A 56166-nucleotide genomic window follows, 5' to 3' on the forward strand; every position below is an offset into this window, starting at 1 on the left:
CGTCCAGAGCGGCATCGGAGGCGGCGATCTGCCGGGCGATAGGGGCACGCAGAGGCGCCCGCAGGGTCGGCGGTTCCGCCGCCGAGGCCGGATCGAGGAGGCTGGGCTCGGCCGTCTCCCCAGCCGGCTCCGGCGCCGCCGCTTCGGGTTCGGCCAGACGTTCGGAGCGGGCCACGCCGCAGACCGCCAGGAGCCGCCCGGTCGCCTCGCGGCCGACGCCCGCCGCCTCGGCGACATCCTCCGGATCGTTGCGCCGCTCGCTCAGCAGCCGGGTGAGCGCGGCCCGGCGCGGCTCCGGCCAGCGCGCGGCGATGTCATGCCGCCAGCGGCGCGGCCTCAGCCAGCCGGACCGGGCGTTCCAGGTGAGGATGGTGGCCGGCTTCACGCCGGTGCGGGCGCTGATCTCGGCGACCGAGAGCGTGGTCTCCCGCAGGAGACGCTCGACCGCGGCGCGCTGCTCCGGCGGGAGCGCATCGAGTGCCTGCATCGCCGCCGCTCCGCACACTTTTCGACCGTGCCCTGGATCTACCCCAGGAGCGGGACGGTGTCAACCCAAGAATTCCTATCTTCGGATTTTAGGCCGAAATTTTTGCGTTCGCCCACCAGTCTGCCCAAGGTCGGCGTTGAGGCTCCGCAAAACCCTCCTTGCACGACAAGCGGGACCATCTGATCCCAACATCTCAGGTCTGCCCGTTCAGCCCTCCCAATGGGCGACCCCGCCATGGCCGGAACAGGTGCCCCGGTGGTTGCGGCTGAAGCTCCAGGTGTCGTCCCGACACTTGGCCGTGGCGCCGGCCGGCTTGTTCCCATCGCGGCTCTTGGCCGGGCGATGGACCTCGAAGCCGTCGCGGTTGCGGTAATGGCCGTGCCGGTCGAGGGTCGATTCGTCGGGCTCGCGGACGTCCCGGGCGCTGGCGGCGCCGGAGAGGCCGAGGAGCACGGCACCGGCCAGCGCCAGCCGGGCGCAGGCGAGCCGCATCATCGGCCGGCCCCGTGGCTGCCGACGGCGCCGGTATGCGGGTTGACGTTGCCCCGGGTCCCGTCATGGTCGCGGGCGGTGCCGTTCGGGTTGGTGGCGGAGTGGGGCGCGACGACCGTCCCGCGGGCCATGGTGTAGCCGGATACCGGGTGGCTGGCGCCGTTCGATCCGGTGCCGCTCAGGCCATGGCCGCCGCCCCGGGCGCCGGCGCCCCCGACCGTCAGCAACAGGACGGTCCCGATCAGGATCGATCTCACGTCGCACCCTTCAGGTTGTGTCTGCCGGCATCAGACACAACCCAAGCTGGGCCGTCACGCGCTATTTCTGGTTAGGCTTAAACCTCCTTCAGGTTGTGAATCCGCCGCCACCGTCCGAGCGCGGATTGCCGAAGGCCGTGGCCTCACAGCAGGCCATGCACCCGCGATGCCGACGCGGCCGGGCGATCGCCGGCTTCCGGAGACACCCAAGTGTCGCCCGATAGAACCTCTCGCGAACCGCGAGCCGGGCGCGAACGGGGAGGTCGACCCGCGTATTGGGCATGGCGCCGTCGGTTCTCGCGATGCGTCCTGCAAAAATACTGGGGTTGCCGCGGCCCTGTGTGCGGCAGTAACTTGGGTCAGCCGCTTTGCGGCGACACGACCGAAAACGAATACGGGGGCGAAGTGTTCGTTCTGGTGCTGGCGACCCTGGCGGGTGGCATCCTGACCTGTGTATGCGCCTGGCCCTGGTTCGGCCCCGGCGCGCTCCTGCTGGCGCCGTTCGGGGCGGGGAGCGCAGCGGTCTTTGCCGGTCTCCTGCTCGCCGCCCTGCGCAGCCGGCGTCCCGCCGGGTTGCACCAGCCGGTCCCGGGCGCGCAGCCCGAGACGCCGCAAACCGTCGCCAACGATACCTTGTCCGGCCACCGCCGCCGGGCGTGACGCGCCGTCAGACGCCGATCGCCTCTTCGGGGACCAGACGGAACGCTAAGGGCTGCGGGCCGGGGCCGGAGCACCGCCGGCAGCTGGGTCGCCGCCGCGCAAGGCGGCGAGGCTGAGCGCGTGCCGCACCAGGGTCGCGAGTCCCAGGGCCAGGAAGCCGGCGCTGCCGGTCATGACCACGCGCTCAATCCCGTTCGTCTGCGTCGCGATGCCGACATCGCCATCCGGATGGTCGACCCGACCCAGAACGCCCTGATCGCCCGCAGGCTCGGCGAGGCGCCCCTCGGGCTGTTCGGCACGCGGAGCTATTTCGAGCGCCGCGGCCGGCCCCGCACGGTGGCGGATCTGGCGGAACACGACGTGCTCGGCTTCGACCGCAGCGACGCGCTCCTGCGGGCCTATGCGGCCCACGGGCTCCGGGCGGCGCGCGAGGATTTCCCGGTCCGCTGCGACGACCAGATGGTCTACTGGAACCTGATGCTGGCCGGGGCCGGCATCGGCTTCGCCCAGGTGCTGCTGGCCGAACGCCAGCCCGGCCTGGAACAGGCGGAGATCGGCCTGCGCCTCGCGCCCCTGCCGGTCTGGCAGGTCCTGCACGAGGAGGTGCGCGGCAACGCCCGGATCCGCCGGGTCGCCGATTGTCTCGCGGAGGCGCTCGCAGCCCGGCTGCGCGGCGGCTGACCGGGATCGTCGCGCATGCCGCCCGTCACGCGGGCAGGCGCGGCACCGGGGCGTGGCCGAACCGGATGATCTCGGCGGGCAGGCGGTCCAGCGGCAGGTCCAGGGCGGCGGCGCCGCGCTCGATCGCCTCCTTGGGCATGCCGAACACCACGCAGCTCTCCTCGTCCTGCGCCACCGTGAGGGCACCGGCCCGGCGCATCTCCAGGAGGCCGTTGGCGCCGTCGTCGCCCATGCCGGTCATGATGATGCCCAGCGCGTTGGCGCCGGCGCATTGGGCGGCCCCGCGGAACAGCACGTCCACGGAGGGGCGGTGGCGCGAGACCAGCGGGCCGTCCTTCACCGCCACCGTGTAGCGGTTGCCGCTGCGCTGGAGCAGCAGGTGCCGCCCCCCCGGGGCGATCAGGGCGCGCCCGGGGCCGACCGCGTCGCCGTCCTCGGCTTCCTTCACCGCGATGGCGCAGAGCCCGTCCAGCCGCTTGGCGAAGGCCGCGGTGAAGTGCTCCGGCATGTGCTGGACGATCACGAGGCCCGGGCAATCGACGGGTAGCATCTCCAGCACGTCGCGCAGGGATTCGGTGCCCCCCGTGGAGGCGCCGATGCAGACGATCGGCTCGGTCCCGGCCAGGGTCCGGTTGCGGGCCGCGGGCGGCAGCACCGCGTCGGCGGTCAGCTTGGCTTCGACCGCGCGCAGCCCCGGGCGGCTCTGGCGCGGCTTCGCCCGGGCGGCGGCCCGGACCGCGTCGCAGACCCGCACGGAGGATTCCATCAGGAACTGGCGGGTATCGACGCGGGGCTTGGGCAGGACGTCCACCGCCCCCGCCTCCAGCACCTCGAACAGCGTCCGGGAGCCCTGGTCGGTGAGCGTCGAGCAGATGATCACCGGGATCGGCCGCTGGGCCATGATCTTGCGCAGGAAGGTCAGCCCGTCCATCCGGGGCATCTCAAGATCGAGGATGATGACGTCCGGCACCTCGTCGTGGATGCGCCGCGCCGCGATGAACGGATCCGCCGCCGTGCCCAGCACGGTGATGTCGGGCGCCGCCTCCAGGATGCCGACCAGGGTCTGCCGGACCGAGGCGGAATCATCCACGATCAGGACGCGGATCGGGGCGCTTCGGCTCATGCGATGGGCCCCTTCGTCCGGCCGAAGATCGTCGAGGAGACCTGCTCCAGGCCCGGCACGCCGGCCCCGGCCATCGATTCCGAGTGGCCGACCACGAGGAAGCCGCCGGGCTGGAGGTGCGTGGCGAGCCGGGAGAGCACCGCCCGCTGGGTGTCCTTGTCGAAGTAGATCAGCACGTTGCGGCAGAAGATGATGTCGATGTCGTGATCGACCGCATACTGGGCGTTCATCAGGTTCAGGTGCTTGAAGTGCACGCGGCTGCGCAGCTCCGGGACGATCCGCCCGACCTTCCAGGACGGGTCCCGGGCATTCATCACGTAGCGTCGGCGGAAGTGCGGTGGCACCGCCTGCAGCACCTCCTCCGGGTAGATGCCGTCGGCGGCGACGCGCAGGACCTCCGTGGAGACGTCGGTGCCGAGGATCGCGTAATCCAGCGCGTGCCCGGCCATCGCCATGTCGTGCAGCACCATGGCCAGGGTGTAGGCCTCGGCCCCCGTCGAGGCGGCGGCGCTCCAGAGCTTGAGGCGCCCATGGGTGGCCCCGTTCCGGCGCAGCATCGGCACCAGCTCGTCCCGGAGCTGGTCGAAATGCGCCGGCTCGCGGAAGAAATCGGTCTTGTTGGTGGTGACGCAGTCGATGATGTGGACGAGCTCCACGGCGAGGTGGCCCTCCTCGAAGACGTGCCGCCCGTAGGCCGACAGGGATTCGATATCGAGGGCGCGCATGCGCTTGCGCAGCCGCCCCTCCACCATGGTGCGCTTGGCCGCCGGGATCTGGATCCCGACCCGCTCTTGGATCAGGTCGGCGACGTTCTCGAAATGCTGGTCGCTCAGCTGCGGCATGGCATCGATTCCCGTACGGCGGTCAGGCTGCGAGCGAAGGAAGCAGCAGGGCCGGGTCGTCCCCCGCCATCAGCGCCTTGAGGTCGAACACGACCACGAAGGCCTCGCCCCGGCGGCCGATGCCGGCGATGTAGGTCGAGCGCCAGCGCCCCCCGACGTCGGGGGCGGGCTCCAGCTCGGCGCTGTCGAGCTCGGCCACCTCGATGACCCGGTCGGCCACGAAGCCGACCCGCATCTCCCGCGCGCCCATGGGGATGTTGAGCAGGATGATCCGGGTTGCCGGGGTCACGTCGATCGCCGGCAGGCCGAGCTTCGTGCGCAGGTCGATCACCGGGTAGCTCTGCCCGCGCACGTCGATCATGCCGACCAGGAACGGCGGCGCCTGCGGCAGGGCCGCGGGCGGGCGGTAATCGAGGATCTCGTGCACGGACTCGATGGCGATCCCGAAGATCTCGCGATCGAGGCCGAGGGTCAGGTACTGCCACACGCTGGACATGGTGGTCTCCGGCTGGGCCGCTGCCGGTCGGGTCCTGCCCGATCCGGGGGACACGGGCCTTCACCGCGGCAATCAGGGGGTCGGTCGTGAGAAGGGGGCACCGCGCGAAGGCCCTCCGCGCGGTGCCGGGGGCGTTCAGGCGGCGCGGATGAAGTCGGCGTCGCGGGCGTCGCCGTCGCCCATGTCGAGGTCGAAGCCGCCCCCCGCCGCCAGGGTCGCGCGGGCGGGGCGCACCTTGCCCCCCGCCTTGCCCGCCGCCTTGGCCTTGGCCGGCACACCCATGCGGGCCGCCGTCGCCCGCAGCTGCGTCGCCGCCGCGTCGATGCGGGTCTCGGTTTCGTCGACGCGGAAATAGGCGATCGTCGCCTGCAGCCGCTCGGCCTGGGTCGCCAGCTCGTCCGAGGTCGCCGAGACCTGCTCGGAGGCGCTGGCATTCTGCTGGGTGACCTTGTCGAGCTGCTGGATCGCCTGGTTGATCTGCGCCGAGCCGACATCCTGCTCCCGGCATGCCGCCGAGATCTCCTCCACCAGCATCGCGGTCTTGCGGATGTCCGGCACCAGCCGCCCGAGCATCTCGCCCGCCTGCTGGGCCGCCTTGACCGTGTCGGCCGACAGCGTGCCGATCTCGGCGACCGCCGCCTGCGAGCGCTCGGCGAGCTTGCGCACTTCCGAGGCCACCACCGCGAAGCCGCGGCCATGCTCCCCGGCCCGGGCCGCCTCGACGGCGGCGTTCAGGGCCAGCAGATCGGTCTGGCGGGCGATCTCCTGCACGATCGTGATTTTCTGGGCGATGGTCTGCATCGCGTCGACCGCCCGGCCGACGGCGGCGCCGCTGGCCTCGGCATCCTGCGCCGATTGCCGCGCGATCGCCTCGGTCTGGCTGGCATTCTCGGCGTTCTGCTTGACGTTGGCGGCCATCTCCTCGACCGAGGCCGAAGCCTCCTCCGTGGACGCGGCCTGCTCGGTCGAGCCCTGCGACAGCTGCTCGGCCGAGGACGACAGCTCCTGCGAGCCCGCCGAGACGTTCCCGGCCGCCGCGTTCGCCTCCATCACCACGGCGCGAAGCCGCGTCAGCATGGTCTGCAGGGCGAGGCCCATCGTGTCCTTGTCGGAGAGCGGCGCGGCCTCGACCGTGAGGTCGCCCCCCGCGATCGCGTCGGCGAGGGCGGCGGTGGCGTTGAGGTTGGCGGTCATCCGCGTCATGGCGGTGATCAGGTCGCCGATCTCGTCGTTCGAGGTCACCGCGATCGTCTGGCTCAGGTCGCCGACCGCGACGGCCTCGGCGAGCGACACGGCCCGCGCCATTCCCCGGGCGATCGAGACCGCCAGCCACCCGGCGATGCCGAGGCCGAGGAGGAGCGCGCCGGCCAATGTCGCCAGCATCAGCGTCTGGCTCTCCTGCGACGCCGCCTTCGCGCGCTCGACCGCCTCCGCCATCTGGCGGCCCTGGTAGTCGGACAGGAGGTCGAAGGCCTGGTTGCTGGCGATGGACGCGGCGCTGTACCCGCCCGAGATGAGCTCGATCGCGTGGATGGGCGCGCCGGGCTCGATCGTGGCCAGCGCCCTCTGGAACGAGGCGAACCAGGTCTCGAAGCTCTGCCGGACCGCTTCGGTGGGAACCTTCAGAGCCGCGCCGACCCGGAGCAGGTTGTCCAGGCTGCGCCCGATCTCGTCGCGCATCTGCTTGGTCGCGGTCACGTGCTCGTCCAACCCGGCGACACTGACCGCGCCCGTGGCGGCCTGCAGCCGGCCCCAGGCCCGTTCGAGGGGGATCTGGACCGCCATCACCGCCTTGATCAGGTCGATGGAGCGCGCGTCGGCCTTGGCCGAGAGGGTCTCCAGTTCCGTGCGCAGCCCGGCCATGGCCGGGCGCCCCACGCCGATGATCTCGGCCCAGGCCTTGGCATTGGCATTCATCCGGGCCAGTTCCACGATCCGGTTGCCCAGGGCGACCTGCGCCTCGTATTTCTGGTCCAGGTCCTGGACGAGCCGCCGGCCCTCGTCGGTCGCGGCGCCGGCCTTGACCTTGGCGATGATCTCCTGCGCGCGCTTGCGGTTGTCGAGGGCGCGCTTGAGCGAATCCGCGATCTGGGCGTCGTTCACGGTGATCACCGCCGTGCGCATGTTGGCGGTGCTGCGGATGGTATTGGCCTTGGCTTCCAGCACCAGGGCCTGCGTCTCCGCGCGTCCGCGGAGGAACGCCTGGCTCCTGTCCGCCTCCATCAGGCCCTGGTAGCCCACTCCGCCGGCGAGGCCCGCGAGGACCAGCAAGGCACCGAAACCGGCGGCCAGCTTGGCCTTGATCGAAAATCGCATCGTCTTCTCCAAGGCCGGTTAGTTCAGTATTGCTTGCATGTCCGGGATGATGACGAAGTCATTCCCGGATTTGACAATGGAGCGTATGTATTCGGGCCGCCACGACGTGCCGATCTTCGGCGCCGGCTGGCGGCTTTCCAGGGCGACCGCGGTCACCTCGAACACCTTGTCGGCCACCAGCGCGACCAGGGTCGGATCGCCGTCGAGATCGAGCTCGATCACCACGAAGCGGGTATCGGGGGTGGCGGCTTCCATCGGCATGCCGAAGCGCTCGCGGATGTCGGCCAGCGGCACGACGTTGCCGCGCACGTTGACCACGTGGCCGAGATGCGGCCGGGCCCCGGCGACCCGGGTGGTCGGGATCGGATCGATGATCTCCCGCACCATCCCGGCCCCGAGCGCGAAGGTCTCGGGGCCGATGCGCATCATCACGACCTGCAGGGCGTGGCCCTGCTCGATGGCCTCGACGAAATCGGTCATCAGGCTACCTCACGGAAATCGCGCAGCGCCTCGGGGGCGCCGATCTGTCCGCCGGCCATCAGCTGGGCCGGGTCGATGATGAGTGCCGCGGTGCCGTCGCCCAGGATCGTGGCGCCCGAGAAGGTCGCGACGTCGGCATGCAGCTTCGACAGCGACTTGATCACCGTCTGGTGGTTGCCGAGGATCTGGTCGGCCACGAGCCCGAACCGGGTCTCGCCCACCGAGACGATGATCACCTTCTGGTAGGGGTCGGGCGCGCCGGTCGCCGCGAACAGGCTGCGCAGGCGCAGGAACGGCACGAGGTGGCCGCGGATGTTGAGGAAGTCCCGGCCGCGCTCGCCGCGCCCGTCCTCCGGCAGCTCGACGCATTCCTCCACGGCCGCCAGCGGCAGCACGTAGCGGCCCTCGCCGACCCGGATCAGCAGGCCCTCGATGATCGCCAGCGTCAGGGGCAGACGCAGCACGAGGGCGGTGCCCGCCCCCGGCTCGGTGGTGATGTCGATCGAGCCGCGCAGGGCCTCGATGGTCCGCTTGACCACGTCCATGCCGACGCCGCGGCCCGACAGGGCCGAGATCTGCTGCGCGGTGGAGAAGCCGGGCGCGAACAGGAACTGGTAGACCTGCTGGTCGGTGAGCGGGACGCCGGGGGCGACGAGCCCCCGCTCCTCGGCCTTGGCGCGGATGCGGGCCACGTCGAGCCCGGCGCCGTCGTCGCGCACGGTGACGTGGACCTGGCCGCCGACATGCTCGGCGCTGAGCGTAATGCGCCCGGTGGCGTCCTTGCCGGAGGCGGCCCGGCGGGCCGGGTCCTCGATGCCGTGGTCGATGGCGTTGCGGATCAGGTGCACGAGCGGATCGGCCAGGCGCTCGATCACGGTCTTGTCGAGCTCGGTCTCCTCGCCGTCGGTGACGAAGGTCACGGGCTTGCCGAGATCCCCCGACAGGTCGTGGACCAGGCGCCGGAACCGGCTGAACAGGGCGCCGATCGGGACCATGCGGATGCTCATGGTGGTGTCGCGCAATTGCGCCGACAGCCGCTCGATCTCCTCCGCGATGGTGTGGAGCCCGCCATCGGCGTGCAGCCCCGCCAGCTGACTGAGGCGGGCCCGGGCGATGACCAGCTCGCCGACCCGGTCGAGCAGCTCGTCGAGCCGCTCGGCCTCGACCCGCATCGTGCTGGACACGCGGGGCTCGGAATTGCGGGCCTGGCCCCGGCGCTCGGCCTTGGTGGCCGGCCTCGCGGCGGGCGTGGTCGCAGCCTTGGCGGCGGGGGTGATGGCGGAGGTGGCGGCCGGCACCGGGGCGGGCCGCGCGGGGGGGGGGACCGGCACGGGGGCGGGTGCGGCGGCGACGGCGTGGGTGGGCGCCGGCGCTGGTTCGGGCTCGACGGCGTCCAGCGGCGCCAGGGTCAGCACCATGTCGTCCCGCACGAACAGGAAGACGTCCTCGATCGCCTCCCGGGTCGCGGACCCGCGGAGCGTGACGTCCCAGCCGAGCACGAGGTGCTCCGGGTCGAGGGCGGCGAGGTCGGGCAGGTCATCGAGCCGCGGCACCACCGTGCAGGGGCCGAGCTCGCGCAGCTCGTCGAGCAGCGCCAGCGGGTTGGTGCCGTTGCGCAAAACCTCCGGGGCGAAGGCGATTCCGATCCGCCAGCCCGCGGGCGCGCAATCCGGGCCCGGCACCTCCGGCTCCGACGGGGATGCCGGCTCCGACGGGGTTTTGGCCCGGCTCACCAGGCGCTCGAGCTCGGCCAGGATCGCCTCGCCGATCACCGGGGCGGTGGCGCCGGGATCCTCGATCAGCGTGCGGATGTAGTCCTTGGCCGAGAGGGACACGTTGACCAGATCGGCGCTGGTCGGGACCTCGCCGCGCCGGACCAGGTCGAAGGCGGTCTCGAAATCGTGCGTGAAGGCGGCGACCTGGTCGAAGCCGAACATCGCCCCCGATCCCTTGATCGTGTGCAGCGCCCGGAACGCGGTGTCGATCAGCGCCGAATCGTCGGGCCGGTCGCCCAGATCGAGCAGCGTGGTCTCCAGCCGGTCGAGCAGCTCGTTGGCCTCGGCCAGGAACACCTCGCGTGGATCGTGATCAGTCATCGTCGCGTGGATCCAGTTGCGCCGTCTTCGGAGGCATCGGTGCGATCACGCACCCATTGCGGGCGCCGGCCGAAGGCTAGATCGCGCGATCAACCCAAGACTCGGGCCATCGATCGGGACACATCCTACTTTAAACTCGTTAAAAAAAGAAGTCCTGATCGCGTCAAAAACCCGACGAGATCATATTTTTCCCCGAAAAGTTTCGTTTCTTGAATGAATCAAATCGCTACTTTGCCCAATAATACAGTATTAGATTGTTCCATAACGGATCGTATATCACCCTTTCGCAGGCAATCTACCGGATGATCCGGTCGTTGCGCCATATTACCTGCGGTAGTGACAACCGAAACAGATCATCCGCGTCGAAATCTGTCTCGGCCTCAGAACAGATCGATGCCCGCCAGCGGATCGTCGTCGCGCCCGTGAGTCGGCACCGCGGTGCCCAGCAGGTGGCGCGACATCCGCTCCCGGACCTCCCCGAGGGTGCAGCCGGCGATCAGCGCCGCCGCCCAGTCCCGCTCCGCATCGGCACCGGCCTCCGGGGTGGATTGGAGCGCCCGCAGGATCGCCTGCAGGTTCTGCATGCGCTGCTTGGCGAGGTCCTGGAACTGCATGGACACGATCGCGCCCGAGACATCCTCGGTGATCGCCTCGGTGGTCTGCACGGTTTGGGTCAGCACGTCGGCGAAGCGCGAGCTCTGCTCGACCAGGGATTGCATCACCAGGCGTACCCGGGCGTCGGCGTTCCGGCTCTCCTCCGACATGTCGATGGTGGCGATGTCGTGCAGGAGTGCGTGGCTGCTGCGCAGGCCGCCGGCGATCGAGGCGATCTGCCCCTTGATCACCCCGGAAAGCGCGTTGATCGTCCCGGCCAGGCTGCGGACCTCGTCGGCCACCACCGCGAAGGCCCGTCCCGCCTCCCCGGCCCGGGCCGCCTCGATCTTGGCGTTCAACGCCAGCAGATTGGTCTGGCGGTTGATCTTCTCGATCTCGGCGACGCTGCCGTCCACCGAGGACAGCTCGCCCAGCACGCCGTTCAGCGCATCCCCCATGGTGGCGCCGCGCGACGACATGAAGCCGATCTTGTCGTTGAGCATCGCCAGGATCTCGCCCAGCGCCGTCGCGACCTCGGCCAGCGGCCGCTCGGCGCCGTCGATCCGCACCGACTGGATCGACGTGACCAGGCCCTGCACGATCTCGGACTGGCCCCGGGTGGTCGTGGCGATGCGCTGGAACCGGTCCGACAGGCCGTGGACGTCGGTCTCGACATCCGCCGAGATGATCCCGAGCTCGTCGATCAGGGCGTCGAGAGTCTTGCGCTGGACGTCGGACAGGCCGAGCCGGGCCTGAAGGAGATCGGCGGCCCCGAGCGGCGGCGGCGCCGGGGCCGGCGCGGCGGACGAATCCCCGGCCTCAGCGGGCGCAGTGAATGAATCCGAGTCCTCTCCGTGGTCCACCTTCAGATTCGCGCGCCCCCAGAAGGCCATCGATATGTATTCCTCGGACTCGGCCAGCTCTCGCCGGGCTCAGGCTCGAACTTACGACCGTGAGCAGCCGCTTTCTAAGCCGGCCCCCTGAATGAACAGTTATTGCGCACGTTATAGAGCCAAGCAATGATACGAAACATGACGCCCCGGACCGGAAACGACCAGTGCTATACTCGGTGCATCCAATACAAACACTGCGCTTGGCGCTAGCCATCAGTACGATCGGATACAAGCAACGATTGATGGCGATCCGCCACAAACGCCGAACTATTCGACCAATACAAAATCGCCATCCCGCCGGCCGCGAACCGTTTTCAACAGGAAACGCCGGACGATGCATCGTGGCATTCTGGTTGCTATGATGCGCTCAAGGGAAATTTAACGCGCCCGATTCTTAAAGAGATCGACTGCAGCCAGTCTGGCCGCGCACCCGCAGCGGAATCACCATGGCCGAACCCGTCACCTTCACGATGCCGTCGGATTGCACGCTCCGGACGGCGCAGGCGCTCCGCACCGACCTGCTGGCGGCGCTGGAGGGCGCGGCCGGCCTGGTGCTGGATTGCGCGGCGATCGAGGCGGTGGATGTCACCTTCGTCCAGATCGTCGTCGCGGCCGCCAAGGCGGCGGCGGCGCGCGGCGCCACCCTCGACCTGACCAACCTGCCCGACGCGGCCGCGGCGGCCTTCCGGCGTGCCGGCCTCGCGCCGCATGCGCCGTTCGCAGCCGCCGTCCCCGCCCTCTGACCCCAGGACCGGACCCCCCCCATGGCCACCGTTCTCGCCGTCGACGATTCCCCCAGCATCCGCCAGATGATCAAGATCGTGCTGGGCCCCGCCGGCCACACGGTGATCGAGGCCGAGGACGGCGCCGATGGCCTTGCCAAGGCCAAGGCCGGGGCGATCAATCTGGTGATCACCGATCTCAACATGCCGGTGATGAACGGCATCGAGATGATCAAGCAGCTGCGCACGGTCCCGTCCTGCGCGGGCGTGCCGATCCTGTTCCTGAGCACGGAATCGGACGAGAGCATCAAGCAACAGGCGAAATCGGCCGGCGCCACCGGCTGGATCACCAAGCCGTTCAAGCCGGAGCAGCTGCTGGCGGTGGTGGCGAAGCTGATCCGCACCTGACGCGCCAGGCCCGTTCCGTGGCGGGCGTTCCTTGGCGGGCATTCCTCGGCGGGCATTCCTCGGCGGGCATTCCTCGGCGGGCGACCGGATGCATCCTCGGGGTCTGGACGACGCACACGGCCGAAGGGCCGCCGCTCCCGCAGGGTGGCGCGCCCTCCCCCTGTGCGGGCGCGGGAGACGCGCGCGGCCGCCCCCTCCCGGCCCGCGGATGGACTGTAACGCCGGGTGCAACCCGCGCTACAGACTCCCAAAAGTGCGCTGAAAGTCCGACCTCGGCCCTAATATCGCATCCCCATGTGGATGAGCACGCCAGCGGCAACGTGGGATCGGAACGGGACCCCCATCGGCACGTTGACCGGCGCCATCACGATACGGACACGGCGTCTCACACAGTTCGGCATAGCGGGTCGGGTACAGAATGGGCGGTCAGCCACCAGGGTCCGGAACGGCTGCGCCGCAGGCGACGGTCCCCGCGGGGGATGCGGGCCGGGCGGCGGACTCCGCCGGGACCAGCGCGTTGAGCGACAGCTTCCGGCGCTTTGCCGATGTGGTGCCGCTGATGCTGTGGCGCTCGGATGAGAACGGCCACGCGGTCCATCACAACGAGTGCTGGCTGGACTTCACCGGGCGCCCGCTCGAGGAGGAATTGCGCGTCGGCTGGCGCAGCGGCCTGCATCCCGAGGATTTCGAGCGCCATGCCCGGATCGTCGCGGAGGCCTTCGCGGCCCGTGAGCCGTTCACCGTGGAATTCCGCCTGAAGCGCCACGACGGCGTCTATCGCTGGCTGCTCGACACCGCCCGCCCGCTGGTGGAGGACGGCCGGTTCCAGGGCTATCTCGGCACCTGCTTCGACATCACCGACCGCAAGCACGCCGAGGAGCATATCGAGCAGGCGCTCGCCGAGAAGGAGGCCCTGCTCGCCGAGGTCTATCACCGGGTGCGCAACAACCTGCAGGTGATGGTCAGCCTCATCGGTCTCTACGGCCGCGCGGCGCCGGACCCGTGCCGGGGCAGCTTCGAGGCGCTCGGCCAGCGGGTGCGGGCGATCGCGCTGGTGCAGCAGCACCTGCACGAGGCGCCCCATATCGCGTCGATCGACCTGCATGATTACCTCCACCGCCTGGCCTCGGGCCTCGGCCAGCTCCGGCGGGCCGGGCGGATCAGCGTCCAGGTCGGCGGCTCCGGGACCGGGCTGGTCGAGCCGCGCACCGCCAACGCGCTCGGCATGATCGTCGCCGAGATCGTGGCCGAGTGCCTCGATGCCACGGCCGAGCACGTCGCCTGCTCCATCGCCATCGCCATCGAGTCCGCCGCGGGCCATCCGCTGCGCGTCTCGATCGTCTCCGGCATCAGCGAGATGGCGGCCACCGGCCGGTCCAACATCCCCAAGCTCGGGCCGCGCCTGATCGCCGCCTACGCGGCCCAGGCCGAGATCCTGGTGTCGGGCGATGCCAGCACCGCCGAGCCCCTGGTCCTGACCCTGCCGCCGACCCAGCCGCCGGAGACGTGATCGCCGACGCCGCGCCCCCTGGTGTTTCGCGCGGGAGTCGCCCAAGTTTCGCCGGGGCCTTATAGCGGCCCCGGCCCATTCCAGATCCGGTCCATCATGGTTCCCCCGATCGACACCATCGTCGAGAATTTCGCGTTCATCGACGATTGGGAAGAGCGCTACCGCTACCTCATCGAGCTCGGGCGGGCCCTGCCGCCCCCCGATCCGGAGCTGCATGCCGAGACCAACAAGGTCCAGGGTTGTGCCAGCCAGGTCTGGATCGACCTCGACGTCGACCGCTCCGACTCGGAGCCGCGCCTGCGCATGCGCGGCGACAGCGACGCCCACATCGTGCGCGGCCTCGTGGCCCTGATGATCGCCCTGTTCGACGGCAAGCCGCTCCGCGAGGCGGCCGAGACCGACGCCTTCGCGCTCTACACCAAGCTGGGGCTGGGCGAGCACCTGACCCCGCAACGCTCCAACGGCGTGCGCGCCATGGCCGACCGGGTACACCGGGACTCGGTGCGGTTCCTGGAGATCGAAGGGTAGGAGGCGGCGCCGGTCCCGCTTCTGTTTGAAGGCGTCTTCCGACCCACCTCGTCTTCCTGAGGGTTGAGCGACGCGAGCCGCGACGGAACCCTCCCGCCCGCCGCGCGATCCCTGAAGCCCTTCGTCGAGACCTCCGCTTTGCTGCGGCACCTCAGGATGAGGGGGAGTAGGGTCTGAACTCAATCCGCTTGGCCATGACGATGTCCGCAACGGGTGGATTCCGGATGGTCTGCCTTCGAGAAGCCAAGGTATCGAAGCAGACGGTTCCTCTTCGCGCACACCGTAGCGAAGCCGCCAATGAGAGCTGTGTATGCGGAAAATTTGGGGTGCGTCCCCATGGTTGTCCCTGTTATGCACAGGCGTCAGTACAGCGGCCGTGACCTAATCGAATGCCCATCTTAGGCTTCACGATCATACTATGCCGAAACTGGGAAGAGAGTCGGCCAATCGAAGCGAGTGCGGTGAGATGTGGAATTGCGCTAAGGACTTGATAATGCATCTAAATTTGGCCCGAAATTTGGGACGTCCGAGCTGGAAATGAGCGATTTTATATCTGTAGTAGATGCCAACGACTCTACGGCCAATTTTGTTGAGCCGACTATATTTGTCGAAAAATTTGGGCGAATCGCTAGCGCATCTATTACAAACGCCCCTTCAACAATACTTGTTGGCAAAAACAATACAGGCAAAAGCTACGTTGCGACTTTGCTGTGGGCACTGCGGGATTTCGTCAATACAATTGCCCCAGATCGTGGCGGCACCTACATCGATGTTCCGGAATGGTTCTCAGAATACTGTAGATCCGCATCCAATAGCAAGCGGCCTCGCCCACTGGAGGTCAGTGGCGAGAGGATTAGCGACGAAATCAATAAGTGGCTCGCAAAGCACAAAGATGGAATTGCGAAAAATATTCTGTCTTTGGACGGTGCTACCATAGGTTCGCTCCGTATCGAATTAGGTGGAACAATTTGGCTTCGGCCGTGGCACCGGAAAACAGCAATATTAAGAGATCTTAAATCGTTCGCCGATCGTGATATAACGTCTTGGATGATCAGCTGGAACAAGACAATAGATACCGAACACGAAGATCGCTTCCCGGCGATGCTTCGGACAAGTGCAACGGATGAGAATTATGACGCTATTATATTGTATTCGATGATTGTCCAAAAATTTATCAGCAAGTCGATTGGCGGAATGGCAAATAGTCCACTGTACGTGCCCGCAGCTAGGACTGGGCTGATGCTAGCACTTTCCTCCATTGTTAATTCTTCGATTGAAAATTTTGGCGTGGGCGATCAAAAAGTCAGCCAAGGGCGCTTCACGCTGCCGACAATTAGATTCATCCAGCGCATTGCGAGAGATCGGTATCAAGTTGTTAAGCGCGATAATAAAATTGTAAAATTTCTACAAGAAAATATCTTGCGCGGTACAGTCACACAAGACGAGCAGAATAGGGCATTATTTAGCTATACCCCGGATAACTCGGAAACAGTGCTGCCTCTATATGTCACCTCATCTATGGTAAGCGAGCTTGCCCCCCTGTTGGCCGCGTTGCAACAGGAAAGGTTCAGCAATGGTATTGTGTTCGAAGAGCCAGAGGCTCATTTGCACCTGTCCGCTCAAAGATTTATGGCGCGCGCTATCGCTAAAATAGTTAGTGACGGCACGCCGGTAACGATTACAACTCACAGCGATACATTTATACAACAAATAAACCTCTTGCTCCAGCTAAATAAACATCCAAATCGTGCCGCGCTTATGAAGCGGTATGGATATGCGGAGGACGAGCTTCTAGATGCGTCTAATGTCCGTGCCTATGAATTTGTATCTACGCCGAGCGGCACAACGGTTACTGAGGTCGAGAAAACCTCTGCCGGGATCGTGGTGCAGTCCATAAATGATACTTTGTACTCACTCGCAGAAGAGGTTTTTGCGGTGGAATCGGATTGATGTCTATCGTTAGCGCGCCGCTCCATTTAATAATAAATAATTATGTATCTTTGGTTTCAGCGAATGAGATCGAGATTGTCGAGGCGAACGAGACTGGTGCCGGCAAGGCTGTGTTTAAGCTGACGGGCCCAGCGATATGTATCAAACATTACAAGGACCGGCCGCCGTTGCGCTGGCTCAACAACCAGAAATGTGCCGACGGAGCTATACTTCATGAAGTCGGCTCGGATTTGGATCTGCATATCGTGGAGCTCAAAAAATCCGTCTCGGAAGGTAAGTGGGTAGACATAAAAGATCAGTTTGAAGGTATGATATATAACGCATTGTCTATAATGGCAGTCTTAGGAGTTGGCAAACCAACGAGGATTATATGCCATATTGCGTATGAATTTGACAAATTACCACTCAATCAGCCGCCAATTCGGTATTGCTCAAATATCCAACCGGAATCGCACGACCGCTCGGAGGCGTACTAGAATGGTCCCAATTGACTATACAGCTAAAAAATTACGGTTCGATTGTTTTAAAGAAAATCATAAGAAATGAAGAAAGCAAAGGTGAGGGCGATCTCTCCAGCGCATAACAGTTCTATTTTCTTGCGCTAAAATGACTGAGCAAGCGTTCGATTTGAAACATGCTGTTCAGCTCGGTTGCCGCCGCGAGCAGCGATTGCAGAAGTTTAACGAGCGGCCGCTTTGGAAAAAGGGCGGCAGCTATCCGGGCGGCTGGGTTAGGTCGGAAGCAGCCGCTCAGACGGCCAAGCGGATCGAGATCAGACCTTAGGCTAGAGGTTCGCCGGCTTCGGCGCCCCCTCCCCTCACGCCCGCCAAAGCCGCATGCGCGCGTGCTCCGGCCCGGTCGCTTCGCGCGCCAGACCATAATGCTCGGCCAGCCGCCCGAGGGCGATCCGGACCACGACCTTGGCCGAGCGGGCCGGCCAGCGGCGCTCGGCCTCGATCCGCTCGAGGCCCTTGAGGAAGCCGCACAGGTCGATCAGAAGGCCCGACAGGTCGCTGCCGACCGCGTCGAGGGCGCCGCGCACCCGCTGGCGGGCCGCGATCACCTGGTCGGAGGCGGCGGCCGGATCGCGGGCACCGCCGCCATCGACCCGAGGGGCGCCGAGTTCCGCCCCCATCCGGGGCAGCATCGCGGCGGTGGTCATGTCCCGGCGCAGCCGCTCGCCGGCCTCGAACGCGGCCGGGTCGAGCAGCGGCGCGCCGTCGCCGCCCCGACGCCGGACCATCCAGGCCAGGGGGTTCTCCGAGGCGTTCCGCACGGCCGGCTCCGCGGCGCCACCCGCGATCACGGTGAGATCGTGGTGCTGGGCCAGATAGGCCATCCCGTCCGGGGCCTGCCCGCGCCGGAGGCGCGCCCGCCCCGCCGGGCCGATCGTCAGGCGCTTGCCGGCCGGGTCCCAGGCGGCGAGGTCGGCATCCGTCAGGGCGCGGCCGGCCGTATCCGAAAACCGCCCGCTGCCCACGGACACCCCGTCGCCGCCGCGCCGGACCAGGAGTCCGTCATCGCTCAACGGGTCGCGCATGGCGTAGGCACCGGCCTCGCCGAGCCGTGCCAGCAACCGCCCCGCCTCCGCCGACAGGACGGCTCCGGATGACCGCCCGGGTGCCGCCGCCTTGGTTCGGCGGGATCTGCCGTTTTTGTTCATGATTTGTTCCAGACGGGGCTTGCGGTTCCGACCGGCCGCGACCCTGACAGGAACGCCTCACAAAGTCAAGGACTTTTTGCCTAACGGGAGATTCAGGTCCGGCGATGGCCAGTCGGTGGCTGGCGCAGGATCTCGGCGATCTCGTCCTCCGACTTTCCGCGGACCGCGTAGCCCAACTCTTCGAAGCGATCGATCAGGGCCGAGCTGTCGGCGGCGGACCGCGCAGCCCATTCGGCGAGACTCGCATTCATCCGATCGAGATCCTGCGCGGGATCACCGTCCTCGGACTCGGGAAACGCGTTCATGCACAGCACCTCGGCGCCGGACGGGGTTTTGGCCGCATCGCACGAAACGAGCCATCGCATCCCAACGCCCGACATCGTCTGCGTATCCCTCGGTTGTGACAGGCGTCCCGGCCGCACCGCTCTCAGGCGGCGTCCGACATGGCGCCCAGCCGGCCCAGCCCGGTTGCCTTGGCGAGTTCGGAACGGGTCTTGGCGTAGTTCGGTGCCACCATCGGGTAATCGGCCGGCAGGTTCCACTTCGATCGGTATTGCTCCGGGCTCATGTTGTACTTCGCCCGAAGATGCCTCTTGAGCGACTTGAACGCCTGGCCGTCCTCCAGGCAGACGATGTAATCCGGCGTCACCGACCCCTCCACCGGCACCGCCGGCTCCGACACCGTGACCGTGGCCGTATGGCTGTCGAGGACGCGCTTCAGGGCCGCGTAGACGTTGCCGAAGAGAGAACGGAGTTCGCCGACCGGAATGGAATTCCTGCGCACATAGGCAGCCACGAGGTCCGCCGTCGCGTCGATCAAGTCTACGGATCTTCCGTTTTCGCCCAACATGATACCCCCGATGTATTGCGCGATTGTGTATTCAACGCGGCCATGACGCCGCGACGCATGTCCGTAAGCACATGCGGGGACGGCCCCATGCACGACGCCGACATGCTGGCCCCAAGCCCACATGCATCAATCGATCCCTTGTACAAAGGTACAACGGGTTTTTTTAGACGACAAGATAGAATGAGAATACAAAGATTTGCGCGAAATGTCGCGCACTCGACACTATTAGGTTAGGTTTGCCATCTAGAAGTAGATGAAGTCTTGCACCGACCAAACTTTAAGTTTGCGACGTCGCGCGCGCCGGCCGGCCCCGGCGTCGCGGTGACTTGCGCCGCGGGCCCGGGCGCGACACATCCCCAGACCGGGCGGACAGGACCCGGCGGGAGATACGATGACGGAGATCGGACGCGGCTTTCTTGCTCATTCGACCGGGGCGCCGGTGGCCGAGCAGCACCGGCAGGGCTTCAGCGTCCACGGCCGGGAGATCGTCGATGACTACGCGTGGTTGAAGGCGGAGAACTGGCAGGCGGTCCTGAAGGACCCCGCCGCCCTCCCCGACGACATCGCCACCTACCTGAAGGCCGAGAACGCCTACGCGGAGGTTGCACTCGCCGGCAACGCCGACCTGCGCAAGACTTTGGTCTCCGAGATGCGCGGCCGCATCCAGGAGGACGAGAGCGGCGTGCCGGATCCCGACGGGCCCTACGCCTACTACACCCGCCATCGCGAGGGCGGGCAGCATCCGCTGGTCTGCCGGCGCCCGTCCACGTCGCCGAACGTGCCGGATTCCGGCCCCGACCCGGACGAGACGATCCTGATCGACGGAGACCGGGAAGGCGAGGGCCTGCCCTTCTTCGAGATCGCCGCCGCGGTCCATTCCGACGACCACGGGCTCCTCGCCTGGAGCGCCGACACCAAGGGCTCGGAACTCTACACGATCAAGGTGCGCGACCTCGCCACCGGCCTCGACCGCGACGACCGGGTGGACGCAACCTCCGGTGAGGCGGTCTGGGCCGCGGACGGGCACAGCTTCTGGTACGTGGCCCTCGACGCCAACCACCGCCCCGCCAAGGTCATGCGCCACCGCCTCGGCACCGCGCAATCCGCCGACGAGACCGTCTATACCGAGCCGGATGCGGGCTACTTCGTCCATATCGGCCGCACCCAGTCCGGCGCCTTCCTGGACGTCACCGCCAGCGACCACGAGACCTCCGAGGTCCGGCTCCTCGACCGGCACGCGCCCTCCGCCGCCCTGCGGCTGGTGCAGCCGCGGGAGCCGCTGCTGATCTACGACGTCGAGCATCGCGGCGACCGGCTCTACATCCGCACCAACGCGGACGGCGCCGAGGACTTCAAGATCGTCACCGCCCCCCTGGACGATCCGGGCCGGGCCAACTGGACCGACCTCGTGCCCCACCGGCCCGGGGTGATGATCCGCCATCTGCACCTGCTGGCCGGCCACCTGATCCGCCTCGAAGTCGAGAATGCGCGGCCGCGGATCATCGTGCGCGACTTGGCCGACGACGTGGAGCACGCGGTTGCCTTTGCCGAGGAGGCCTACGCGCTGGGCCTCCGGGGCGGGCACGAATTCGACACGGCGACGATCCGGTTCGTCTACTCGTCCATGACGACGCCGTCCGAGACCTGGGACTACGCCTGCGACAGCCGTACCCGGACGTTGCGCAAGCGCCAGACCATCCCGAGCGGGCACGATCCGGCCGCCTACGTCACCCGGCGGCTGTTCGCCACCGCCCCGGACGGCGAGCAGGTGCCGATCTCGCTCCTGCACCGCAAGGATCTAGCGCTCGACGGCTCCGCGCCGCTGCTGCTCTACGGCTACGGCTCCTACGGGACGCTGATGCCGGCGGGGTTTCGCACCAACCTGCTGAGCCTGGTCGATCGCGGCTTCGTCTACGCGATCGCGCATGTCCGCGGCGGCACCGAGAAGGGCTGGCGCTGGTATCTCGACGGCAAGCGCGAGAAGAAGCCCAACACCTTCACGGATTTCATCGCCTGCGGGCGGGCACTGATCGCGGCCGGCTACACGGCGGAGAAGCGCATCGTCGCCCATGGCGGATCGGCCGGCGGCATGCTGATGGGCGCGGTCGCCAACCTCGCCCCGGAGCTGTTCGCGGGCATCGTCGCCGACGTGCCGTTCGTCGACGTGCTTAACACCATGCTGGACGCGGAGCTGCCGCTCACCCCGCCGGAATGGCCCGAATGGGGCAACCCGGCCGAGAGCGTCGCGGCCTTCGAGACGATCCTGTCGTACTCGCCCTACGACAACGTCGCCGCCAAGGATTACCCGGCGATCCTGGCACTCGGCGGCCTCACCGACCCGCGGGTGACCTACTGGGAGCCGGCGAAATGGGTCGCCCGCCTGCGCGCAGCCCTGACCGGCGGCGGCCCGATCCTCCTGCGCATCAACATGGAGGCCGGCCACGGCGGCGCCGCCGGCCGCTTCGACCGGCTGGAGGAGGTGGCGCTGATCTACGCGTTTGCGCTGATGGCGGTGGGGCGGGCGTAGCCGCTCGCCGCTGAGGGGGGATGCCCGCGCGCGTCTACGGACGCGGCGGCTCGACCGGCGCCCCCTCGCCTGCCGTTCCCTCGTTCGGCTGCGCCCGCATTCTTGCCTGCCGGGCCGCTTCCTCGGCGGCGGCTTTATCCGCGGCGGCCTTGAGCGCGGCGGCGCGGGCGCGGTCCATCTCGATCCGGGCGCGGCGACGCTGGCGCTCGACTTGGTCGGCCTCGGTCAGCTCGATGGTCTCGAGCTCGCGCTGGAGCACGAAGGTAGCGAGCCCGTTCGACAGGGCGCCGACATCGAGCACGCGCTCGGGCGCCCCGAGCGAGCCGGTGAAGCCGAGCTGAACGGCCGGGGCGCCGGCGCTCCAGCCGCGTGGGACCGGGCCGCCGGACAGGAGCCCCCGGGCATCGAGGCGGTTGCCGCGCAGGTCGTAGCCGATCGTGCCGGACCAGCGGGCGGCCCCGAAATCGAGGCCGAGGGGCCCGGCCCGCAGCTGGCCGCCGACGATGGTGACCGGGCTGTTCGCCGGGGCCTTGGCCTGCGCGCCGCCCTTGGCGAGTTCCTCGGCAACCATGGCCTGGAGCCGTCCCTCGCGCAGGGGATCGTCGACGTCCACCGCCCGGGCGAGTGCGCGGCCGAGGCCGGCCGGGTCGGCCTCCGGGACGCTCAGGTCCTTCAGGGTGAGGCTGCCGCTGCCGGAGAGGTTGTCGGCGAGGCCCGGGGCGGTCTCGGCACTGGTGGTGAAGCGCAGAGAGGCGGTCAGGCGACCGCCGATCGGGCCGCCCCCGGCCAGGGCGGCGATCGCGACATCGTCGAGCCCGCCTTCCCCGGAGATCGACGCCTCGGGTCCGCGGCGGGTGATCGTGGCCGAGCCGGCGATCCGCCCGCCCGCGAGCTTGCCCGTGAGGTCGCGCAGGGTCAGGGCACCGTCGGCAAGACCCAGGGCGAGGGCGGCCTCCGTGGCCGTGAGCCCGCGGCCGAGATCGAGGCTTGCGATCCGGGCATCGAGCGCGACGGGCGCCAGCGCTTGCGGTGCGGGTCCGAAGCGGTCGCCCTTGGCCGCGTCCGGCGGCAGCACAAGGGCCGCTGCCAGTTGCGGCAGCGACAGGCGGTCGAGGCTGAGACGACCGCGCAGCGCCCCGCCGGGCGCCCGCAGCAGCCGGCCGCTCACGGCCGCTCCGGCGACCTTGCCCGTGGTGTCGGCGGTGATGTCGCCGCCGTCCTTGGCGAGCGAGACAGTCAGGTCAGCCGGCCAGGCGCCGGGGCTGAGCCGGGCGGCCCCGGCCAGGGTCAGGAAGGGGCTGAGATCGGCGGTGTCGGCCTGGATCGCGCCGGCATTCGGCAGGGCGTCGGGACCGATCAGGATCGGCCGGGCGGTGGCGAGCTTCAGGCCGGCGATCGTGCCGTTGACGGTCAGCGCGAGGGTGTCGGCGTCCGGTCGCTCGGCGCTCAGGTGCAGCTCGGCGGGCTGCTGCAGGCCGGCGATGTCGGTGCGCCCGAACCAGACCCCGGCCCGGGGGGTGGTGAGCGTCGCAGCCCCGCCCTCGATCCGCGTCCCGCGGCTCGCCAGCGTCAGGTCGAGGGTGCCGCCGCCGGCATTGCCCCGGGCCTGGCTGCGCAGGGCATCGGCCGCGCCGCCCTCCCGGTCCAGGGTGACGGCGAGGTCGAGGGGCGCCTCGCGCAGGAAGGCGGGCAGCAGGCGGATCTCGCCGACCCAGACCCGTTCGAGCAGGCCGAGCAGCGGCGCCGCCTCCGGGTCCATGCGCCGCCCGGAGACGCGGCCGGTCCCGTCCGCGCCGATCCGCCCGGACAGCTTCGCGCTCGCCCCCGCCAGATCCGTCACGTCGAGGCTGTCGACCACGAGGCTCGACCCGTCCGACTGGATGCGCGCCGCGATCGTGCCGTTGCCTGAGCCGGCCGGCCCGTAGCGCACGTCCTTGGCCTCGAGGGTCAGGGCGAGGTCGTGGTCGCGCAGGCTGCCGAGGGTGGTCCCCAGCGGCGGCAGCGCGGCGATGTCGATGCCGCTGGCGCGGATCTGGGCGTCGAAGCGCCCGCGCGATCCCGGCTCCGCGGCCGTGTAGCGGGCATTGCCGGTGATGCGCGCCGGCCCCAGGCCGAGGCGCAGGTTGCGCAGGGACAGGCTGGAGGCCGCCGCGGACAGGTCGGCCGCGGCCTCGATCCGGCGTCCATCGAGGAGCGCAGTCAGCGGCCCCTCCAGCCCGAGCCGGCGCAGATAGCGCCCGAGCGGTTCGGAATCGGGGGCGGTCAGCGCCACAGGGCCGGTGAGGCGGAACGGCGCCGCCTCGATCTGCCCGCTGACATTCAGGGCCGCGTCGCCCGGCCCGACCGCCGACAGGCGCCGCAGCAGCAGGCCGCCCGCGCGCTCGACGGTGCCGGACAGCGCGAGGTTCGACCATTCCTCGCCGCCCAGCACCAGGGTGCCCACCGCGAGGTCGAGGTCGAGCATCGCCGGCAGGCCGCGCCCGAGATCCGGGACCCCGCGGGCGATCAGGTTCTGGCCCTCGGGCGAGCCCAGGAAGGCGTCGAGGTCGAGGCGGCGGCCATCCAGGTTCAGGCCGGCGCGCCACTGGCGCAGGTCGAGCCGCCCGGTGCCGCCGAAGCGGAGCGCCCGTCCGCCCGGATCGATCGCGAGCTCGACGCCCTCGAACCGCACCTGGGTGCCGCGGGCCTTGAACGTCCCGCCCAGCGAGAACGGCAGATAGGGACCCGCCGCCTGGGTCGGCGGCCCGACCACGAGGCGGGCCGAGCCTTCGGATTCGATCAGCGTCGCCCCATCGGCCTCGTTGGGCACCAGGCCGAGGCGCGCATCGGCCTCGAAGCGCGGATGCGCGTCGCCGCCGCCCGCGATCTTCACGGCGAGCCGCCCGTCCGGCCCCGGCGTCCCGCTGACCGCCCGGAATGGAATGCCGCCGCTGGTACCCTCCACCCGCCACGGCCCGATGAGCGCGGGCGCCTGGAGGCGCAGGTCCTGAACGTAGAGCTGGTCGGTCCGGCCAGTGGCCGGCACCTGCGTGGTCACGAGGAATTGCTGGACGTGCAGATCCTCGATGGCGAAGTCGCGGGCGCGCAGGGCCTCGCCGAGCTCGGGGGGGATCCGCAGGGCGTCGCCGCCCGCCACCGGGAGCTTGATCTCGGCGCGACCGATCCGCGTCTCGGTGAAACGGAACTCGCCCTTCAGGAGCGGCGCCAGGGCGATCTCGGCCTTGACGAAGCGGGCGTCCAGGCTCGGCCGGTTCGGGTCGGTGCCGAGATGCAGCCGGTCGATGCGCAGCCGCGGCGAGGGCAGGAGCCGGACCTCGATCCGGCCATCGGTCCGGGCCGGCACGCCCAGGGACCGGGCGAGCGCCCGTTCGACAAGGCCGCGCTGGGCCTGCCAATCGATGATGGGCGGGACGGCCAGAGCCGCGACGAGAACCAGGATGACGGCGCCCGCCAGCGCGGTCAGAAGATCACGCACGCTACCCGTTCCGCCATCACCCCGCGCAGTCGCGGCACCGTGATGCCCCGCCGTCGCGTGCCCCCCTGGGCAACCTGTGACCGGCCATAGCACGATAAGTCCCGGACGGCGCCAGAGGGCCGCGCCGAGCCGAATGGCCTCGACGCCGTTCGCGATTTGGTCCAGGGAAGCGGAATGCAGAATGGCCCGCACGCGCAGCCCGCCGGGGACGGCGCTCCGACCTCCATCGCCGCCCGCGCCATGGGCGCCCTCCGACGGGACGCCGCCTCGTATCTCGACGGGCTCAACCCCGAGCAGCGCCGCGCCGTCGAGCCCGCGGAAGGTCCGGTGCTGGTCCTGGCCGGCGCCGGCACCGGCAAGACCCGGGTGCTGACCACCCGGATCGCCCACCTGATCGCCACCGGCCGGGCCCGGCCCTACGACATCCTGTCGGTGACCTTCACCAACAAGGCCGCCCGGGAGATGAAGCTCCGGATCGGCGCGCTGATCGGCCCGGCCGGCGAGGGCATGCCCTGGCTCGGCACCTTCCACGCCATCGGCACCAAGATCCTGCGCCGCCACGCCGAGCTGGTCGGGCTGAAATCCGACTTCACCATCCTGGGCACCGACGACCAGCTGCGCCTGATGAAGCAGGTGATCGCCGACCAGAACATCGACGAGAAGCGCTGGCCGGCCCGGGCGCTGGCCCACACCATCGACGGCTGGAAGAACCGCGGCCTCTCGCCCGAGCAGGTGCCGCCGGGCGAGGCCTCGTCCTTCGCGTTCGGCAAGGGCGGCGCGCTCTACACCGCCTACCAGGCCCGGCTCGCGACGCTGAACGCCGTCGATTTCGGTGATCTGCTGCTGCTCTGCCTCAAGCTCTGGCGCGAGAACCCGGACATCCTGGCCAATTACCAGGACCGGTTCCGCTACATCCTGGTGGACGAGTACCAGGATACCAACGTCGCCCAGTACCTTTGGCTCAGGCTGCTCGCGCAGTCGCGCAAGAACATCGCCTGCGTGGGCGACGACGATCAGTCGATCTACGGCTGGCGGGGCGCCGAGGTCGACAACATCCTGCGGTTCGAGCACGATTTTCCGGGTGCCGTCGTGGTGCGCCTGGAACGCAACTACCGCTCCACCGGCCATATCCTGGCCGCCGCCTCGGGCCTGATCGCCAAGAACGAGAGCCGGCTGGGCAAGACCCTGCGCACCGAGGACGAGCCGGGCGAGCGCGTCACCGTCACCGGCGCCTGGGATTCCGAGGAGGAGGCGCGCCAGCTCGCCGAATCGATCGAATCCCTGCAGTCCAAGCAGCATCCCCTGTCCGAGATCGCGGTGCTGGTGCGGATCTCGGCGCAGATGCGCGAGATCGAGGATCGCTTCGTCCAGCTCGGCCTGCCCTACCGGGTGGTCGGCGGCCCGCGCTTCTACGAGCGGGCCGAGATCCGCGACGCGCTGGCCTATCTGCGCGTCACCATGAATGTCAGCGACGACCTCGCCTTCGAGCGGATCGTGAACACGCCCAAGCGCGGCCTGGGCGACGCCACCCTGCAGCAGCTCCACACCTACGGCCGGGCCAACCGCCTGCCGCTGCTGATTGCCGCCCAGCGCCTGTGCGAGACCGACGAGCTGAAGCCCCGGGTCCGCGCGACCCTGCGGGCGCTCACCGAGAGCTTCTCCCGCTGGGCCCGCCTCATCGAGACGCAGCCGCACAACGAGGTCGCCCAGACCATCCTGGAGGAATCCGGCTACACCGAGATGTGGCAGAAGGACCGCTCCGCCGACGCCGCCGGTCGCCTGGAGAACCTGAAGGAATTCGTCCGCTCGATGGAGGAGTTCCCCGACATGGCGGCCTTCCTGGAGCACGTCTCCCTGGTGATGGAAGCCTCCGAGGCCGAGGGCGCCGAGCGGGTGTCGCTGATGACGCTCCACGCCGCCAAGGGCCTGGAATTCGACACCGTGTTCCTGCCCGGCTGGGAGGACGGCCTGTTCCCCAATCAGCGGGCGCTCGACGAGAGCGGCCGGGCCGGTCTCGAGGAGGAGCGCCGCCTCGCCCATGTGGGCCTCACCCGGGCGCGCAAGCGCGCCAAGCTGTCGTTTGCGGTCAACCGGCGGATCCACGGCCTGTGGTCCTCGACGATTCCCTCGCGATTCATCGACGAATTGCCGGAATCGGCGGTCGACGTGGTTGAGGCGCCCGCGCATTTCTCGGCCGGCGCCTCGCGGTTTGACCGCAACCCGACGCCGTTCGGCTCCAGCTACGGCACACCCGGCTGGCAGCGCGCCCAGGCCAACACCGCGGCCGGCACCGGCAACCGGTCCGGCTTCGGCAACAGCCCCGGCGGACGGGCGGGCGGCCCGCGCCAGATCGAGGGCGAGCTGATCGCCAAGTCGAGCGGTACGCCTTCGGCGTTCCAGGACGGCCAGCGGGTCTTCCATATGAAGTTCGGCCCGGGCACCGTCGCCGGCGTCGACGGCAACAAGCTCACCGTCGACTTCGATAAAGCCGGCCGGAAGATGGTTCTCGACAGCTTCATCCAGCCGGGAACGAGCTAGTCCGGCCGATCGAGCCCGGACGCTTCAGGGGGGCAGGGTCGGTTGGCTTGGCCCGTGCGGGCGGAGGCGGATCGCATTCGTGCCGGAGGCCGTGTCATCCCGTATTCCCGCCCCCCCGGCCCGATGCAGCTTTGTCAGGCGACCGGCTTTTTCGGCACCGCGGCACGAACCGTCACCCCCCAGTCACACCCGCCGAGCAAACGTCCGGTGCGAATCGCGTTGGTGCGACGCTTGCACTGCGTATTCGACCCCGGGCGAGGCGGCGTGACGCTCTCCACAGGCGAATAGCACGGGGCGGAACCTTCGGCATGGCGCCGGAATTAGTTTCGCAATAGAATAGAACCGGGAGCAACAAGGTAAACGGCAGTTCATCGACAGATCCAGGTTGGCAAGTCCCGTTGGAGTGTTGATCCATGAAGCGACGCCGCACACGACTTGAACTGGTTGAAGACCGCACGCCCCGTATCCATCGCACACGCTTCGACGACGAGCGCATCCTCAGTCCGATCCAGCCCCTCACCGACCGCCAGGCCCAATATCTCGACGCCCTGGCCAGCTCCTCCCAGGTGATTGTCCTCGGGCCCGCCGGCACCGGCAAGACCTACATCGCCGGGACCCGGGCCGCCGACCAGCTCCGCCAGCGCCGCATCTCCAAGGTCGTGATCACCCGCCCGAACGTGCCGTCGGGCCGCTCGCTCGGCTTCTTCCCCGGCACCCTCGAGGAGAAGATCGCCCCCTGGGTCGCCCCGCTGACGGAAGCCATGAAGGAGCGCATGGGCCAGGCCGCCTTCGAGATCGCGCTGAAGACCGGCGATATCGAGATCGTGCCGTTCGAGGTGATGCGCGGGCGCACCTTCAAGAACTGCCTGGTGATCCTCGACGAGGCACAGAACACCACCACCGCCGAGATCAAGATGTTCCTGACCCGCATCGGCGACGATTGTCAGGTCATCATCAACGGCGACGTCTCCCAGACGGACCTGCGTGAGACCTCCGGCCTGCGCACGGTCATGCACCTGATTAAGAGCCGGATGATGCCGATCCCGGTGGTCGAGTTCACCCGCGACGACATCGTCCGTTCCGGCATCTGCGCCGAATGGGTGAAGGCGTTCGAGGAAACGAATCTCTAATCCAGAAGTTGTTGGCGGCGGGTCCTCGCTGGCCCGCCGTGCCCTCACCGGCACGAGACGACTCTCCGAACCTCCCGTTTGGGAGGATGAACCGGGCGTCATGCCCGGAGATCAGAACATTGGAGTCTCCTCGTGAGGAAACTGACCTTCGCCTTCGCCGTGCTGGCCTCGCTGGGCGGTGCCGCCCTCGTCCAGCCCGCCAGTGCCGCCCCCGGCCTACCCTCGGGCGTTACGGCGCCCGACGCCCTGACGCAGGTCCGTATGACCCCGATGGAGCGCCGCATGATGCATCGGCGCATGGAGCGCCGGATGATGCACCGGCACATGCACCGCAAGATGATGCACCGGCGGATGATGCGCCGCATGTGATTGCGACGAGCGGGGCCTTCGGGCCCCGCTTCCATGTCCGGACCGCGTTTCGGACGTTGCTCCGAACCCCGCGGATTCCTATCTCGTCACCCTGAATCGCGCAGTCAGGCCGCCGAACGGCAGCCGGCCGATCCGGGAGACCACGATGCCCCCCTCGAACCGACTGTTCGACGATCTCGCCCGCCTGATGACCGATGCGGCCGGCGCCGCCCAGGGCGTGCGCCGCGAGGCGGAGACCGTGGTCAAGGCGCAGGCCGAGCGCCTCGTCCGCGACCTCGACATCGCCTCCCGCGAGGAGCTCGACGTGCTGCGCGATATGGTGACCAATCTCCGGACCCAGAACGAGGCGCTCGCCGCCCGCAACGCCGCCCTGGAGGCCCGGGAAAGCAGTGCCGGGGCCGGCGCGGCGGGGCTCAGCGAGGTCGTCTGAGTCCCCACGGCAACGCTTCAGGCTTTTGCACAGGAAGCGCAGCCGGTGATTTCGTTTCCTGTTCACCGAGCATGACCTGCACTTTGTGTCGCGAGTCACGGCCGGTCTATAGTCGGGCATAGGGTGATTCGGCGGTTGCGGGGCGATGTCCGCAGAGCTTTGACAGTCGATCGCGTCACCCCCGGCCCGTCTGTGCCGGTCGTTTCAAGTTCTCGGAGTGTTCTCACACTCTTCTCGCGTCCCCGTCACGTCGGTCCGGGTCGATTCCGGGCCGTCCTTTTGGATCGTCATGCCGCTTCTCCACGTCGACTTCCACGACCCTGACCGGAACGAGCATCCGCTCGACGTCGTCGAGCGTTTGGCGTCCCTGCGCGACTGGATCTTCGACCGGGCCGAGACCGACGAGATGTCGATCACCAGCCCCGGCCGCTGGACCGACTATCACGTCGCTTTCACCTGGATCGAGGATGTGGAGGCCCTGCACGTGGCCTGCGCCTTCGACCTGAAGGTGCCGGAGCGGCAGCGGATCGAGGTCCTGCGGCTGATCGCGATGATCAACGAGCAACTCTGGATCGGCCATTTCGACCTGTGGTCGAGCGACAGCGTGGTGATGTTCCGCCACGCGCTGCTGCTGGCCGGCGGCGCAGTGCCGACCCATCCGCAATGCGCCACCATGATGAAGACCGCGGTGGATGCCTGCGAGCGCTACTTCCAGGCGTTCCAGTTCGTGCTCTGGGCCGGGAAGAGCGCCCGCGAGGCGCTGGATGCCGTGCTGTTCGAGACCGAAGGCGAGGCGTGACGGCGGCTCCCGACGCGCGGCGGATGCCCGCCTCCCTGGTCCTGGCCGGCGCCGGCAAGATGGGCGGCGCGATGCTGACGGGCTGGCTCGACGCCGGCCTTGATCCCCGTGCCACCACGATCATCGACCCGGTGCCCGCCCGCGCGATCGTGGATCTCTGCGCCCAGCGCGGCATCCGGCTCAATCCGACGGAGCCGGAGCCCGGGGCGGTTCTGGTCCTGGCCATCAAGCCGCAGGGCCTGGAGGCGGCGGCCCCCGGTCTCGACCGGCTCGTCGGCCCCGACACGGTGCTGGTATCGATCCTGGCCGGTAAGACCATCGCGGACCTGCGCGCCCGGCTGCCCCGGGCCCGGGCCTTGGTCCGGGCCATGCCGAACCTGCCGGCCAGCATCGGCCGGGGTGCCACGGGCGCCTGCGCGAGCGCCGAGGTCACGCCGGCCCAGCGCGATGCGGCCGACACCCTGTTCGCCGCCAACGGCACGGTGGCCTGGCTCGCCGACGAGGCGCAGATCGACGCCGTGACCGCGGTTTCGGGCTCCGGGCCGGCTTACGTCTTCCTGCTGGTCGAGGCCTTGGCCGAAGCGGGGATCGCGGCCGGGCTCGAGCCGGCGGTGGCGCAGGCTTTGGCCCGGGCCACGGTGTCCGGCGCTGGAGCGCTCCTCGAAGCGAGCGAGGAAGACGCAGTCCAGCTGCGCCGCAACGTCACCTCCCCGGGCGGGACCACGGCTGCGGCCCTCGACGTGCTGATGCGGCCGGACGGCTTGGCGCCGCTCCTGCGCGAGGCCGTGGCGGCAGCCAAACGCCGGGCGGCCGAACTCGCCGGCTGACATCCGTGCGGCATCGCCGCGCGACGGGTCTGCCCATCGCCGCCGCCTTTCCTACATGAGGACCGACGACCGACAGGAGCGGGCGACAGACCCATGACCGAGAACAGAGCCCCGTCGAAGCGCACCCGCAAGGTTGCGGGTGCCGCGCAGGACGACACGAGCCAGGCCGGCGCGGCCCCGGAATCCCCCGCCCAGGCCGACAGCCCGCCGAAGCTGCCGCCCCGGGAAGCCGCGGTCGAGGCCCTGATGCGGCTCGCCGCCGAGCAGCCCTGGAACGACATCGAGATCGGCGACATCGCCCGCGAGGCCGGCCTGACGCTTGCGGAGCTGCGCGACCTGTTCCCCTCGAAGGGGGCGGTGCTGGGCGGCCTCACCCGGATCATCGACCGCAAGGTGCTGGAAGGCGACAGCGCCGGCCTCGAAGAGGAGCCGACCCGCGAGCGCCTGTTCGACGTGCTGATGCGTCGGCTCGACGCGATGACCCCCTACAAGCCCGCCTTGCGCCGGATTGCCTACGCGTTACGCGGCGAGCCGCTGTCGATGCTGGCCCTGAACGGCGTGATGCTGAACTCGCACCGCTACATGCTGGCGGCGGCCGGGATCGACACCGAGGGGCCGCTGGGACAGCTCAAGCTCCAGGGCGTGGTGATTGCCTTCGCCCGCGTCACCCAGGTCTGGCTCGAGGACGACGACCCGGCGCTCGCCCGGACGATGGCCAAGCTCGACAAGGAGATCCGCAACGGCGAGCGGCTCATGGAGCGCGCCGAGGATGCCCGGCGGCTGACTGCGCCGTTGCGCGCGCTCGGACGCTCGCTCCTCGACCGCCGCCCGCGCGCCCGACGCACCCCGGACGGCGACGAGACGGACCCCGCCGCCGCGATCTGACGCTGCGGATGACGCACCGCCTCGGGATCCTATTTCGCCATCCGCATCCTGAGATGCCCCCCAGGATCGTAAGGGCTCGGGATTGCTCCTTCGAGGGCGACGCTGGGCGTCCCTCTCGAAGGAGACTGTTGCGGGAAGGCGATAGCCGGGCGGATGGGGACGCCGGTATCCGCCTCCCGCGCCCGCGCGTCAGGCCGCCTGGATATCCCGCAGGAAGCTGTCGACCTCCTGCCGGACTTTCTGAGATTGGGAGGCCAGCTGGGAGGCCGCGTTCAGCACCTGCGTGGCGGCGCTGCCGGTCTCGCCGGTCGAGGCCAGCACGCTGGCCACGTTGGCGGACACGTCCCGGGTGCCCTGGGCCGCCTCGCCGGCATTGCGCGAGATCTCGCTGGTCGCCGCCGTCTGCTGCACCACCGTCGAGGCGATCGAGCCGCTGATCTCGTTGACCGCCGCGATCGTCTTGGCGATCTGCTCGATCGCATCCGCGGCCTGGCCGGTGGCGGCCTGGATCGCGGCGATCTGGCCGCCGATCTCGTCGGTGGCCTTGGCGGTCTGGCCGGCCAGTTCCTTGACCTCGGCGGCCACCACCGCGAAGCCCCGGCCCGCCTCGCCGGCCCGAGCCGCCTCGATGGTCGCGTTCAGCGCCAGCAGGTTGGTCTGCCCGGCGATACCCGAGATCGTCGTCACCGCCGCGCCGATCTGATCGGCGGCGAGCCGCAGGCTGGCCATGGCGGCATTGGTGGTCTCGGCCTCGTGGGCGGCGACACCGGCGACCTCGTTGGAGCGGATCACCTGCCGCTCGATCTCCTGCAGCGAGGCGACCATCTCCTCGGCTGCTGCCGCCACGGTCTGGACGTTGGTCGAGGCCTGCTCGGCGGCGGCGCTGGAGGCCACCGCCTGGGTGTTGGTGTCGTCGGCGACCTGGGTCATCGAGCGCGCCGTCGCGTCGAGCTCGGTGGCGGCTCCGGTTACCACGTCGAGCGAGGCGGCGACGTTCTGCTGGAAGACGCGGACCAACTGATCGACCCGCTCGGCCCGGCTCAGGCGCGCCGCCTGCTCGGCCGCCTGGGCGGCTTCCAGCTGGATGCGGGCGATGGCGTTCTTGCGGAACACATCCACCGCCTTGGCCATCTCGAGCATCTCGTCGCGCACCGTCGGCAACGGTACGACGGACTGGGTATCGCCGTCGGCCAGCCGCTTCATCGCACCGGTCATACCGACGATCGGCCGGATGATGCTGCGGGCGATCAGGAAGGCCAGAGCGCCGCCCAGTGCCAGGGCGAGACCGATCAGGCCGATCTGGATGCGTCGGGCATTCGCCACCGAGGCGGCGGTCGCCTCGCTGATCTCGTTCACCGCGACGAAGATCTTGTCGCGCGCGGTCTCGCCGCCCCGCTCGATCGAGTCCGCGAACGGCTTGATACCGTTCTCGAAGGCCTCCTTCGCCACACCCATCGCGCTGTCCCAGGCCTTGAAGCTGGCGGCATAGACATCCAGACCTTCGACGACGGCATTGATCTGCTGGGCGACGGTCGCACCGTCCTCCGTAGCCCCGAATGCCTTCAGGGTGCCGCGAGCCTGCTCGATCGCTGCAGCGAATGCAGTCCTATCGTCCGCGGCCAACCTGATCATGAAGCGCGCGGCTTCGAGGCGGACCCGCATAACGGCATTCTCGATTTTCTGAATGCGACCGGACATGGCCTCGTTCGAGCGGGCATGCACCGCGATCGCCAGCGCTTCCGTCGCGCCTGTGACGGCATTGCCAGCCTTGAACATGCCGATCTTGGCTTCGCTCACGCTCGTGCCCGCTGCGGCCAAGCGTTCCAGCGCCGGCTTCAGGGCGCGAGCGTCGTTGTTCATCTGCTCATAGAGTGCGCGCCGGTCGCTTTGCGGGGCACGGATGAAATGCTCGTGGCTCTTTTCCTCGATGACGCGCCGCGTCTGCTCCAGCGTCGTGATCTGCTCGGCGCTCGGCGCGAGGCGATAAATCTCAGCGGTCCCGGTGAGACGGGCCGCAAGGCTATTGATCGTGAGGATCGACCGCACGCCCGTATCGAACCGGGCCCGCGACTCATATTGATCGATAATGTAACTCTGCTGGTAGAGCGAATAGGCGCCGATGCCGGCAGCAATCAGCACGAGCAGGGTGAATCCGGCATAGAGCCGGTGGCGGATTCCCAACTTCACAGACATCGACTTTCACAAGAGCGCGCCCGCGGCGGGCACAACCGCGATAAAAATCTCTTCTGTGACAGTGTTATGTCAGAATTCGGCTATTTACTTCAGGTATCGAACCGTAATTTTTAATAGATCTTGTGTGGATCCAAAATTATTAATTCTCCTCTCCGCATCTTTCAGCAGCAAAGTTCGACCTATGGATCTTCAATCGAGAAACTGAGAGAGCGATATAGCAATTTATCGTCTCAAAATTTAACTGGAAACCTTAGCGAGGCATAAGCGTCATCTAAAGCAACGTGCATATATTGACACAGGCCGCCATTAAAAACGTTTGTGATGCGACAGCAATTCATCGACGAAAACCAATTATCACTGGATCGTATTGGTCGCCGAACCACATTGATGCACGCAATACTCTCGACTTCGATGCAACGAAGCCGACTCAGCGGCCTCAGAGATGCCGGACGGGGTCGCCTTGGATCAGCGGCCGCAATCGCGACACGACGGGTCCGATCCCGGCTGGATCCCATGGGCCTTTCGCTCCGCACCAGCATCGCGAGGGCAGAACAGCGAAGGGCGCCGTTCAATCTTCGGCCCGAAGCCGCATTCCGCCGCGCAACGGGTTGCGAGAAACTCCGGGCTCCTTGGCTCTCTGCACAGCTGCCGGGCCTCGATCCCGGCGGATCCGGCAGGCGGCCTCGCTCCCCCGGCCGCCCTCAGGCGGCGCGATTCGCCAGCGCCTCGCGCATAAGCGAGGCGACCATGCCATTCTGGAACTGCTCACGCTGGATGAACAGGGCGTCCGGGACCAGCAGCGAGGCCTCCTGCTCCGGCGGGTCGAACGGATCGCTGGAGAGGACGATGCGCAAGCCCGGGCGCAGGGCCCGCGCCTCGACGGCGAGCTGCGCGCAGCACAGGCCGCCGCCCTGCAGGGCCGCATCCACCACCATCACGTCCACGGGCAGCCCGAGCGCCAGGACCGTCATGGCATCGACGCCCCGGTCGCAGGCGGTGACCTGATAGCCCAGCATCCGGATCTCGGCGGAAATCGCGTCGCGCCAGCGCTTGTGGCGGCCGACGACCAGCACCTGGATCCTATAGCAGACGCCTTGGGGCAGCCGGCCGGAGGCCGTCTCGACGTCGGTTGTGGGCATCGTCCGCACTCGACCTCGCTCTGGCTTTGCAATGCAGCATGCTATGCCGGGAACCAAGGCTCGCGCAAGCCCGGCGCCGTGAAGACGCCGCATTCGGAGCCACCGCTGCCCAAAACGCATGCAGCCTCGTGCATGAGCATCGCGTAGGCGTGCGGTTGACGGCGCCGGGGTCGCGCGGGCAACACCGGGCCGCCGCGGGAGGTCCCGCGCGCTGCCGGAGCTTTCAGCCGATGTCGTCCGCGAAATCCCCGCCCGTCTCCCCGCTGGCGCCCGCTACGGTGCCGGAGCTGCCGCCGCTGCCGGGCGTGCGAATCGCCACCGCCCAGGCCGGCATCCGCTACAGCGGCCGCACCGACGTGCTCTACGTCGACCTCGCTCCCGGCACCCGGGCGGCCGGGGTGTTCACCCGCTCGAAATGCCCCTCCGCGCCGGTGGATTGGTGCCGCGAGGCCCTGGCGCACGGCGCGGCCCGGGCCGTGGTGGTCAATTCGGGCAACGCCAACGCCTTCACGGGCCGGCTCGGCTGGGAGGCCGTCGCCAAGACCGTGCAGATCGCCGCGCAGGCGGCCGGCTGCGTCGACCGGGAGGTCTACGTCGCTTCCACCGGCGTGATCGGCGAGCCGCTCCCAGCCGAGCGCTTCGAGGGCGTGCTGGCCGATTGCGCCGCCCGGGCCACGGACGGGCCGGCCGCCTGGGCCGAGGCCGCCCGGGCGATCATGACCACCGACACCTTCCCCAAGCTCGCGACCCGCACCGCCGAGATCGACGGCGTGCGCGTGACCATCAACGGCATCGCCAAGGGCGCCGGCATGATCGCCCCCGACATGGCGACGATGCTGGCCTTCGTGTTCACCGACGCCACCGTGCCCCAGGCGGCGCTCCAGGCGCTGCTGAGCGACGGCACCAAGACCAGCTTCAATTGCGTGACGGTGGACGGCGACACCTCGACCTCCGACACCCTGCTGCTGTTCGCCACCGGAAAGGCCGGCACGACCGATCGCGCCGTCGCGGCCGACCCGCGGCTCGCCGGCTTCCGGGAAGCCCTGGACAGCCTGCTGATCGAGCTCGCCCAGCTCGTCGCCAAGGATGGCGAGGGCGCGCGCAAGTTCGTCACCGTGCGGGTGACCGGCGCCGAGAGCGACGCCTCCGCCCACCGGATCGCGATGTCGATCGCCAATTCGCCGCTGGTGAAGACCGCGGTGGCCGGCGAGGACGCCAATTGGGGCCGGGTGGTGATGGCGGTCGGCAAGGCCGGCGAGCCCGCCGACCGGGACCGGCTCGCGATCTGGTTCGGCGATGTGCGCGTGGCCGTCGCGGGCGCCCGCGACCCGGATTACAGCGAGGACGCCGCCAGCGCCGTGATGCGCGAGCCGGAGATCGGCATCCGGGTCGATCTCGGCCTGGGCGAGGGCCAGGCCCGCGTCTGGACCTGTGACCTGACCAAGGCCTACATCGAGATCAACGGGGATTACCGCTCGTGAGGGCGCGCCGCGCAGGCTTCCTGCTGCTGGCGCTGCTGCCCGCCGCGGCGCAGGCCGACGATGCGGCGTGCAAGCGGCACATCAGCGTGGTCGGGCGCGCCGCCGAGACGCGGGCCCCGGACTTCGCCGAGGTCGTCGTGGGGATCGAGGCCCGGGGCGCGAGCCCGGCCGCGGCCCTCGACGCCGCCTCGAAGGCGGTGGCCGCGATCTCGGCGCAGGCGCGCGCGCTCGGCGTGCCGCCGGCCGATATCGGCACCGCCGCGGTGTCGCTCCAGGCGGGCTCGCGCACCGTGACCCGGCCGGGCGGCGCGGTCACCGAGGAGCCCGACGGCTACCGGGCCGGCAATGCGGTGACCGTCCGCCTCGCCGACATGGACCGCCTCGGCGACCTGCTGCGCCAGGCCCTCGACTCGGGCGCGAACCGGATCGACGGGGTGAGCTTCGGTTTGCGCGAGCCCGACAAGGCCGAGGCAGCCCTTCAGGTCGCGGCGGCCCGCGATGCCCGGACCCGGGCCGAGGCGCTGGCCGAGGCGCTCGGCGCCAAGCTCGGGCCGGTCTGCGTGCTGACCACCACGGGGGGCACGGTCCCGCCCCCGCCGGTCTTCGGCCGTGCCCTCGCGGCGCCGATGGCCGCCAAGGGCCGGCGCGTCCCGATCGAGGCCGGCACGATCCAGCTCGCTTCCGAGATCTCGGCCACCTTCGCGGTGGCGCCATGAGCGGGCCCGAGACGCCCGCCCTGCGCCTGTTGCTGGTGATCGCCGTCGCCCTGGTCGACGTCGACGGCCGGATCCTGGTGAGCGAGCGCCCGGCCGGCAAGCAGCTCGCCGGCCTGTGGGAGTTTCCAGGCGGCAAGGTGGAGCCCGGCGAGCGCCCGGAGGAGACCCTGATCCGCGAGCTGTCCGAGGAGCTCGGCATCCGGGTCGAGGAGCCGTGCCTAGCGCCGCTGACCTTCGCCAGCCACGCCTATCCGGACTTCCACCTGCTGATGCCGCTCTACGTCTGCCGGCGCTGGTCGGGCACGCCGCGCCCGATGGAGGGCCAGGCGCTCAAATGGGTCCGCCCCAAGGCCCTGCGCGACCTCGCCATGCCCCCGGCCGACGCGCCGCTGATCCCGTTCCTGGTCGAGCTTTTGGGGAGCTGATCCGGGCTCGCCATCACACGCAGGACGCGCTCGAACCTTACAGCGCCAGAATCCCCTCCACCACCTCCTGCACGGCGAGCGCCTCGGCGAAGGTGGCGAGGTGGTGGGGCTCGCCGCGTGTCATGCGGACGACGCCGTCGAGCTGGCGGCGCAGGGCGATCGGGCGGGCCTGGACGTTGGGCAGGGCGTCGGGGGCCGGGGTGAAGGTCCCGTCCGGGCCGCGGCGCTCGGCGATCGCCCAGTCGCGCAGGCGGATGGCGCCGGCATCGCCCTCCAGCGTCCAGGTGTTGTGATCGTCCTCCGGGACGCCGCCGACCCGGCCGGTCAGGGTCACCGGGATGGCGCCGGCCCTCAGCGTCACGTCGATCGCCCGCTCGGAGCGGCCGGCCTCCGGGAAGGCGACCGTGCCGGAAAGCCCGTCCAGCGGTCCGCACAGGCGGCGGGCAAGGAACAGGAAGTGCGAGACCACCTCGCGGGTGAAGCCGCCCTCGGCCCGGGCGTCGAGCCAGCGCGCCGCATCGGCCTGCCAGGGGCGCGGCCAGCGGGCGAACTGCACCCTGATGCTGAGCCGCCGGGGCGTACCGACCGCGCCCTCGGCGATCCACCGCTCCAGCGCCGCGACGCCGGGCGAGGAGGCGAACGGGAAGTTCACCGCCCCGGACGCCCCGGCCTCGGCCAGCAGGTCGCGGGCCTCGGCGCGGTCGATCGCCAGGGGCTTCTCGCAGAAGACGGTTCGGCCGGCGGCCAGCGCCGCGTGGGCGTAGCCGAGATGCGAGGCCGGCGGCGAGGCGACGTACACGCAGGCGCTCGCTGCCACCACGGCGGCGGCATCGGCGACGAGCGGCACGCCCGGGAAAGCCGCACCCACCCGCGCCAGGGCCTCCGGGGACGGGTCCCAGAGGGCGGCGACCCGGACCGGTGAGTCCGATGCGCCGTGGATCGCGCCGATCAGGCGCTCGCCCATGATGCCCGCGCCGATGATCCCGAGGGCGAGCGGCTGGTCGGTGGCGGTCATCAGGGTTCCTTGCGTGACGGTGGCGCCCGGTCAGGCCCGGCCCTGTCGCGCGTCGAGGCTGAACGGGCCGGGCCCGAAGGCCGCGACCTGAAGCAAGCCGCCCGCCACGGCGAGGTTCTTCAGGAAGTGGAACATCTGGTTCGGGTCCGCCAGCGCCGTGTGGAAGGTCAGGGCGGTCGCCACCGTAAATCCGGCGAGCGCCAGGGCGACGAGCCGGGTCCGGTAGCCCGCGATCAGCAGCAGGCCGCCCACGATCTCCACCAGCGTCGCGGCCGCGTAGGAGACCTCCGGCAGCGGCAGGCCGGCGGCCAGGGCGGTGGCGAGCGTCGCGGCCGGGGCGGCGAGCTTGCCGATTCCGCTCACCAGGAACAGGGCGCTCATCAGGACCCGGCCGATCACGGGTAGAAACGCCAGCGCGGGGGCGATCGGGGATGCCATGGGGGGACTCCGTGTCGGCAGGGGGAGGTTTGGCGATCAGGCCGCGTCCGGCCGGGCGAGCCCGCGGACCCAGTCGGCCGCGAGGCTGACATCGGCCTGCGAGAGGCCGTGACCGACCGGCACGACCCGGTGCTCGACCGCCGCGCCGGCGGCTTCGAGCTGCCGGGCGAGCCGGCCCGCGTTCTCGGCCGGGACGATCGGGTCCATGGCGCCGGAGAGCATCAGCACCGGCTTGCCCGCGAGGTCGGCATCGGGGGGCTCGGCCAGCGGCACCATCGGGCGGATCAGCACCGCGCCCGCCAGCACCTCCGGGTGCAGCATCAGCAGCGCGGCGGCGATGTTGGCGCCGTTCGAGAAGCCGAGCGCCAGGGGCGCTTCGATCCCGTAACAGTCCCGCGCCGCGCCAACGAAGGCGGCCAGGTCCGCAGTCCGGCGGCGCAGGTCAGCCTCGTCGAACACGCCCTCGGCGAGGCGCCGGAAGAAGCGCGGCATGCCGTTCTCCGACACCGCCCCGCGGGGCGACAGCAGGGCGGCGCCCGGGGCCACGATCCGGCCGAGCGGCAGGAGATCGTGCTCGTTGCCGCCGGTCCCGTGGAGGAGCAGCAGCGGCCGGGCGGCCGGTGCGCCGGGCTCGAACTGGTGGATCAGGCTGAGAATGTCCTGGGTCATGACGACCTCGCTGGTGGCAGGCTTCGAAGAACGGCCGTCTCAGAGACCAACGGATCGACCGATCCGGATCGTCGATAAGACACTTGAAACACCGGGCTTTTCCCCTCCCCCCTTGTGGGGAGGGGTCAGGGGTGGTGCAGGAGGCACCGCGCCGTTCAATCCTGAACCACCCCCACCTCCAACTCCTCCCCACAAGGGGGGAGGAGAGAGCCTCGCGTTGCGCGGCTTTGAAACCGCGGCCTCCAAGCGGGTGGAAGCGAGGTTCAGGCGACCTTCGGCAGCACCGCCTCGATCTGGGCCCGATGCGGCTCCAGCCCCGCGGGCAGCTTCAGGGCGGTGCCGAGGGACTCCACCGGCTCGTCCACGGCGAAGCCGGGGGCGTCGGTGGCGATCTCGAACAGCACGCCGCCGGGCTCGCGGAAATAGACCGACCGGAAATACTGGCGGTCCCGCTGCTCGGTGACCTGGAGGCCGAGCCCGGCGAGTTTTTCGGCCATCGCGGACTGGGCGGCGTCGTCCGCCGCCCGGAACGCGATGTGGTGGACCGAGCCCGCCCCCTGACGGCCGGGCAGGAAGCCGCCCACCGCCCGAAGGGTCACGAAACCGCCCAGCGCCGCGCTGCCGGCGAACCGGATCAGGTTGCCCTCGCGGGCCTCCTCGCGCAGGCCCAGCACCTCCGTGAGGATCGCGGCCGTGGCCTCTTCCGTCTCCAGAAGCAGCGTGACCCCGTGCAGGCCGCGGATCGCGTGCTCGGCCGGAACCTCGGCCGAGGCCCAGGCGGCCTCCGTCTCGGCGCCGTCGAAGCCGACCAGCGCCAGCATCATCCCGTCCGGGTCGCGGAACCGCAGGGTCGGCGCACCGAACACCTGGACCAGCGGCTCGTGGGCGACACCCGTCTCGATCAACCGGTGGGCCCACCAGCCGATCGAGCCGCGGGGCACCCGGAACGCGGTCTCCTGGGTCTCGCCGATCCCGACCCGGCCGGGGGCCGCATGCGCGATCGGGAAGAAGGTCAGGATCGTGCCGGGCTGCCCGGCCGCGTCGCCGTAATACAGGTGGTAGGTGCCCGGATCGTCGAAGTTGACGGTCTTCTTCACCAGCCGTTGTCCGAGCACGCGGGTGTGGAAGTCGAGGTTGCGCATTGCCGGGCCGGAAAAGGCCGTGACGTGGTGGAGGCCGGACTGCACCATGACGCTGTCTCCCGAGAAGCTGCCGCGGGTGCCGCGGGGCCGTTTGCGATGACGGCAATCTGGCCCTTGCCATCGCTCGCGAAAATAGAAACGCTGGAAACCCATCGTTTCCGGAATGCGACTCATGCGGCTTCCCGATTTCGAGGCTTGGGCGGTCTTCGCAAAGGTGGTGGAGGTGGGCTCCTTCGGCCGGGCCGCGGAGGATCTGGGCCTGTCGAAGGGCACCGTCTCGAAGGCGGTCGGCCGGCTTGAGGCGCGGATCGGCGCCCGGCTGTTCAACCGCACCTCGCGCAAGCTCGCCCTGACGGAGGCCGGCCACGCCGCCAAGGCCAACGCCGCCCGGATCCTGGCGGAGGGCGAGGCCGCGGAGGCGCTGGCCATCGCGGGCGCCGCCGAGCCGCGCGGCCTAGTTCGCCTCGCGGCCCCGATGACCTTCGGGGTGATGCATGTCGCGCCGCTGCTGCCGGATTTCCTGCGCCAGCACCCGGCGGTCTCGGTGGACCTGCACCTGTCCGACGCGGTGGTCGATCTCGTGGGCGGCGGCTTCGATATCGGCCTGCGCATCGCGGCCCTGCCGGATTCGTCCCTGCGCGCTCGGCGGCTCTGCGCGATCCGGCGCTCGCTGGTGGCCACGCCCGCCTATCTCGACCGGAACGGACGGCCCGACCATCCGGACGACCTCGCCCGCCACGCCTGCCTGGGCTACGCCTACCTGCCGACGCCCGACCGCTGGCGGTTCATCGACGCGACCGGCGCGGAGGCCGTGGTCGTGCCGGGCGGGCAGCTGCGCGCGAACAACGCCGAGGCGCTGGCGCCGGCGCTCCGGGCCGGCCTCGGCCTCGCCCTGCAGCCGGACTTCATGATCTGGGACGACCTCGAAGCCGGGCGCCTGGAGCGGGTTCTGCCCGGCTGGGCGCCGCCGCCGATCGCGCTCCACCTCGTGACGCCCCCGGGCGACCCGCGCCCGGCCCGGATCACCGCCCTGATCGGCTATCTCAGTCAGAGGCTGGCCCAGGCCCCCTGGGCCGGCCCGGCACCGCGATGACGGCCCGTGGTTTCGCATCCGACCGCCGCATGTGGTCCGCGGCCGGCGATGATGCATCCGCCCTCTCGGGTGGAGGGACAGTGTTAGGGTCGCCCGCACACGATCCCAGCCCGATCTGAGGCCCCGCGCACCGATCCGGCCGGGCGCGTGCACATCAGGGAACCCAGGGCGCGCGCGGGCGTTCGGTCCGACTTATACCAACACGTCTGTCGGCATGATTTTATACAAATATTGTTGACTTGTTCGGTCGTATCTGGCGTGTTCTGCGAAGCTTAGATACCGACCCTTGCTTGAAGGCGTCGGTGTCGGGAAGCGGTCGATCTCCAAGCGTCCGTTAGGCTGTTGATAGGCGCTTTAACGGGGCGGATGCGTTGCTTGATCGACCACGGAGTTGTCTCGAAGGCAGGGCCGCCGGCGTGCGGCCTCGCGTCCACCCGCTGACGCCGCCTGCGAGAACCATGCGTCGCGCAGCCCATCGGCCCGCTCCGGACACCCTGTCGGCGCGCCCGGCTCCCTCCAACGTGCCCCGCGCACGCGGCTCCCGGTTCGGGGCACGCCCATCCCTGTCCGCGAGGCCCTGATGTCCCCTGGGGCTCTCCCGCGATCTGCGCCCGATCGGCTCGTCCACAAGACCGTCGCGGCCGCCGTCGCCGAATCCCTGCGCCAGCGGATCCTGACCGGAGAGTTCCCGGCCGGCATGCAGCTGCGCCAGGACGCGCTGGCGGAAGAGTTCGGGATCAGCCGGATCCCGATCCGGGAGGCCCTGCTGCAGCTCGAAGCCACCGGCCTGATCAAGATCATGCCGCATCGCGGCGCCGTGGTCTCGGGCCTGTCGGTGGAGGAGGTGGAGGACATCTTCGCCCTCCGCGTCCAGCTGGAACCGGAGCTGCTGGTTCTCTCCGCGCGGCACTTCTCCGAGCAGGATTTCGAGGATCTGCACAGTCTCACCGAGGAATACAGCGCCGCCCTGGCGGCCAAGGAGATCCGGCGCTGGGGCGAGCTGAACCAGCGCTTCCATCTCGATCTGCTGCGGCACGCCGAGCGCCCGCGCTCGCTCAGCATCATTGCCGGCCTGCTGCAGGATTGCGACCGCCCGACCCGGCTCCAGCTCTCGGCCTCCGGGGATGTCGCCCGGGCCGACCAGGAGCACCGGGAGATCCTCGCGCTGTGCGAGGCCGGCCAGATCGACGCGGCGGCCGATCACCTGCGCAGCCATATTGCGTACGCCGCCCAATCCCTGATCGCGATCTACCGGCGCGCGCTCACGCCGTGAGGCGGCGGCCGCTCACTCCAGCTTCTCGGCGCGCCCCGCGAGCCGGCCCGGCAGGCCGGTCAGGCGGTCCTTCATCGCCAGCACCTTCTGGACCTTCGCGCCGAGGGTGAGGAGTTGCACCAGGCGCTCGGTGTCGAGGCGGCGCACGTCGGCGTACCACCCCGCGAAGAGCTCGAACAGGTCGTGCATCTCCCGGAGCCGGGCCTGGGCGTGACGCTCCGGCTCGGACTCGGCGTCCTGCATCAGCAATTCGCGCAGCAGGGTCAGGGTCGGGTCGATCTCGCGCTTCTTGCGCTCCTCGACCAGGGTGCGGACGATCTGCCAGATGTCCTCCGGGGTGGCGAAGTAGTCCCGCCGGTCGCCGGGCATGTGCTGGAGCCGCACGAGGTTCCAGGCCTGCAGCTCCTTGAGGCCCATGCTGACGTTGGAGCGCGAGACGCCCAACCGCTCCACGATCTCGTCGGCGTTGAGCGGTCGCTCGGCCACGAATAACAGGGCGTAGATCTGCCCCACCGTCCGGTTGATGCCCCAGCGCGAGCCCATCTCGCCGAAATGCAGCACGAAGGTCTGGATCAGGGGAGGCAGGTGCACGGCGGCGATCCGTCGAACGGTTTGGGCCCCCGGGACCACCGGGGTTTTTGCCGGCTTATCAGCTCTTGAGCCAGAACCGGAGGAGCGTCGCCACGGCCCCGAGGCCGACGATGCTCCCGGCCCAGATGGCCGCGAACCAGGCGAGGCGTTTCCAGAGCGGGAGCGGGGTGGCGGGGGCCATCAGTGATACCCGTGCGCGTCGACCTTGCCGCGGAACACCCAGTAGGAATACGCGGTGTAGATCAGGATGATCGGGATCAGGACCGAGGCGCCGACCAGCATGAACATCTGGCTCGCCTCGGGTGCGGCGGCCTGCCAGATCGTGATCCGGCCCGGCACCACGTCGGGGAAGATGCTGATCCCGAGCCCCAGGAACGACAGGGCGAACAGGCCGAGCGCGATCAGGAACGGCGCCCGCTCGCCCCCGTCCCGCAGGGACCGCCACAGGGCGACGGTGGCCAGCGCGACCAGCAGCGGCACCTGCGCCGAGATCAGGACGTTCGGCATCGCCAGCCAGCGCTCGAAGTAGCGCCCCTGCAGGAACGGCGTCGCGGCGCTGACGAGCGCGATCGCCGCCACGGTGGCCAGGGTCAGGCGCTGGGCGAACCGGCGGGCCTGGAGCTGGAGCAGCCCTTCCGTGCGCATCACCAGCCAGGTCGCCCCGAGCAGCGCGTAGGCGACCACGAGGCTGACGCCGACCAGCAGGCTGAACGGGGTCAGCCAGTCCCACCAGCCGCCGGCATAGGCCCGGCCCTCGACCGCGATGCCCTGGAGCAGCGCGCCGAGCGCGATCCCCTGGGCGAGCGCCGCCACCACGGAGCCGCCCGTGAAGGCCACGTCCCAGGCCGCCCGGTGGCCGGGATCGCGCCAGCGGAACTCGAAGGCGACGCCGCGAAAGATCAGCCCGAGCAGCATCGCGATGATCGGCGCGTAGAGCGCCGGCAGGATCACCGCGTAGGCCAGCGGGAAGGCCGCGAACAGCCCGCCCCCGCCCAGCACCAGCCAGGTCTCGTTGCCGTCCCAGACCGGGGCGACCGAGTTCATCGCGGTGTCGCGCTCCGGCCCCGGCCGCAGGGCCGGGAACAGGATCCCGATGCCGAGATCGAAGCCGTCCATGACGATGTAGGCGAAGACCGCGAAGGCGATCACGAACGCCCAGATCACGGTGAGATCGACGCTGTAGACCATGGCTGCCTCACTCGGCCGGCTGGAGGTGGCGGTCGGGATCGACCGCCGGGGCGGGGGTGATGCCGGCGGTGCGGATCGGCGCGCCGGGCTCGATCCCGGTCTCACCGGCATGGGGCGGCTGGGCCATCAGGCGCAGGATGTACAGAACCCCCATGGCGAAGACGGAAAAATAGATCACCACGAAGGCGGTGAGCGAGGCGGCCACGGCCGGGCCGTGGAGCGGCGAGGCGGATTGGGCGGTCCGCAGCAGGCCGTAGACCGTGTAGGGCTGGCGCCCGACCTCGGTGGTGATCCAGCCGGCGAGCACCGCCACGAACCCGACGGGGCCCATGGCCACCGCGAAGCGGTGCAGCGGGCTCCACCGGTAGAGCGCCCCGCGCCAGCGCGCGAGCAGGCTGATCGCGCCGAGGAGCAGCATCAGCATGCCGAGCCCGACCATGATGCGGAACGACCAGAACACGATCGGCACCGGCGGCCAGTCCTTCCGGGGCAGGCTGTCGAGGCCGGCGAGCGGCGCGTCGAGGCTGTGCTTGAGCACGAGCGAGGACAGCTTCGGGATCTCCACCGCGTAGCGGATCGTGCCGGCCTCCTGGTCGGGCAGGCCGAACAGCACGAGCGGCGCCCCGTCCGGATGGCTCTGGAAGTGGCCCTCCATGGCCATGACCTTGGCGGGCTGGTGCTCCAGGGTGTTGAGGCCGTGGGCGTCGCCGGCGAAGATCTGGACCGGCGCCACCAGGGCGGCCATCCACATCGCCATCGAGAACATCGTCCGGGCCGCCGGGTTGGCCCGGTCGCGCAGCAGGTGCCAGGCGCCCACCGCGCCGACCACGAGCGCCGTCGTCAGGTAGGCCGCCAGCACCATGTGGACGAGGCGGAACGGGAAGGACGGGTTGAACACGATCGCCCACCAGTCCAGCGGCACGAACTGGCCCTCGGCGTTGGTGCCGTAGCCCGCCGGCGTCTGCATCCAGGAATTCACCGACAGGATCCAGAACGCCGAGAAGAAGGTCCCGAACGCCACCATCAGGGTCGCGGCGAAGTGCAGGCGCGGCCCGACCTTGCTCATCCCGAACAGCATCACCCCGAGGAAGCCCGCCTCGAGGAAGAAGGCCGACAGCACCTCGTAGGCCATCATCGGGCCGAGCACCGGCCCGGTCTTGTCGGAGAAGACCGACCAGTTGGTGCCGAACTGGTAGGACATCACGAGGCCGGAGACGACGCCCATGGCGAACGCGATGGCGAAGATCTTCAGCCAGTACTTGAACAGGTCCATGAAGACCTGCCGCCCGGTGGCGAGCCACAGGCCCTCCAGCACGGCGAGGAAGCTTGCCAGCCCGATCGAGAAGGCCGGGAACACGATGTGGAACGCCACCGTGAAGCCGAACTGGATGCGGGCGAGGATCAGGGGGTCGAGGGTGTCGAGCACGACGAATCTCCGGCTCGGGATCAGCGCCTTGATCTATAGCAATTTCAGAAATTTCTGAAAAGTCGATAATTTCCGAATCGCGACGCGGCTCTGTCGCGCGCACTGGGCAGCCCCTTCCTCCGGGCCTGGACGCGCGGGCGCGGACGCGGCAGGCTCACGCCGTTCCCCCGATGCCGGGACCTTGCAGGCCGGGCGCCCGCCCTCGGGTCGCCTCGCCGCGAGACGCCCCGCGCCCGGACAGTACGAGAGCCGTCGACCCCATGGCCGAATCCGCCGCCGTCGCCATCGATCCCGCCGCCTCGCCCGTCGACCTCGCCGCCGCGCTCTCGGAGCGCATCCGCGGCATCGGCACGAGCCAGATCGGCTTGGTGGCGGATCGCGGCCGGGACGATCCGGACGTGGTCAAGCTCTGGATCGGCGAGGGCGACCTGCCGACGCCGCCGTTCATCGTCGAGGCGGCGCACCGGGCGATGCAGGCCGGGCACACCCGCTACACCACGTCGCTGGGCCTGCCGGCCCTGCGGGCGGCGCTTTCCGCCTATCACGCCCGGCACTGGGGCGTGGACGTCCCGGCGGACCGCTTCGCCGTCACGGCCGGAGGCATGAACGCGATCATGCAGGCGGCCAAGGCCCTGCTGGAGCCGGGCGACGAGATCATCATCCCCGCCCCGGCCTGGCCGAACCTCGCCGAGGCGGTCCGCATCACCGGCGGCGTGCCGGTGACGGTGCCCTACCGGATCCAGCCGGACGGGCGCTTCACGCTGCCGCTCGCCGATATCGAAGCGGCGCTGACGCCGCGCACCCGGGTGATCATGGTCAACTCGCCCTCGAACCCCACGGGCTGGACCATGCCGCTGGCCGAGATGACAGCCCTGCGCGACCTCGCCCGCGCCCGCGCCCGGGGCCTGTGGATCCTCTCGGACGAGGTCTACGCGCACTTCACCTACGGCAACCAGATCGCCCCGTCCTTCCTGCAGATCTGCACGGAGGACGACCGGCTGATCGTCACCAACACCTTCTCGAAGAACTGGGCGATGACCGGCTGGCGCGCCGGCTGGGTAATCTTCCCCCGCGGGCTGGCGCCGACCTTCGCCAAGCTCGGGCAGTACAGCACCACCTCGATCCCGACCTTCATCCAGCACGCCTGCATCGCGGCCCTCGACGAAGGCGACGGCTTCATCCGCACCATGGTCGACCGCTGCGCCGAGGCTCGGACGATCCTGGTGGAGGGGCTGGCGCGCCTGCCCGGCGTGACCGTGGCGCCGCCGGAGGGCGCCTTCTACCTCATGCCCCAGGTCGCCGGCGACGAGCCGAGCCTCGAACTCGCCTACCGCCTGCTGCGCGATGCCAAGGTCGGCGTCGCCCCGGGCACCGCCTTCGGCCCCGCGGGGGAAGGCCTGATCCGCATCTGCTTCGCCATCAGCCCGGAGCTGGCCCGGGAGGCGGTGCGGCGGTTGTCGGGGGTGTTGGGGACGGGTTCGGCCGGACGGGCGAACTGATCCGGAGGGCGGCGTTTCAACTCCGGCGTCAGCGTGGGGATCCCCTCGCCTCGCTCGCGGGGCTGCCGGCTCTCCACATTGTCGGATGAAGCGCTGGTCCCTCTCCCGTGCGGGAGAGGGACAGGGTGAGGGATGCGACATTTCCGGAAAGACCTGTCCCCTCACCCCAACCCTCTCCCGCACGGGCTACGATGTTCACACAACGGCTTGCGGAAGGCGCGGCGCGCTCTCCTCCCCCTTGCGGGGAGGAGTTGGAGGTGGGGGTCGCTCAGACGGCACCACTGCGCCTTATCCGGCACCACCCCCACCCCTGACCCCTCCCCGCAAGGGGGAGGGGAAACGCGTTGTGGTTCAGAGGCTTGCGACGGAGCTTTTTCCAGTGTGAATCCGCTAGCCCGCACGGGAGAGGGAGTCCGTCGCGTCTCACGGACGCCGATGTCAGCCTCACAGCGAGGGCGGGCCGCGCGCCCGTCAGACCGCCGCGCGCCCCTGGCAAATAACCCTCACCGCCCCCAGCGCAGCACCAGCGCATCGTTGCGCCGGGCCAATTCGATCAGCGCGGCCCGCGTGTCCGGATGGAGCGGCTGGAGCGGCAGGCGGGCGGTCTCGTGGGCGATGATGCCGCCCTCGGCCATCAGCGCCTTGCAGGCCAGGAGCCCGCATTGCCGGTTCTCGTGGTTGATCAGCGGCAGCCAGCGCGCGTAGGCGTCGAGCGCGTCGCTCCGGCGGCCGGCCGCGTAGGCGTCGGTGATCTGGCGGATGCCGTCCGGATAGGCGCCGCCGGTCATCGCCCCGGTGGCGCCGGCATCGAGATCGGCCATCAGGGTGATCGCCTCCTCGCCGTCCCACGGCCCGACCACCGCGTCGCCGCCCTGCGCGATCAGCTCGCGCAGCTTGCCCGCCGCCCCCGGGGTCTCGATCTTGAAGTAGGAGACGTGTTCGATCTCCCGGGCCATGCGGGCCAGGAACGCGGCCGAGAGCGGCGTGCCCGCCACCGGCGCGTCCTGGATCATGATCGGGATCGAGATCGCGTCCGAGACCCCGCGGAAGAAATCGTAGACGCCGAGGTCCGGCACCCGGATCGTGGCGCCGTGATAGGGCGGCATGACCATCACCATGGCGGCCCCGGCCTCCTGCGCGCGGCGCGAGCGCTCGGCGCAGACCTGCGTGGCGAAATGGGTGGTCGTCACGATCACCGGCACCCGGCCGGCGACGTGGTCGAGCACCGCATGCATCACGGTCTCGCGCTCGGCGTCGGTGAGGACGAACTGCTCGGAAAAGTTCGCCAGGATGCAGATCCCGTGGCTCCCGGCCTCGATCATGAAGTCGATCGCCCGGCGCTGCCCGTCGAGATCGAGGGCGCCCGAAGCGTCGAACACCGTGGGGGCGACCGGGAAGACGCCCCGGTAGGGCTGGGCGGGCGAGCTCATGCGCGATCCTCCGCCGGAGCGGGCCGCACGCCCCGGCTCACAGAACAAGACCGGTCCGGGCCGCTCCGGGGCCACGCGGCCGCCCAGGATCAGCATCACGCCGGCACTGTGCCCAAGGATCATCCGAGATCAACGCCCGTCCCGGCGCCGGCTCGACAAAAGCGGCGATGTGTTTGGGTTGAACCGGGAGGACGGCCGCAAGCCTTGGGCGCTCAGAACGACCCGGGACGGGCGCGAGAAATCTTATTCCTTACCGACAGCCGGGACGCCTGATCGGCGCTCGACCATCCAACCCGTCATTTCGAGCCTCTGACGTGGTACCGGGGACCCGGAAACATTGGCCGATCAAAGTCTTGCCCAATCGCCGGCTTGGCGTTCGCAGCCAGACCCCGGCGCATCGACGGTCCGGTCGCGGTGCGCAGCCGAAGAAACATTCCGCGGCAAACCCCGAGCATCTGGGAAAACTCTGCTGTCAGCCGAGAAGCCCGCTTCGGCGTGCCGTAGGCGCCGCCGGCGCCGCTTGGTATAGGATCCCCGGCTCGGCGCCGTCGGTGACGATCGGCGACGCGCCGCACCCGTTTCCCACCCATTCCCGAGCCGTCCGCGCCGCCGTCCCGGACCGGTGGCCGGGATGGATGATCGTCTCGCCCTGGAGGTCTTCGTGATGCGTCTTGTCTCCGCCGCCCGCGTGGCCGTTTTCGCCGCCGCGGCGCTTCTCATGGGCGCGTCCGCGCGGGCCGAGGACCTCGACGCGATCCGGGCCGCCAAGACCCTGCGAATCGGCACCGAGGGGACCTATGCGCCGTTCAGCTTCCACGACGCCTCCGGGGCGCTGGCCGGGTTCGACGTGGAGATCGGCCGCAAGGTCGCCGAGAAGCTCGGCGTCACGCCGCAATTCGTCGAGGGCAAGTGGGACGGCCTGATCGCCGGGCTCGACGCCAAACGCTACGACGTGGTGATCAACCAGGTCAGCATCACCAAGGAGCGCCAGGCGAAGTTCGACTTCTCCGAGCCGTATATCCGCTCCCGGGCCGTGGTGATCACCCGGGCCGACAACGGTACGATCAAGTCCTTCGCCGACCTGAAGGGCAAGAAATCCGCCCAAAGCCTGAGCAGCAATTTCGCCCGGCTGGCCACCGAGGCCGGCGCCGAGCCGGTCGGCACCGACGGGTTCGACCAGTCGATCCAGCTGGTCGTCACCGGCCGCGCCGACGCCACCATCAACGACAACCTGTCCTTCCTCGACTTCCACAAGAAGCAGCCGAACGCCCCAGTGAAGATCGTCGCCCAGAAGGACGACGCCGACGCCTCCGGCATCCTCCTGCGCAAGAACAACCCCGCCCTGAAGGCGGCGCTCGACAAGGCGCTCGCCGAGATCAAGGCCGACGGCAGCTACGCGGCGATCGCGCAGACATATTTCGGGGCGGACGTTTCGCAGTAGGCGGGTCTTCGCCTGGAGGCAGGGGCCGGACATACGCGCCTCTCTCTGCAGGCTACGATGTTCATACATCGTCTTCGGCGGGGCGCGACGCGCTCTCCTCCCCCTTGCGGGGAGGAGTTGGAGGTGGGGGTGGTGCAGAAGGCACCGCCGAGCCGCATGCGGAACCACCCCCACCCCTGACCCCTCCCCGCTAGGGGGAGGGGAAAACCCGTGGCGGCTCCGGCGCTCACGACCGAACGTGATGCGTGAATCCGCTAGCCCGCACAGGAGAGGGGATCCGCGCCTCGTCCGGAGAGGTGTGGGTCCGTTCGCCTCTGCGGGGAGAGGGAGCGTGGCGCCTCCGGAGCGGGCGTCCCTTCAAGCCCCGGGCGATCCCCAGCTGGCCCAGCCAAAAATCCCCCGCGCGATCCGCGGCGCAAAGCCGTATAGACCGTCGCCCGATTCCGCAGGAAACACCGCCCCGTGCCGCACTGGCTCGACCTCATGCTCCAGTCGCTCGGGCCGCTGCTCGAAGCCTGTCTCCGGTTCACGATACCGCTGACGCTGATCGCCTTCGCGCTCGGGTTGAGCCTCGCGCTGGTGATCGCCCTCGCGCGGCTGTTCGGCCCCCGGCCGCTGGCGGCGCTCGCCTGGACCTATGTCTGGATCTTCCGGGGCACGCCGCTCCTCGTGCAGCTGTTCGTGATCTTCTACGGCCTGCCGAGCGTCGGCATCCTGATCGACGCGTTTCCCGCCGCGGTGATCGGCTTCACCCTCAATATCGGCGCCTACGCGTCCGAGATCATGCGCGCCGCCATCGCGTCGATCCCGAAGGGGCAGTGGGAGGCCGCCTACGCCACCGGCATGACCCCGACCCAGGCGATGCGGCGCACGATCCTGCCCCAGGCGGCGCGGGTGGCGGTGCCGTCCCTGTCCAACACCTTCATCGCCCTGGTGAAGGACACCTCGCTCGCCGCCGCCATCACCGTGCCGGAGATGTTCCAGGCGGCCCAGCGCATCGTCGCGGTGACCTACGAGCCGCTGATCCTCTACGTCGAGGCGGCGCTCATCTACCTCGTGCTCTGCTCCGCCCTGTCCTGGCTCCAGAGCGGGCTGGAGCGGCGCCTCGGGCGCTACGGCGGCTACCTGGAGGCCCGCGCATGATCGCCCTCCAGGCCATCGAGAAGCGCTTCGGCGACACCCCGATCCTGCGCGGCGTCGATCTCACGGTGCCGGAGGGCCGGGTCACGGCGCTGATCGGCCCGTCGGGCTCGGGCAAGTCGACGCTGCTGCGCTGCGTGAACCTTCTGGAGATACCGCAGGCCGGCACGCTGGTGCTCGGCGCCCTGCGCCTCGACTTCCGGCCCGGCGCGGCGCCGGCCCGGCGGGACGTGCTGGCCGTCCGGCGCCAGACCGGCATGGTGTTCCAGAACTTCCAGCTGTTCCCCCACCGCACGGTGATCGAGAACGTCACCGAGGGGCTGATCACCGTGGGCCAATGGCCCAAGGAGGCAGCGCGCACCCGGGCCCTGGAGCTGCTGGACCGGGTCGGCCTCGCCCAGAAGGCCGAGGCCTGGCCGGCGAGCCTCTCGGGCGGCCAGCAGCAGCGCGTGGCGATCGCCCGGGCGCTGGCCCCCTCCCCGCGCCTGCTGCTCTGCGACGAGCCGACCTCGGCGCTCGATCCCGAGCTCGCCGCCGAGGTGGTGGACGTGCTGGCCGGCCTCGCCCGCGAGGGCATGACCATGCTGATGGCGACCCACGACCTGCGCCTCGCCCGCCGGGTCGCCGACACGGTGGTGTTCCTCGACGGCGGCACGGTGGTGGAGCAGGGACCGCCGGCCGAGCTGTTCGCCCGGCCCGCCGATCCGCGCACCCGCCGCTTCGTCCAGACGCTGCTCGGCGAAGGCGGCGCCTGAGGCTCAGCCGGACAGGCAGCGCAGGCTCAACAGGTCGTCGAGGGTGAGCGCGGTGCCGAAGACCAGGGGCCGCCAGGCCGGCATCGTCGCCAGGATCAAGGCCGCGCCGAGGACGAGCCAGGGGACGAACGCCGGCAGGGCGGCGCGCTGAAGCCTCACGCCGCCCGCTCCCGGCGGCCGGCCCGGACCAGCGCCACGCCGGCGATCAGCATGGCGACACCCCAGGCCAGGAACCCGATATCCCAGAACACCCACTGGTCCCGGGGCATCGCCTCGTTGACGTGGTGCACGCCGAGGATCTGGTGGTCGATCACGCCCTCGACGCTGTTGAACAGGCCCCAGCCGACCAGCAGCGACCCGGCCAGCAGCTTGTTCGACCAGGACAGGTGCCCGCGATGGGCCGCCAGCCACAGGAGGAACAGCCCGAGCACCACGAACACGTAGGTGGCGCTGTGGAAGATCCCGTCCCAGCGGGTGTTCAGCTCGAGATTGGCGATGGAATCGATCGGGTACCAGCTGCTCAGCATGTGATGCCATTGCAGGATCTGGTGCAGCACGATCCCGTCGAAGAACCCGCCGAGCCCCAGCCCGAACAGGATCCCGGCGCTCAGCGGGAACGCGCGGGTCTCGGATGCGGCCGTTCTCATGGCGATCTCTCGGCGCGGTTCATCACGCGGTCTTGGATTCGACTTGCGTCACGCGCGCCGCGTCGTCGACCGCGGAGACCAGCCAGAAATAAACCCCGAGCCCACCCAGAAACACCGCCAGCCCGAGCCAGGTCGCCGTCGACGCCAAGCCCGGCCCGGCGATGGCGAGCGCTCCGCTGTGCCCGGCCATCAGGTCGGCGCCGGCGAGCAGCACGCCGACGCAGCTCTCGCCGACCAGGAACCCCGAGGCGAGGAGCACACCGCGGCGGCGGGCGGCCCCGAGCACGGCCTCCCGCCTGGGCCCCCGGACCCGGCCGCGCAGCCGGCGCTCGGCGAGCCAGCCGAGGATGCCGCCGATCGCGATGGTCATCTCGACAGAGAGCGGCAGGTACATGCCGATCCCCACGGTGAGCGCCGGGAAGGTGAGGTCGCGCCGCCGCAGCCGTGCCTCGACCGCCACCAGCACCACGCCGAGCCCGGCGCCGATCAGCACCATCGTCCAAGGCAACGCGCCCTGCGTGATGCCCGTGGCGATCTGGGTCATCAGGGCGGCCTGGGGCGCCGCCATGGCGCTTCCCGGATCGCCCCCCTCGCGCAAGGGCGCGCCGACGAAGCCGTAGGCCTGGTAGAGCAGCTCGAGCAGCGGCGCGATCACCAGCGAGCCGACACCGACCCCGATGATCAGCGCGATCTGCTGGTGCCAGGGGGTGGCGCCGACCACCTGCCCGGTCTTGAGGTCCTGCAGGTTGTCGTTGGCGATCGACGCGGTGGTGATGATGACCGCGGTGAGCAGCAGCGCCATGGCGGTGACGAACCTTTCGCCCTCCGGGCCGCCGACCTGGCCGAGGAAGAGCGGCAGGAGCAGCGCGGTCGCCATGGTGGTGAGGATGCCGATCCCCGAGATCGGGCTCGACGAGGAGCCGAGCAGCCCGGCGAGGTAGCCGCAGGCGGCGGCCATCAGGAAGCCGAACAGCACCGCGAACAGGGTCGCGGCGAGCGCCAGCGCGATCAGCGTCCCGCCGAGCCCGGCCGGTTCGGCGAAGGCGTGAAACAGCAGCGCCAGCGGCACGCACAGGGCGAGCGCCCCGGCCCCGACCCAGGCGATCGGCAGGTCGCGCTCCTGGCGCCGGTGGTCGGCGCCGAGGCTGCTGCCGGCGGTCGACAGGGCGGTGCGGATGCTGGACGCGATCGGCCGGGCGAGCGACGCCACGGTCCAGAGCCCGCCCACCGCGATGATGCCGGCCCCCATCAGCCGGACCTGCTCGGACCAGACCGCCTCGGCGGCCTGCCCGGCGGTCTTGCCCGCATCGGGCGCGAGCGCGGTGAGCACCGGCACCGCGATCCCCCAGGCGATCACGACGCCCGTCAGCAAGGCCAGGCAGGCGCCGATGCCGACCAGATAGCCGACCCCGACCAGCGCCAGGGAAAAGCCGGTGCCGGTGCGGAAGACGGCGCCGCCGAGGCTGATCGCGCCGGAGAGCCCCTCGCCCAGCACCTTCAGGCCGGTGGTGGCGAACCCGATCGCCCCGGCGATCCCGGCCGCCGCCAGCAGATCGCGCAGACCCTGGCTCCCGGCCTCGTCCTGTCCGGTCTTCAGAACCTCGGCAGCGGCCACGCCTTCCGGGTAAGGCAGGTCGCTGCCCGCCACGAGGGCGCGGCGCAGGGGGATCGAGAAGGCCACGCCGAGCAGCCCGCCCAGCGCGCAGACCGCCGTGGTCTGCCAGAACGGGAAGCCGCTCCAGTGCCCGATCAGCACGAGGCCCGGCAGGACCAGGATGACGTTGCACAGGGTTCCGGCCGCCGAGGCCTGGGTCTGGACGATGTTGTTCTCGAGGATGCCGGCGCCCCCCATCAGCCGGAACGCGCCCATCGAGATCATCGCGGCCGGGATCGAGGACGAGAACGTCATCCCGGTCTTCAGGCCCATGTAGAGGTTGGCCGCCATGAACACGACCGTGATGGCCGCCCCCAGCACGATGCCGCGCAGGGTCAGTTCCGCCTGATGGCCCAGGCCCACCGGCCGCGTCGGATTGCGGGCGTCCATCCTGCCCCCGTGATGTCGTCTCGCAAACCACCGGGGTCTCGAAAGCTATCCCGCCTGCGGCGTTCCGACGGGTTCGGGCGTTTGCGGCGATGGACCGGCACCCGGCTCGGGGCCCCGGAGCGACGGGACATCCGCGCCCGGAGCCGGCATGGGGGCGGGTTCGCCTGCAACGATCTGAGCGATCGCGGGTTTGAGGATCCCAAACCCAGTCCCGGGACGGTGGCGCGCAGCCTCCAGCGGCCCGCCTCGAAGCCCGGAGACGGATCGGGAGCGCTCCCCGATCTCATCCGGCCAGCATCCGGCCGAACTCGGGGCCGAACTTCTTATCCGATCCCATCCGCTTTATGTGAGCTGTGGAGCCGATCGTTCCCGTGATGGTCGCGCCCGATATAC

At 69.6% G+C, this 56166-nt stretch carries 52 protein-coding genes and 1 pseudogene; 24 read left to right on the plus strand and 29 right to left on the minus strand.

The window, feature by feature from the left end:
- The 3 genes and pseudogenes from AO398_RS14175 to AO398_RS14185 all read right to left on the minus strand — a co-directional run.
- Window positions 1–487 (minus strand): annotated as a pseudogene (locus AO398_RS14175) (hypothetical protein); the annotation flags it as partial.
- Between the two features lie 207 nt (window positions 488–694).
- On the minus strand, window positions 695–982 hold the full coding sequence (locus AO398_RS14180; protein WP_152997523.1) for a DUF3761 domain-containing protein: 288 nt from the start codon (window positions 980–982) through the stop codon (window positions 695–697).
- Window positions 979–1236, minus strand: coding sequence for a hypothetical protein (locus AO398_RS14185; protein WP_058192776.1), 258 nt, complete (start codon window positions 1234–1236; stop codon window positions 979–981). Before AO398_RS14185 ends, AO398_RS14180 begins: the two co-directional genes overlap by 4 nt.
- Before the next feature lie 354 nt (window positions 1237–1590).
- Here AO398_RS14185 and AO398_RS14190 point away from each other — a divergent pair, with 354 nt between their 5' ends.
- Complete coding sequence (locus tag AO398_RS14190) at window positions 1591–1896, plus strand: hypothetical protein (RefSeq protein WP_152997524.1); 306 nt, start codon at window positions 1591–1593, stop codon at window positions 1894–1896.
- 45 nt (window positions 1897–1941) lie between these two features.
- Here the strand turns inward: AO398_RS14190 and AO398_RS29685 are convergent, their stop codons facing one another.
- Window positions 1942–2070, minus strand: a complete 129-nt coding sequence (locus AO398_RS29685) for a hypothetical protein (protein WP_280139128.1) — start codon at window positions 2068–2070, stop codon at window positions 1942–1944.
- Here AO398_RS29685 and AO398_RS14195 point away from each other — a divergent pair.
- Entirely contained in the window at window positions 2017–2577 is a 561-nt protein-coding gene (locus AO398_RS14195; RefSeq protein ID WP_280139126.1) for a LysR substrate-binding domain-containing protein, read from the plus strand. The two genes, AO398_RS29685 and AO398_RS14195, sit on opposite strands and share 54 nt — an antisense overlap.
- Before the next feature lie 25 nt (window positions 2578–2602).
- Here AO398_RS14195 and AO398_RS14200 read toward each other — a convergent pair whose 3' ends face one another.
- The 7 genes from AO398_RS14200 to AO398_RS29690 all read right to left on the minus strand — a co-directional run bounded on the left by AO398_RS14200 (window position 2603) and on the right by AO398_RS29690 (window position 11417).
- Window positions 2603–3700, minus strand: a complete 1098-nt coding sequence (locus tag AO398_RS14200) for a chemotaxis response regulator protein-glutamate methylesterase (protein ID WP_058192778.1) — start codon at window positions 3698–3700, stop codon at window positions 2603–2605.
- A complete protein-coding gene (locus AO398_RS14205; protein WP_058192779.1) occupies window positions 3697–4542 on the minus strand; it encodes a CheR family methyltransferase in 846 nt (281 codons plus the stop codon). The genes AO398_RS14200 and AO398_RS14205 overlap by 4 nt, the downstream gene beginning before the upstream one ends.
- Before the next feature lie 22 nt (window positions 4543–4564).
- Entirely contained in the window at window positions 4565–5038 is a 474-nt protein-coding gene (locus AO398_RS14210; RefSeq protein ID WP_058192780.1) for a chemotaxis protein CheW, read from the minus strand.
- 135 nt (window positions 5039–5173) lie between these two features.
- The gene (locus AO398_RS14215) at window positions 5174–7354 is read right to left on the minus strand and encodes a methyl-accepting chemotaxis protein (protein WP_058192830.1); all 2181 of its coding nucleotides are present in this window, start codon (window positions 7352–7354) and stop codon (window positions 5174–5176) included.
- Between the two features lie 18 nt (window positions 7355–7372).
- Entirely contained in the window at window positions 7373–7834 is a 462-nt protein-coding gene (locus AO398_RS14220) for a chemotaxis protein CheW (RefSeq protein ID WP_058192781.1), read from the minus strand.
- Window positions 7834–9930, minus strand: a complete 2097-nt coding sequence (locus AO398_RS14225; protein ID WP_058192782.1) for a chemotaxis protein CheA — start codon at window positions 9928–9930, stop codon at window positions 7834–7836. Before AO398_RS14225 ends, AO398_RS14220 begins: the two co-directional genes overlap by 1 nt.
- 380 nt (window positions 9931–10310) lie before the next feature.
- The gene (locus AO398_RS29690) at window positions 10311–11417 is read right to left on the minus strand and encodes a methyl-accepting chemotaxis protein (protein ID WP_058192783.1); all 1107 of its coding nucleotides are present in this window, start codon (window positions 11415–11417) and stop codon (window positions 10311–10313) included.
- A gap of 446 nt (window positions 11418–11863) precedes the next feature.
- Between AO398_RS29690 and AO398_RS14235 the strand changes: the two genes are divergently transcribed.
- The 5 genes from AO398_RS14235 (at window position 11864) to AO398_RS27530 (ending at window position 16535) form a co-directional block, all read left to right on the plus strand.
- Window positions 11864–12160, plus strand: a complete 297-nt coding sequence (locus AO398_RS14235; protein WP_058192784.1) for an STAS domain-containing protein — start codon at window positions 11864–11866, stop codon at window positions 12158–12160.
- Window positions 12161–12181: 21 nt separating this feature from the next.
- Window positions 12182–12547, plus strand: a complete 366-nt coding sequence (locus tag AO398_RS14240; RefSeq protein WP_058192785.1) for a response regulator — start codon at window positions 12182–12184, stop codon at window positions 12545–12547.
- A gap of 418 nt (window positions 12548–12965) precedes the next feature.
- A complete protein-coding gene (locus AO398_RS14245; RefSeq protein WP_201025765.1) occupies window positions 12966–14057 on the plus strand; it encodes a PAS domain-containing protein in 1092 nt (363 codons plus the stop codon).
- Window positions 14058–14153: 96 nt separating this feature from the next.
- Window positions 14154–14585 (plus strand): SufE family protein, encoded by a 432-nt coding sequence (locus tag AO398_RS14250; RefSeq protein WP_058192787.1) that lies wholly within the window; start codon window positions 14154–14156, stop codon window positions 14583–14585.
- Window positions 14586–15122: 537 nt separating this feature from the next.
- Window positions 15123–16535, plus strand: a complete 1413-nt coding sequence (locus AO398_RS27530; protein WP_082643280.1) for an AAA family ATPase — start codon at window positions 15123–15125, stop codon at window positions 16533–16535.
- An 817-nt stretch (window positions 16536–17352) separates the two neighbouring features.
- Here the strand turns inward: AO398_RS27530 and AO398_RS14255 are convergent.
- The 3 genes from AO398_RS14255 to AO398_RS14265 form a co-directional block, all read right to left on the minus strand.
- Window positions 17353–18075 carry a DUF6456 domain-containing protein gene (locus tag AO398_RS14255; RefSeq protein ID WP_313902044.1) on the minus strand — a complete coding sequence of 241 codons (723 nt, stop codon included), beginning with the start codon at window positions 18073–18075 and terminating at the stop codon, window positions 17353–17355.
- Window positions 18076–18290: 215 nt separating this feature from the next.
- Entirely contained in the window at window positions 18291–18503 is a 213-nt protein-coding gene (locus AO398_RS14260) for a hypothetical protein (protein WP_058192831.1), read from the minus strand.
- 122 nt (window positions 18504–18625) lie between these two features.
- Window positions 18626–19048 (minus strand): MucR family transcriptional regulator, encoded by a 423-nt coding sequence (locus tag AO398_RS14265; protein WP_058192789.1) that lies wholly within the window; start codon window positions 19046–19048, stop codon window positions 18626–18628.
- A 391-nt stretch (window positions 19049–19439) separates the two neighbouring features.
- Between AO398_RS14265 and AO398_RS14270 the strand changes: the two genes are divergently transcribed.
- Window positions 19440–21575: a S9 family peptidase gene (locus AO398_RS14270; RefSeq protein WP_058192790.1), complete on the plus strand. Its 2136-nt coding sequence runs from the start codon at window positions 19440–19442 to the stop codon at window positions 21573–21575.
- 34 nt (window positions 21576–21609) lie between these two features.
- Here AO398_RS14270 and AO398_RS14275 read toward each other — a convergent pair whose 3' ends face one another.
- Window positions 21610–25050: an AsmA-like C-terminal region-containing protein gene (locus AO398_RS14275; protein WP_058192791.1), complete on the minus strand. Its 3441-nt coding sequence runs from the start codon at window positions 25048–25050 to the stop codon at window positions 21610–21612.
- A 174-nt stretch (window positions 25051–25224) separates the two neighbouring features.
- On the opposite strand from AO398_RS14275, the gene AO398_RS14280 reads away from it, so the two are divergent.
- The 7 genes from AO398_RS14280 (at window position 25225) to AO398_RS14310 (ending at window position 32028) form a co-directional block, all read left to right on the plus strand.
- The gene (locus AO398_RS14280) at window positions 25225–27588 is read left to right on the plus strand and encodes a UvrD-helicase domain-containing protein (RefSeq protein ID WP_058192792.1); all 2364 of its coding nucleotides are present in this window, start codon (window positions 25225–25227) and stop codon (window positions 27586–27588) included.
- Between the two features lie 413 nt (window positions 27589–28001).
- Window positions 28002–28718, plus strand: coding sequence for a PhoH family protein (locus AO398_RS14285; RefSeq protein WP_058192793.1), 717 nt, complete (start codon window positions 28002–28004; stop codon window positions 28716–28718).
- A gap of 132 nt (window positions 28719–28850) precedes the next feature.
- Complete coding sequence (locus tag AO398_RS14290; RefSeq protein WP_058192794.1) at window positions 28851–29087, plus strand: hypothetical protein; 237 nt, start codon at window positions 28851–28853, stop codon at window positions 29085–29087.
- Between the two features lie 145 nt (window positions 29088–29232).
- Complete coding sequence (locus AO398_RS14295) at window positions 29233–29517, plus strand: accessory factor UbiK family protein (RefSeq protein ID WP_058192795.1); 285 nt, start codon at window positions 29233–29235, stop codon at window positions 29515–29517.
- 289 nt (window positions 29518–29806) lie between these two features.
- Window positions 29807–30316, plus strand: coding sequence for a YbjN domain-containing protein (locus tag AO398_RS14300; protein WP_058192796.1), 510 nt, complete (start codon window positions 29807–29809; stop codon window positions 30314–30316).
- A 23-nt stretch (window positions 30317–30339) separates the two neighbouring features.
- Window positions 30340–31143, plus strand: coding sequence for a pyrroline-5-carboxylate reductase (gene proC / locus AO398_RS14305; protein ID WP_201025769.1), 804 nt, complete (start codon window positions 30340–30342; stop codon window positions 31141–31143).
- A 93-nt stretch (window positions 31144–31236) separates the two neighbouring features.
- Window positions 31237–32028, plus strand: coding sequence for a TetR/AcrR family transcriptional regulator (locus tag AO398_RS14310; RefSeq protein ID WP_201025766.1), 792 nt, complete (start codon window positions 31237–31239; stop codon window positions 32026–32028).
- Between the two features lie 189 nt (window positions 32029–32217).
- Here AO398_RS14310 and AO398_RS14315 read toward each other — a convergent pair whose 3' ends face one another.
- Both AO398_RS14315 and AO398_RS14320 read right to left on the minus strand, forming a co-directional pair.
- Window positions 32218–34221 carry a HAMP domain-containing methyl-accepting chemotaxis protein gene (locus AO398_RS14315; protein WP_058192798.1) on the minus strand — a complete coding sequence of 668 codons (2004 nt, stop codon included), beginning with the start codon at window positions 34219–34221 and terminating at the stop codon, window positions 32218–32220.
- A 701-nt stretch (window positions 34222–34922) separates the two neighbouring features.
- On the minus strand, window positions 34923–35360 hold the full coding sequence (locus AO398_RS14320; RefSeq protein ID WP_058192799.1) for a hypothetical protein: 438 nt from the start codon (window positions 35358–35360) through the stop codon (window positions 34923–34925).
- 230 nt (window positions 35361–35590) lie between these two features.
- Here AO398_RS14320 and argJ point away from each other — a divergent pair, with 230 nt between their 5' ends.
- The 3 genes from argJ to AO398_RS14335 are packed head-to-tail and all read left to right on the plus strand — an operon-like array spanning window position 35591 to window position 37982.
- Window positions 35591–36841, plus strand: coding sequence for a bifunctional glutamate N-acetyltransferase/amino-acid acetyltransferase ArgJ (gene argJ / locus AO398_RS14325; RefSeq protein WP_058192800.1), 1251 nt, complete (start codon window positions 35591–35593; stop codon window positions 36839–36841).
- Entirely contained in the window at window positions 36838–37557 is a 720-nt protein-coding gene (locus tag AO398_RS14330; protein WP_058192801.1) for an SIMPL domain-containing protein, read from the plus strand. The genes argJ and AO398_RS14330 overlap by 4 nt, the downstream gene beginning before the upstream one ends.
- On the plus strand, window positions 37554–37982 hold the full coding sequence (locus AO398_RS14335) for a (deoxy)nucleoside triphosphate pyrophosphohydrolase (RefSeq protein WP_058192802.1): 429 nt from the start codon (window positions 37554–37556) through the stop codon (window positions 37980–37982). The genes AO398_RS14330 and AO398_RS14335 overlap by 4 nt, the downstream gene beginning before the upstream one ends.
- 37 nt (window positions 37983–38019) lie before the next feature.
- Here AO398_RS14335 and AO398_RS14340 read toward each other — a convergent pair whose 3' ends face one another.
- The 4 genes from AO398_RS14340 to AO398_RS14355 all read right to left on the minus strand — a co-directional run bounded on the left by AO398_RS14340 (window position 38020) and on the right by AO398_RS14355 (window position 41294).
- A complete protein-coding gene (locus tag AO398_RS14340; RefSeq protein WP_058192803.1) occupies window positions 38020–38997 on the minus strand; it encodes a Gfo/Idh/MocA family oxidoreductase in 978 nt (325 codons plus the stop codon).
- A gap of 30 nt (window positions 38998–39027) precedes the next feature.
- Complete coding sequence (locus AO398_RS14345; RefSeq protein WP_058192804.1) at window positions 39028–39435, minus strand: DoxX family protein; 408 nt, start codon at window positions 39433–39435, stop codon at window positions 39028–39030.
- A gap of 36 nt (window positions 39436–39471) precedes the next feature.
- Window positions 39472–40104 (minus strand): alpha/beta hydrolase, encoded by a 633-nt coding sequence (locus tag AO398_RS14350; RefSeq protein ID WP_058192805.1) that lies wholly within the window; start codon window positions 40102–40104, stop codon window positions 39472–39474.
- Between the two features lie 263 nt (window positions 40105–40367).
- Window positions 40368–41294 (minus strand): ring-cleaving dioxygenase, encoded by a 927-nt coding sequence (locus AO398_RS14355; RefSeq protein WP_058192806.1) that lies wholly within the window; start codon window positions 41292–41294, stop codon window positions 40368–40370.
- A gap of 124 nt (window positions 41295–41418) precedes the next feature.
- On the opposite strand from AO398_RS14355, the gene AO398_RS14360 reads away from it, so the two are divergent.
- Both AO398_RS14360 and AO398_RS14365 read left to right on the plus strand, forming a co-directional pair.
- A complete protein-coding gene (locus tag AO398_RS14360; RefSeq protein WP_058192807.1) occupies window positions 41419–42339 on the plus strand; it encodes a LysR family transcriptional regulator in 921 nt (306 codons plus the stop codon).
- Between the two features lie 580 nt (window positions 42340–42919).
- Complete coding sequence (locus tag AO398_RS14365) at window positions 42920–43612, plus strand: GntR family transcriptional regulator (RefSeq protein ID WP_058192808.1); 693 nt, start codon at window positions 42920–42922, stop codon at window positions 43610–43612.
- Between the two features lie 12 nt (window positions 43613–43624).
- Here AO398_RS14365 and AO398_RS14370 read toward each other — a convergent pair whose 3' ends face one another.
- The 4 genes from AO398_RS14370 to AO398_RS14385 are packed head-to-tail and all read right to left on the minus strand — an operon-like array spanning window position 43625 to window position 46817.
- Window positions 43625–44203 (minus strand): GbsR/MarR family transcriptional regulator, encoded by a 579-nt coding sequence (locus AO398_RS14370; RefSeq protein WP_058192809.1) that lies wholly within the window; start codon window positions 44201–44203, stop codon window positions 43625–43627.
- 58 nt (window positions 44204–44261) lie between these two features.
- Complete coding sequence (locus AO398_RS14375; protein ID WP_058192810.1) at window positions 44262–44384, minus strand: DUF2474 family protein; 123 nt, start codon at window positions 44382–44384, stop codon at window positions 44262–44264.
- The gene (gene cydB / locus AO398_RS14380; protein WP_058192811.1) at window positions 44384–45391 is read right to left on the minus strand and encodes a cytochrome d ubiquinol oxidase subunit II; all 1008 of its coding nucleotides are present in this window, start codon (window positions 45389–45391) and stop codon (window positions 44384–44386) included. Before cydB ends, AO398_RS14375 begins: the two co-directional genes overlap by 1 nt.
- Before the next feature lie 7 nt (window positions 45392–45398).
- Complete coding sequence (locus tag AO398_RS14385; protein WP_058192812.1) at window positions 45399–46817, minus strand: cytochrome ubiquinol oxidase subunit I; 1419 nt, start codon at window positions 46815–46817, stop codon at window positions 45399–45401.
- Between the two features lie 260 nt (window positions 46818–47077).
- Here AO398_RS14385 and AO398_RS14390 point away from each other — a divergent pair, with 260 nt between their 5' ends.
- Window positions 47078–48316, plus strand: coding sequence for a pyridoxal phosphate-dependent aminotransferase (locus tag AO398_RS14390; protein WP_058192813.1), 1239 nt, complete (start codon window positions 47078–47080; stop codon window positions 48314–48316).
- A gap of 503 nt (window positions 48317–48819) precedes the next feature.
- On the opposite strand, the gene AO398_RS14395 is transcribed toward AO398_RS14390, so the two are convergent.
- Complete coding sequence (locus AO398_RS14395; protein WP_058192833.1) at window positions 48820–49746, minus strand: dihydrodipicolinate synthase family protein; 927 nt, start codon at window positions 49744–49746, stop codon at window positions 48820–48822.
- A 664-nt stretch (window positions 49747–50410) separates the two neighbouring features.
- Between AO398_RS14395 and AO398_RS14400 the strand changes: the two genes are divergently transcribed.
- The 3 genes from AO398_RS14400 to AO398_RS14410 all read left to right on the plus strand — a co-directional run bounded on the left by AO398_RS14400 (window position 50411) and on the right by AO398_RS14410 (window position 53082).
- Window positions 50411–51187: an amino acid ABC transporter substrate-binding protein gene (locus AO398_RS14400; RefSeq protein ID WP_058192834.1), complete on the plus strand. Its 777-nt coding sequence runs from the start codon at window positions 50411–50413 to the stop codon at window positions 51185–51187.
- A 462-nt stretch (window positions 51188–51649) separates the two neighbouring features.
- A complete protein-coding gene (locus tag AO398_RS14405; protein WP_058192814.1) occupies window positions 51650–52330 on the plus strand; it encodes an amino acid ABC transporter permease in 681 nt (226 codons plus the stop codon).
- Window positions 52327–53082, plus strand: coding sequence for an amino acid ABC transporter ATP-binding protein (locus tag AO398_RS14410; RefSeq protein ID WP_058192815.1), 756 nt, complete (start codon window positions 52327–52329; stop codon window positions 53080–53082). The genes AO398_RS14405 and AO398_RS14410 overlap by 4 nt, the downstream gene beginning before the upstream one ends.
- Before the next feature lie 3 nt (window positions 53083–53085).
- On the opposite strand, the gene AO398_RS29060 is transcribed toward AO398_RS14410, so the two are convergent.
- Genes AO398_RS29060 through AO398_RS14420 form a run of 3 tightly spaced genes read right to left on the minus strand, consistent with a single transcriptional unit; the run spans window position 53086 to window position 55773 of the window.
- A complete protein-coding gene (locus AO398_RS29060) occupies window positions 53086–53241 on the minus strand; it encodes a hypothetical protein (RefSeq protein ID WP_201025767.1) in 156 nt (51 codons plus the stop codon).
- The gene (locus AO398_RS14415) at window positions 53238–53729 is read right to left on the minus strand and encodes a DUF2243 domain-containing protein (RefSeq protein WP_058192816.1); all 492 of its coding nucleotides are present in this window, start codon (window positions 53727–53729) and stop codon (window positions 53238–53240) included. The genes AO398_RS29060 and AO398_RS14415 overlap by 4 nt, the downstream gene beginning before the upstream one ends.
- Window positions 53730–53751: 22 nt before the next feature.
- Complete coding sequence (locus AO398_RS14420) at window positions 53752–55773, minus strand: oligopeptide transporter, OPT family (RefSeq protein WP_058192817.1); 2022 nt, start codon at window positions 55771–55773, stop codon at window positions 53752–53754.
- Between the last annotated feature and the right edge of the window lie 393 nt (window positions 55774–56166).

It is taken from the genome of Methylobacterium sp. GXS13 (genome assembly GCF_001455965.1).
In the GTDB taxonomy this organism is placed as follows: Bacteria; Pseudomonadota; Alphaproteobacteria; order Rhizobiales; family Beijerinckiaceae; genus Methylobacterium.

What these genes read in the sequence shown, in the direction of transcription:
- AO398_RS14180 (WP_152997523.1), bottom strand. Translation starts at nt 982, where the DNA reads ATGATGCGGCTCGCCTGCGCCCGGCTGGCGCTGGCCGGTGCCGTGCTC.
- AO398_RS29685 (WP_280139128.1), bottom strand. Translation starts at nt 2,070, where the DNA reads ATGACCGGCAGCGCCGGCTTCCTGGCCCTGGGACTCGCGACCCTGGTG.
- AO398_RS14200 (WP_058192778.1), bottom strand. Translation starts at nt 3,700, where the DNA reads ATGAGCCGAAGCGCCCCGATCCGCGTCCTGATCGTGGATGATTCCGCC.
- AO398_RS14205 (WP_058192779.1), bottom strand. Translation starts at nt 4,542, where the DNA reads ATGCCGCAGCTGAGCGACCAGCATTTCGAGAACGTCGCCGACCTGATC.
- AO398_RS14210 (WP_058192780.1), bottom strand. Translation starts at nt 5,038, where the DNA reads ATGTCCAGCGTGTGGCAGTACCTGACCCTCGGCCTCGATCGCGAGATC.
- AO398_RS14215 (WP_058192830.1), bottom strand. Translation starts at nt 7,354, where the DNA reads ATGCGATTTTCGATCAAGGCCAAGCTGGCCGCCGGTTTCGGTGCCTTG.
- AO398_RS14220 (WP_058192781.1), bottom strand. Translation starts at nt 7,834, where the DNA reads ATGACCGATTTCGTCGAGGCCATCGAGCAGGGCCACGCCCTGCAGGTC.
- AO398_RS14225 (WP_058192782.1), bottom strand. Translation starts at nt 9,930, where the DNA reads ATGACTGATCACGATCCACGCGAGGTGTTCCTGGCCGAGGCCAACGAG.
- AO398_RS29690 (WP_058192783.1), bottom strand. Translation starts at nt 11,417, where the DNA reads ATGGCCTTCTGGGGGCGCGCGAATCTGAAGGTGGACCACGGAGAGGAC.
- AO398_RS14235 (WP_058192784.1), top strand. Translation starts at nt 11,864, where the DNA reads ATGGCCGAACCCGTCACCTTCACGATGCCGTCGGATTGCACGCTCCGG.
- AO398_RS14240 (WP_058192785.1), top strand. Translation starts at nt 12,182, where the DNA reads ATGGCCACCGTTCTCGCCGTCGACGATTCCCCCAGCATCCGCCAGATG.
- AO398_RS14245 (WP_201025765.1), top strand. Translation starts at nt 12,966, where the DNA reads ATGGGCGGTCAGCCACCAGGGTCCGGAACGGCTGCGCCGCAGGCGACG.
- AO398_RS14250 (WP_058192787.1), top strand. Translation starts at nt 14,154, where the DNA reads ATGGTTCCCCCGATCGACACCATCGTCGAGAATTTCGCGTTCATCGAC.
- AO398_RS27530 (WP_082643280.1), top strand. Translation starts at nt 15,123, where the DNA reads ATGAGCGATTTTATATCTGTAGTAGATGCCAACGACTCTACGGCCAAT.
- AO398_RS14255 (WP_313902044.1), bottom strand. Translation starts at nt 18,075, where the DNA reads ATGCGCGACCCGTTGAGCGATGACGGACTCCTGGTCCGGCGCGGCGGC.
- AO398_RS14260 (WP_058192831.1), bottom strand. Translation starts at nt 18,503, where the DNA reads ATGAACGCGTTTCCCGAGTCCGAGGACGGTGATCCCGCGCAGGATCTC.
- AO398_RS14265 (WP_058192789.1), bottom strand. Translation starts at nt 19,048, where the DNA reads ATGTTGGGCGAAAACGGAAGATCCGTAGACTTGATCGACGCGACGGCG.
- AO398_RS14270 (WP_058192790.1), top strand. Translation starts at nt 19,440, where the DNA reads ATGACGGAGATCGGACGCGGCTTTCTTGCTCATTCGACCGGGGCGCCG.
- AO398_RS14280 (WP_058192792.1), top strand. Translation starts at nt 25,225, where the DNA reads ATGCAGAATGGCCCGCACGCGCAGCCCGCCGGGGACGGCGCTCCGACC.
- AO398_RS14285 (WP_058192793.1), top strand. Translation starts at nt 28,002, where the DNA reads ATGAAGCGACGCCGCACACGACTTGAACTGGTTGAAGACCGCACGCCC.
- AO398_RS14295 (WP_058192795.1), top strand. Translation starts at nt 29,233, where the DNA reads ATGCCCCCCTCGAACCGACTGTTCGACGATCTCGCCCGCCTGATGACC.
- AO398_RS14300 (WP_058192796.1), top strand. Translation starts at nt 29,807, where the DNA reads ATGCCGCTTCTCCACGTCGACTTCCACGACCCTGACCGGAACGAGCAT.
- proC (WP_201025769.1), top strand. Translation starts at nt 30,340, where the DNA reads ATGCCCGCCTCCCTGGTCCTGGCCGGCGCCGGCAAGATGGGCGGCGCG.
- AO398_RS14310 (WP_201025766.1), top strand. Translation starts at nt 31,237, where the DNA reads ATGACCGAGAACAGAGCCCCGTCGAAGCGCACCCGCAAGGTTGCGGGT.
- AO398_RS14315 (WP_058192798.1), bottom strand. Translation starts at nt 34,221, where the DNA reads ATGTCTGTGAAGTTGGGAATCCGCCACCGGCTCTATGCCGGATTCACC.
- AO398_RS14320 (WP_058192799.1), bottom strand. Translation starts at nt 35,360, where the DNA reads ATGCCCACAACCGACGTCGAGACGGCCTCCGGCCGGCTGCCCCAAGGC.
- argJ (WP_058192800.1), top strand. Translation starts at nt 35,591, where the DNA reads ATGTCGTCCGCGAAATCCCCGCCCGTCTCCCCGCTGGCGCCCGCTACG.
- AO398_RS14335 (WP_058192802.1), top strand. Translation starts at nt 37,554, where the DNA reads ATGAGCGGGCCCGAGACGCCCGCCCTGCGCCTGTTGCTGGTGATCGCC.
- AO398_RS14340 (WP_058192803.1), bottom strand. Translation starts at nt 38,997, where the DNA reads ATGACCGCCACCGACCAGCCGCTCGCCCTCGGGATCATCGGCGCGGGC.
- AO398_RS14345 (WP_058192804.1), bottom strand. Translation starts at nt 39,435, where the DNA reads ATGGCATCCCCGATCGCCCCCGCGCTGGCGTTTCTACCCGTGATCGGC.
- AO398_RS14350 (WP_058192805.1), bottom strand. Translation starts at nt 40,104, where the DNA reads ATGACCCAGGACATTCTCAGCCTGATCCACCAGTTCGAGCCCGGCGCA.
- AO398_RS14355 (WP_058192806.1), bottom strand. Translation starts at nt 41,294, where the DNA reads ATGGTGCAGTCCGGCCTCCACCACGTCACGGCCTTTTCCGGCCCGGCA.
- AO398_RS14360 (WP_058192807.1), top strand. Translation starts at nt 41,419, where the DNA reads ATGCGGCTTCCCGATTTCGAGGCTTGGGCGGTCTTCGCAAAGGTGGTG.
- AO398_RS14365 (WP_058192808.1), top strand. Translation starts at nt 42,920, where the DNA reads ATGTCCCCTGGGGCTCTCCCGCGATCTGCGCCCGATCGGCTCGTCCAC.
- AO398_RS14375 (WP_058192810.1), bottom strand. Translation starts at nt 44,384, where the DNA reads ATGGCCCCCGCCACCCCGCTCCCGCTCTGGAAACGCCTCGCCTGGTTC.
- cydB (WP_058192811.1), bottom strand. Translation starts at nt 45,391, where the DNA reads ATGGTCTACAGCGTCGATCTCACCGTGATCTGGGCGTTCGTGATCGCC.
- AO398_RS14390 (WP_058192813.1), top strand. Translation starts at nt 47,078, where the DNA reads ATGGCCGAATCCGCCGCCGTCGCCATCGATCCCGCCGCCTCGCCCGTC.
- AO398_RS14395 (WP_058192833.1), bottom strand. Translation starts at nt 49,746, where the DNA reads ATGAGCTCGCCCGCCCAGCCCTACCGGGGCGTCTTCCCGGTCGCCCCC.
- AO398_RS14400 (WP_058192834.1), top strand. Translation starts at nt 50,411, where the DNA reads ATGCGTCTTGTCTCCGCCGCCCGCGTGGCCGTTTTCGCCGCCGCGGCG.
- AO398_RS14410 (WP_058192815.1), top strand. Translation starts at nt 52,327, where the DNA reads ATGATCGCCCTCCAGGCCATCGAGAAGCGCTTCGGCGACACCCCGATC.
- AO398_RS14415 (WP_058192816.1), bottom strand. Translation starts at nt 53,729, where the DNA reads ATGAGAACGGCCGCATCCGAGACCCGCGCGTTCCCGCTGAGCGCCGGG.
- AO398_RS14420 (WP_058192817.1), bottom strand. Translation starts at nt 55,773, where the DNA reads ATGGACGCCCGCAATCCGACGCGGCCGGTGGGCCTGGGCCATCAGGCG.